Raw genomic sequence first — 57,671 nt, 5'->3', positions numbered from 1 at the left:
AAGTCCGGCAGCTGCTTCTCGCTCTCCTCGCGGCTGGCCGTGCCGAAGACGGTGACCAGGATGGAGAGGCCGAGCGAGCCGCCGACCTGCTGGGTCGCGTTGAGCAGGCCCGAGGCGGCGCCCGCCTCGTGCTGGGCGACCCCGGAGACGGCCGTGAGCGTGAGCGTCACGAAGTTGAGGCCCATGCCGACGCCGAACACGACCATCGGGCCGAGCACCCCGCCGACGTAGCTGCTGTCCGACGAGATGAACGTCAGCCAGAGGAGGCCGACGCCGGTGAGCGTCGCTCCGGTCACCATGAACGGCTTGGGGCCGAGGACCGGCAGAAGGCGCTGCGCGAGCCCCGCGCCGAAGCCGATCGCGACGGTCACCGGGAGGAAGGCGAGTCCGGCCTGGACCGGGCTGTAGCCCAGGACGTCCTGCACCCACAGCACGATGAAGAAGAACATGCCGAACATGGCGGCCGACAGGCTGAGCATGATGACGTACGTGCCCGAGCGGTTGCGGTCCGCGAACATGCGCAGCGGTGTGATCGGTTCCTTGGCACGCGACTCCACCACGGCGAAGGCCACGAGGAGGACCACCGCAGCGGCGAAGGAGCCGATGGTCAGGCCGTCCTTCCAGCCCTTCTCGGACGCCCGGATGAACCCGTAGACCAGCGCCGCCATGCCCAGCGTCGACGTCGCGGCGCCCGCGATGTCGAAGCGGCCGGGGTGGCGCTCGGACTCCGCGATGTAGCGCGGGGTGAGGAAGGCGATCAGCAGGCCGATCGGCACGTTCACGAAGAAGACCCAGCGCCAGTCGAGGTACTCGGTGAGCGCTCCGCCGGCGAGCAGGCCGATCGCGCCGCCACCGGCGGACACCGCGGCGAACACGCCGAACGCCCGGTTCCGCTCCGGACCTTCGGGGAACGTCGTGGTGATCAGCGCGAGCGAGGTGGGCGAGGCGATCGCGCCGCCCACGCCCTGCAGGGCACGCGCCGCGAGGAGCTGCCAGGGCTCCTGGGCGAAGCCGCCGAGCAGCGAGGCGAACGTGAAGAGCAGGATGCCGGCCATGAACACCCGGCGTCGCCCCAGGATGTCTCCGGCCCGCCCGCCGAGGAGCAGCAGGCCGCCGAAGGTGAGCGTATAGGCGCTGAGCACCCACGACAGGTCGGTGGTCGAGAAGGAGAGCGCGTCCTTGATGTGCGGCAGCGCGATGTTCACGATGGTGGCGTCGAGGACGACCATCAGCTGGCAGGCGGCGATGACGGTCAAGGCGATGCCCGGCCGACCTCCGGCGCGAGCTGGCTCGTCCTTGGTCTGTGTGTCCACCGGAGAAGTTGTCACTATGGATCCCCCACGGAAGAATTAGTGAACGCACCCGTTCACTGTTCGCCACGGTAGTGAGTCCCCCTCAGTGAACGCAACCGTTCACTGGGCACTGCCGACGAATCGAAACGCGTCAACGGAGAGATCCTGATGGTTACTTCGCGCTCCACGGCCGCCGCCCGGCCGGAGGGGGCGGTGCTGCGACGCCGCGGCCCCGTGCTCGAGCGGGCGATCCTGGAGGCCACGCTCGACCAGCTGAGCAGTGTCGGCTGGAGCGGCCTCACGATGGAGGGTGTCGCGGTCGGCGCGCAGACCGGCAAAGCCGCGGTGTACCGGCGGTGGCCGTCGAAGGAAGACCTCGTCGCGGACGCCCTCCAGGCCGGGCTGCCGACGCTCGACGAGGCCCCTGACACCGGCCGGGTGCGTCAGGACCTGTACGAGCTGTGCCTCCGGGTCCGGGACGTGATGTATTCCAAGCCCGGCTTCGCGCTGCGCGCTGTCCTTCACGAATGCGATGCCGAATCCGCCGAGCGCTTCCACGGGCTGATCGAGACGGGTGTGGTCGAACCGTCGAAGCGGCTCTTCCGGGACGTGCTGCGGCGCGGAATCGCGCGTGGAGAGGTGCGGTACGACGCGATCGACGACCTCGTCCTCGACGTCATTCCCGCCATGATGATGTACCGCTCCAAGGTGTGCGGAAGCGAATGGCCGGACGGTGAGATCGCCGACGTCATCGACCGGATCATGGTGCCTCTGGTGCGCGCCTGAGCCGTGACGGGGCCTGCCGCGACGGGGTGACGGCGGTCTCCGGGGCTTGGTGTCGGTCGGCTTCGGGATCCGGAGGAAGGCGCGCTTCGGAGTCCGGTGCCCGAGCGTCCGGATGTGGAGAGAAGGGTGCCTCGGGGCGTCTGCGGCGAATCCGGGTATCGCGGGTGGCGTCAGGCGGCGTAACCTGTCTGGCGCCATGCCGTACGAACCTCCCACCCACACTGTCGAGCGGTCGCTCCGAGCCACCACCGGCGCCAAGATCGTCGCCGGGGTCGACGAGGTCGGACGCGGGGCGTGGGCCGGACCCGTCACCGTGTGCGCGGCCGTCACCGGCCTTCGCCGGCCCCCCGAGGGGCTCACCGACTCGAAACTGCTCACCCCCAAGCGCCGGAACGCTCTGGCCGCGGAGCTGGAGGGGTGGGTCACGGCGTACGCGCTCGGCGACGCCTCTCCGCAGGAGATCGACGAACTCGGGATGACCGCGGCGCTGCGGCTCGCGGCCGTCCGCGCTCTCGAAGGCCTTCCCGTACGGCCCGACGCGGTGATCCTGGACGGCAAGCACGACTACCTCGGCAGCCCCTGGCAGGTCCGTACGGTGATCAAGGGCGACCAGTCCTGCATCGCCGTCGCGGCCGCTTCGGTCATCGCGAAGGTCCGGCGCGACGCCCTCATGGCGGAGCTGGAGGCCGAGGGCGGTCCGTACGCGGCGTACGCCTTCGGTGCCAACGCGGGCTACCCTTCGCCGGTCCACAAGGCGGCGCTCGAAGAGCTGGGGCCCACCCCGTACCACCGACTCTCCTGGTCGTACCTGGACGCGTTGCCCCAGTGGCGCCACCTCAAAAAGGTCCGCCTCTCCGCCGAGGCGGCCGCGCTGGAGAGCGGGGGCCAACTCGGCTTCGACTTCTGAACTTCCGGTCATGGGGCCGCCCTGTCCAAGGGGCCGTCCACGCGGCCGGGGTGCACATGTGTGCCCACCCGCCGGTGCCTCGCGCAGCGGCGTTTGATAGACATCCATTCATGCCTCTCATCCCCGAGGAGCCTCAGATTCACGAGAGCGCCCAGGGTCCCCGCGCCACCGCGTCGACCCCCCGTCCCGTACCCGGCCCGCGTTCCGCGGCCTCTCCGCGACCGGGACGCCCCGGCCCCGGTCCGGCCAGGCCCGTCGCGCCGGCGTCGCACCCGCACCCCGGTGCCGGGCAGTCTCCGGCCAAGCGCCCGGAGAATCGTTCCGACCAGCGCACGACCCCGCAGCTCCAGCTGATCCCGGCCCCGGTCGACGGCGCGCTCGACGCCGCCGAAGAGGCCCTGGACCTGCTCCTGGAGACCGGGCGGGCGCCCGGCGAGATCCTGGTCCTCACCACCGGTGACCCGCACCCGTGGGCGGCGCACGAGCTGTCCTTCGGCGAGGCCGCCTACTGGGCCCAGCAGGACACCGGCGACGACGTGTTCTTCGCGGACGCCTCCGCCGTGGAGCGGGCCACCACCCGCCCCGTGGTGATCGTCGCCGTCAACGGCGGCGGCGAGGAGACGGCCGCCCGGGCCCTCCCGGCGGCGATGGCCCGCGCGGGCGCGCTGCTCGTCGTCTGCGGTGACCCGCAGCGCATCACGGCGCTCCTCGGAGCCGGCGCCGGCGTCTGACCGACCGCTCCTCCGCCGGACCCCACGGGGCCCGGCGCGGGGGCGGCCCGGCGGGACCGTTGGGGTCCGTCGGGTCGGCGTGCGGGGTCTGGCGAAGGCCCGGCGCGTGACCAGGACTGCGGCCCGGCGGGCTCTGTGCGGTCAGCGCGCGGCGGCTCGGCGCGTGGCCAGGACTGCGGCCCGGCGGGCCTTGTGCGGTCAGCATGCGGCGGCTCGGCGCGTGGCCAGGCCTGCGGCCCAGCGGGCTCTACGCGGTCAGCGTGCGGCGGCTCGGCGTAGGGGTTCGGTCGCGCCGCTCGCGGTCCTGGGTGCGAGCAGGCCGAGCTCGGCCGGCCCGTCACCCAGCGGCAGCGGCAGCGAGTCGGAGCTCGGCCGCCGACCTCCCCGGCCCTCGCCGAGCACCTGCCAGCCACCGCCGGTCAGCGTGATGTACGCGCCACAGCGGAGCCCGTGCAGTGTGCAGGCGTCCCGGAGCCCCCACATCCAGGCTCCGTCCTCCTCCGTCCAGCGCTCGTCGCCGTCGCGGCAGTACAGCAGGACCGCGGTGCGCACGGGCGCGCGTCTCCGGAGGTCGTGCGGAACGACCCGCCGCAGGTGCGCGAGGAGCGCGTTGCGGAACTCCCAGCCGTCCGCCGCGACCGGGCGGCGGACGAACGAGGCGCTGGCGGCGAGCCGCTCCTCGTGATCCAGGACGGCGATGACCGCCGTCGCGGGCGTGGGCGCGTGGCGCGAGTGAAGGCCGCTGACGACCTCACGCGGGTTGCGCAGCAAGGGGATTCCCGCCGCGGCCCACTCGGAGGGTTCGAGCATCCGAGCGAGGCGGCTGGCGGACTCGGACGAAGATCTGAGCGAGGTGGCTGTGGGCGGAGCGAATCCGAGGGTCACGGTCCTCCCTTCGGATACACGCCCGCTGCGCGGGCAAGGTCGGGTGAGGGCGCACCACGGCACAGTCCTTCCGGACCGCTGACGGGCCGTGCGGGGCGGTCTCCCAATTCTTGCTGGCCCGTGCGCGGGCGGCAACGAGCAATTGAGACCGCTGACGGTAATGAGTCGGTATGCCACTCATATCCCTGCCCAGTTGCCCATTGTTCACTCCCCGTTTCCCCTCCTGTTTCACCCCTGGACGGCGAGTACCAGCGGAAACACCCCTTCCGCTCCGGCCCTCCGCAGCAGCCGTGCCGCGACGGCCAACGTCCAGCCGGTGTCCGAGAGATCGTCCACGAGGAGAACCGGCCCCCCGGCGCCCGTCAGCCGCCCGGCCAGTTCCGGAGGGACCGTCAGCGTCCGCTGCAGGCCGACGACCCGCTGGGCGCTGTTGGTCCGTGAGAGCCGGAGCTCCTCCGCCTCCGGCGCGTACTCGACCATGCCGAGGAGGGGCATTCTGCCGATCTCGGCGATCCGCTGCCCGAGCGAACCCACCAGCCGCGGCTTGCGGTGGGAGGCGATCGTGACCACTCCGGCGGGCCGGGCCGGCGCGTCCGCCGCACCGGAGGCCCATCCCCCGGGCCCCTTGGCCCAGTCGGCCAGCACATGCACCACCGCCTGCACGACATCATCCGGCACGGGACCGTCCGGCGTCCCGTCGGCCAGCAGCGGACGCAGCCGGTTGCCCCAGCCGATGTCCGAGAGCCGACCCAGGGCCCGGCCGCCGAACGACTGCTCCCCGGCGGGGATACGGCCCTTCAGATCGACGCCGACCGCGGCGAGTCCGGTGGGCCACATCTTCCGGGGCTCGACCTCCACGCCGGGCCGCCCCAGCTCGCCCTTGGCCGCGTCCAGGGCCGCCTCGGACACCTTCGGGTCGAACCGGTTGCCCGCGCAGTTGTCGCAGCGACCGCACGGAGCGGCCTCCTCGTCGTCCAACTGGCGCCGGAGGAACTCCATCCGGCACCCGGTCGACGCCGCGTAGTCGCGCATCGCCTGCTGCTCGGCCGCCCGCTGGCGCGCCACCCAGGCGTACCGCTCGGTGTCGTACACCCAGGGCTGCCCGGTGCTCTCCCAGCCGCCCTTCACCCGCCGCACCGCGCCGTCCACGTCCAGGACCTTGAGCATGGTCTCCAGCCGGGTCCTGCGCAGCTCCACCAGCGGCTCGAGGGCGGGCAGGGACAGGGGCCGGCCCGCCTGAGCGAGCACGTCGATCGTGCGGCGCACCTGCTCCTCGGGAGGGAAGGCCACCGAGGCGAAGTAGCGCCAGATCGCCTCGTCCTCCTGCCCGGGCAGCAGCAGCACCTCCGCGTGCTCCACCCCTCGCCCGGCCCGGCCGACCTGCTGGTAGTACGCGATGGGGGAGGAAGGCGACCCGAGGTGCACCACGAAGCCCAGGTCCGGCTTGTCGAAGCCCATACCGAGGGCGGAGGTCGCGACCAGTGCCTTGACCCGGTTGGCCTGCAGGTCGTCCTCCGCCTGCTGCCGGTCGGCGTTCTCCGTGCGGCCCGTGTAGGAGGAGACCGTGTGCCCGCACTGGCGCAGATAGGCGGTGACCTCGTCGGCCGCGGCGACCGTCAGCGTGTAGATGATGCCGGAACCGGGCAGCTCGCCGAGGTGGTCGGCGAGCCAGGCCAGCCGGTGTGCCGCGTCCGGCAGCCGGACCACGCCCAGGCTGAGACTCTCCCGGTCGAGGGGCCCGCGCAGGACGAGGGCGTCGGTGCCCGCGCCGGTGCCGAGCTGCTCGGCCACGTCCGCCGTCACCCGAGCGTTCGCCGTCGCGGTGGTGGCCAGCACCGGGACACCCGACGGCAGGTCGGCCAGCATGGTCCGCAGCCGGCGGTAGTCGGGCCGGAAGTCATGGCCCCAGTCCGAGATGCAGTGGGCCTCGTCGACCACGAGCAGCCCGGTGGCGGCGGCGAGCCGCGGCAGCACCTGGTCGCGGAAGTCGGGATTGTTGAGCCGCTCCGGGCTCACCAGGAGCACGTCCACCTCGCCGGAGGCCACTTCCTCCTGGACCGTCTCCCACTCCTCGGTGTTCGAGGAGTTGATCGTCCGGGCGCGGATCCCGGCACGGGCGGCCGCCTCCACCTGGTTGCGCATGAGCGCGAGCAGGGGGGAGACGATCACGGTCGGGCCGCTGCCGCGCTCGCGGAGCAGCGAGGTCGCCACGAAGTACACGGCCGACTTGCCCCAGCCGGTCCGCTGCACCACCAGCGCCCGGCGCCGGTCGGCCACCAGGGCCTCGATGGCCCGCCACTGGTCCTCGCGCAGTCTCGCCCTGCCGGTCGGGTCGGAGACGAGACGGGCGAGCACGGCATCGGCGGCGGCTCGGAGGGCGGCGCGGTCTTCCAGCGGGGCTGCTTGGGTCATGCCCCCATGCAACCCGATGCCTCGGACATCGCGCGAATGAGACATCGAACCTGTGGACAACCCGAGGGGCGACGGATGCCCCGATCCGGGAGTTATCCACAGGGGTTTCGGATTTCGGGAGATCACGAGACCGTCCTGACCATGAACGCGAATCACCACGAATCCAGTGGACCTTCCCGTACGCAGCAGATCACCCTGCGCGGCCCGGCGGAGCTGGCCGACGCCCTGCCGTTCGTGCTGGGCTTCCATCCCACCGACTCCGTCGTCCTGGTCGCCCTCCACGGCGAGCACGGCCGCTTCGGGGGCCGCGTCAGGCTCGGAATCCCGAGTTCGCCCCGTGAGTGGGCGTCCACCGCGGACCACCTCGCGGAGTGCCTCGTCGAGGGAGGCGCCCGATCCGGCACCCGGCCGGACGGGATCGTCGTCTTCCTGTGCCAGGACCCGGCGCCCGGCGAGACGGGCCGCAGGGTCATGGAGCGGCTGCGGCCCTTCGCCCAGCGCCTGCGGACCGCCTGCGGCGCCCTCGACATTCCCGTCTACGAGGCTCTCTGCATCACCGACGGGCTCTACTTCTCGTACTGCTGCCCCGACCAGCGCTGCTGCCCGCCGGACGGCACCCCGCTCGCTCTCAGCGGCACCTCGGTGATGGCGGCGGCCGCCACATACGCCGGAGTGCAGGTACGGGGCTCCCTGCGGGACATGGAGGCCCGGCTCAAGCCGCGCGGCGGGCCCGGGGACGAGGAGCAGCGAACCGCCCTCGACACGGCCGCCGCCTCGATCGTCCCCCGGATCCTCGAAGGCGCCGAAGGGCGGGGCAGGGAGGAAGTGCGCGAGACGACGCTGCGTCTCGCCCGCGAGATCCTCCGCCGCTTCGCCGACCGGAAGCACCCGAACGGGCGGAACTCGGTGAGCCCGGACGACCGGGCGGGTGCGCCGGGCACGGCGAGTCCGATGCGGTCGGCCGTTCCGGGCCGGTACGCCGGCGCCACGGCCGCCGACGACGCGGCCGACGACGCCCTGATCACCGTCGACGAGGCGGCCGCCCTGGTCCTCGGCCTGCAGGACCGGGTCACCCGGGACCGCGTCGCCGAGTGGATGGAGGGCTGGGAGGGGACCGCCGCCCTGCGGCTCTGGAGGGTCCTGGCCCGGCGCTGTGTCACGCCCTACCAGGAGCACGCCGCCGCACCCCTCGCCCTCGCGGGCTGGACGGCCTGGTCCACGGGCGACGAGCCGACCGCCCGGGTCGCTCTCGGGCTCGCACTCGACGCCGACCCCGAGTACGTCTTCGCCAGGCTGCTGCACCAGGCGTGCAACGAAGGACTGGACCCCGAGTCGCTCCGCTCCTGTCTGAGGACCGAACGGGACGCCCGGACCGCCCCGGAGCAGGAATCTCCTGCACCGTCCCGACGGGTCCGGATGCGAGCCGGCCGCAGGCCGGGCACCCCGCTGACCCTCAGGAAGCCGGGGCGCCAGACCGCCGGGAGCGAGCGCCGCGCGGCGGCCGGAGTCCGTCCCGGCGGACCCGCCGCCGGAAGGCCGGGGAGCGGGACTCCGCGGCCCGGCGGACAGCGCGGCTCCAGGAGCGGCCGATGACGACCGTGACCCGGCCGCCCGCAGGCGCGTTCAGCTCTCTGGCGGACTCGCACGAACCGTCCCGCCGACACCTCGCCGGCCGCCCGGTCCGCACAGAGAGCACCCCGTACCCGCCATGGCTCCCAGCCCCGTCCCGGCCCCCGGCCGCCCCACCACCCCGCCGTCCGGACCCGCCGCCGGACACACGTCCGGCGCCGGCATCGCGTTTCCGCGCGCGACGCGGCCTGCCGAACTTCCCTCGGTGCACGGTGCGCTCCTCTGCGTGGCCCTGCCCGCCCTCGCCGTGTCCGCGGAGCACGGCCAGCTCACGGGAGAAGGACCCGAGGGGGTGTACGAGGCGGGGCGACGGCTCCTGTCCCGCTGTGTCCTGCGGGTGGCGGGGCGTGAACCCGTCGCGCTCCAGGGCCGCATGGCGACCGCCGACCGGGCGCTGTTCCTCGGCGCCCTGCGCGTCCCCGGGGACGCCGGACCCGACCCCGCTCTCACCGTGGAACGCACGCGGAGCGCCGACGGAACCGAGCGGATCACCCTCCGCAGCGCCGCGTCCCGGCCCCTCCGGCTCCCCGTGGAGGTCTCTCTGGGCACGGATCTCGCGGACCTGGGTGCGGTGGCGTCCGGGAGAACCGGCCCCGAGCTCGCCGCGAGCGTCCACGGCACCGGACTGCGGTGGACCGGCGGCGACGGCCGATCCGTCGCCGTCACGGCGGACCCGCCCCCCATGGACTCCCTGGCGGCGGCGGGAGTGCTGCGCTGGGAGGCCGAGCTCGCGCCCGGAGCGACGTTCACCCTCCGGCTGCGCGTACGAGGCGAGTCGCCCGCCAGGCCCACCGCCTCCCCGGGCGCGGGTTCCGGACGGCCCGGCGGTCACCTCCTCGCCGAGGCCCGCGCCGAGGGCGACGACCCACGGCCGGGGGAGCTGCTCCGTGTCTCCGTCGAGGACCTGCGGGCCCTGCTCCAGCGGGACCCGGCCCACCCCGCGGACGTGTACCTGGCGGCCGGCGTCCCCTGGCGCTGCGGACCGGTCACGGCCGAGGCGCTCTGGGCGGCGCGCATGGCCCTGCCCCTCGGCACCCGGCTCGCCGCCACCACCCTGCGCGCCCTCGGACGCACCCAGATCTCCGCCGGCGGACCCGAGTCCGGCCGGCTCCGGGGACCGCTCCGGGACGCGGGCCCGCACCTCCCGCCCCGCTGCACGGGCATCGAGGCCACCCTCGCCTTTCCGGTCGTGCTCGCCGAGGCCCGCCGCTGGGGGCTCCCCGCAGCGGACCTGGAGGAACTGCTCCCCGTGGCGGAGCGCTGCCTCGACTGGCTCCGGAGTACCGCCGGTCGGAACGGGTTCGTCCCGGACCCGGGGCCCGCCGGGCCTTGGCGGGCCGAGACCCAGGCACACACCCACCGTGCCGCCCTGCTCGGAGCCGACCTCCTCGACGGCTGCGGGCGGCCCGGGGGAGACGCCCTGCGCGACGTGGCGCGGACCCTGCGCGAGCGGTTCCGGCGGGAGTTCTGGCTCGACGACCCGGCGGGCGGCCGCCCCGCCGTCGCCCTCGCACCGGACGGCCGGGCCTGGCCCCAGCTGGGCGGTTGGGCCGCGCACCTGCTCGACACGGGGCTGCTGGACGGCGGCCGGTACGCACCGGGCCTCCTGGACCGGACGGAGACCGAAATGGTGGCCAGGCTGCTCGGCACCCCGGCGCTCGACTCCGGCTGGGGACTGCGCAGCCTCGGCATCAAGGAGCCGGGCCACAACCCCTTCGGGCACCGGGCCGGAGCGGTCCGGGTGCACGAGACGGCCGTGGCGGTGGCCGGTCTCGCCGCCGCCGGCCATGAGAAGGAGGCCGCCTCCCTGCTGCGGGGGTTGCTCGACGCGGCGGAGGCCTTCACCCATCGGCTCCCCGAGATGTACGCGGGAGAGCAGCGGACGACGGGTGGACGCCCGGTGCCACACCCGGCGGCGTGCCGGCCGGCGGCCGTCGCGGCCGCCGGAGCGGTGCACGCTCTTCTCGCTCTCGCCGGCCTCAGACCCGATGCGCCCGGGCGGTCCGTGTCGGTGCACCCGCTGGCCTCGGCGCCGCTCGGAGCGATCCGGTTGTCGGGGCTCGTGGTCGCGGGCGAGCCCTTCGCCGTGCGGGTCGGCAGGCTGGGCCTCGGTATGGTCGAGGAGGCCGCAGAGGGCCTTCAACTGGGGGTGTGACGGGATGCCGGGCACGGAGACGAGGGAAGCCTCGCGGCGTGGTGAGGAAGTGGCGGCCGATGCTTCCGCGGGGCGTGTTTATCGTCAGGAAGACGACTATGATCGCGGCATGCCTCCCTACGACCCCTCGGCCTTTCCTCCCTTCGCCGTGACCGTCGATCTGGTCGTGCTCACCGTGCGGCGCCACGCACTGTGCACCCTGGTCGTGCGGCGAGGAGAGGCGCCGTATCAGGGGCGTTGGGCGCTGCCCGGCGGTTTCGTGCAGGCGGCGGAGGACCTCGGTGCCGCGGCCGCGCGCGAGCTGGTCGAGGAGACGGGCCTCTGCGCCCACGATCCCGCCTCCCCGCCGCCCGTACCGACCAATGGCGCGCACCTGGAGCAGCTGGCGACCTACGGGGCGCCGGACCGCGACCCGCGCATGCGGGTGGTGAGCGTCGCGCACCTCGCGCTGGCGCCGGACCTTCCCGCGCCGCGCGCGGGCGGCGACGCGAACAGCGCCCGCTGGGCCCCGGTGGAGGAGCTCCTCGGCGAGGACGAGGCCGCCGCGGCCGAGGACGGAGGGCCGGCGGCGCTCGCCTTCGACCACGCCCGGATCCTCGCGGACGGGGTGGAGCGCGCCCGATCCAAGATCGAGTACTCCTCCCTGGCGACGGCGTTCTGTCCGCCGGAGTTCACGGTCGGGGAGCTGCGGCGCGTCTACGAGGCGGTCTGGGGTGTGTCCCTCGATCCGCGTAACTTCCACCGCAAGGTGACCGGCACGCCCGGCTTCCTGGTCCCGGCCGGAGGCACCACGACCCGTCAGGGAGGGCGCCCCGCGCAGCTCTTCCGGGCAGGTGGGGCCACTCTTCTCAACCCGCCGATGCTCCGCCCCGAGGTCTGAGAGCCGTACCGGTCCGCCGCCCCTTGATGTCACACCTGCGCCGAAAGTCCGAAATGTAGCGTTATCTTGCTGCGGTAGCGCCGCCCTGCCGCGGAGCGGTGTCATCTACCGCGAGAGAAGCGATGCTCCAGGCAATCGGACTGACCAGCACTCCCCGCCGCGATCGCCCGCCGGCCGTGGACGATCTGACCTTCGATGCTCGGCCGGGTGCCGTGACCGCGCTCCTCGGCTCCCGGGGATCCGGCAAGACGACCACGCTCCGGCTCATGCTCGAACTCGAGCCGGGCCGTGGGATCACCTACTTCAGAGGCCGGCCGCTGCACCGCATCGCCCATCCTCCTCGCGAGGTCGGCGTGCTCCTCGGTGACGTGCCCGGACATCCCTCCCGCACCCTCCGAGGGCAGCTCAGGATGCTCTGCGCCGCCACCGGCGTTCCCGCCGCGCGCGCCGACGAGCTGGTGCGGACCGTGGGCCTCACCGGCCTGGAACGCCGCCGCATCGGCACCCTGCCGATCGGTGCCGACCGTCGACTCGGTCTCGCATCGGCCCTGTTGGGCACCCCCCACACCCTGTTGCTCGACGAGCCGGCCGCGGGTCTCTCCGTACCCGAGAGCGCATGGCTGTACGAGCTTCTGCGTGCCCACGCGGCCGAGGGGGGAACCGTGCTGTACACCACGGACGATCCCAAGGACGCGGTCCGCAACGCCGACCGCGTCGTCACCCTCGACGGCGGCCGGCTCCTCGCGGACCAGGACGCCACCGAGTTCGCCCGTACCCGCCTGCGTCCCCGGGTCGTCGTCCGGACCCCGCACGCCGCGCGTCTGGCCGCCGCCGTGACCCAGGAGGCCAGAGCGGCCCGCCGTCCCGTCGAGGTGGTCGCCGAGGACGGGAACCGCCTGTCCGTGTACGGCAGTGACTGCGCGGCCGTCGGTGACACCGCCTTCCGGCTGGGCGTGCCGATCCACCGGCTCGCCGAAGAGCGAGGGGGCGGCGGAGCCGCCGGTCGCGCCGCAGGGGAGATCCGGCCGGCCGGGGGAGGCGAGGAGACCGGGACTCCCCGGAGCGATGCGGCCGCGTCGACGGGAACCGGTCGGCCCTCCGGGGGCACGGGGTCGGAGACGCGGAGCGCGGGGCGAGGCGCCGTGCGGAGGCCCGCGCGCTCCCCCCTGCGCCCGCTCCGGTACGAGCTCCACCGGCTTCTGGGTGTGCCCTCCACCCCGCTTGTCGTGGCCGGCGTCCTCCTCGCGTCCGTGACGCTGGCTCTGCTGCTCGGCCGCGGCGGCCGAGCCGAACTGCCCGCCGTCGTCGCCGGCTGGCCCGCGATCTCGCCGCTGCCGCCCGCGGCTCTCGGCGCCGGGCTGCTCGGAGCTTTCTCGTTCGGAGAGGAGTACCGCTATCCCGCGCTCACCACGGGGCGCGGAGCCGTGCCCCGCCGGCCGGGCCTGCTCCTCGCGAAGCTCGCCGTGGCGGCGGTCGTCGCCCTTGCGCTCGGGGCGCTCGTCGTGGCGGTCGACCTGGAGGTCCTGCGGTTCGTCCACGGAGCCGAGTTGGTCCCCGTACCGAGGAACTGGCCGACACTCTGCGTGAGTTGGCTGGGCCTGGTCGTCGGCTGCGGCTGGGCCGGGGTGCTCGGCGCGGGCGTGTTCCGGGCCGCCGCGGCCGGAGTGGCGGCGGTGCTCGCGGTGCCGGTCGCCTTCGTTCCGCTGCTGCAGAAGATGCTGACGGGGCCGTCGGTGCGCTCGGCGGCAGGACTTCCGGCGCGACTGCGTGAGTTCGCCGGTCCGCAGTGGTCGCCGTCCCTGGACCGCTGGCTGGCGGTGGCGCTCCGGGTGGTCGGTCAGCCCGCGGGGGTGGCGCTCTCGCTGACGTTGACGGGGCTGCTCTGCGCCTATGTGTTCACCGGCCTTCGACGCAAGGCCCGTTGGTGATCACTTGTGGACCGAAAGACTCCGATTCCTCGTCAACTCCCCTGAATTCTGCCGTAAATGTCCGATTAATTGTCAATTGCATATGGGGCGCCGATCACCCTTTCGTGTGCTTTTCACCAAAGACCTCAAGGGTCACGGAGGCAACGCCGACAAAGGATGCGTGAGTACCCTTGCGCACACCATGATGACCGCCGCCCGCCCCGTCGACTCCGGCCTCGGCGCCCCGGGCGATCTCGACCGCTACCCCTACACGGAGGCGCCCGCCGCCGGCCGCGTGGGCCCGCCCTCCTGGGAGGGGGTGGACACCGATCTGGGCCGCGTCGGCCGCCGGACCGCCGGCAACAGGGGCCGCGGGCTGCACGGCCAGCTCGTCCAGCAGCTCGGCCAGATGATCGTCTCCGGCGACCTCGGGGCCGACCGCCCGCTCGTCCCCGAGGAGATCGGCCAGCGGTTCGAGGTCTCGCGCACCGTGGTGCGTGAGTCGCTGCGCGTGCTGGAGGCGAAGGGGCTCGTCAGCGCCCGCCCGAACGTCGGCACGCGAGTCAGGCCCGTCAGTGACTGGAACCTGCTCGACCCCGACATCATCGAATGGCGCGCCTTCGGCCCGCAGCGCGACGACCAGCGCCGCGAGCTGAACGAGCTGCGCTGGACGATCGAGCCCCTCGCCGCCCGCCTCGCCGCCGGGCACGGCCGCGAGGACGTGCAGCAGCGCCTCGCCGACATGGTCGAGATCATGGGGCACGCGTTCGCCCAGGGTGACGGCATCACCTTCTCCCGGGCCGACACGGAGTTCCACTCGCTCCTCATCCAGCTGGCCGGGAACCGCATGCTGGAGCACCTCTCCGGCATCGTCGCCGCCGCGCTCCAGGTCTCCGGCGGTCCCGTCACCGGCTGTGACCGCCCGAGCGACGCCTGCCTCGCGCACCACGCCCGTATCGTGGACGCGCTCGCCGCAGGGGACGCCCACGGCGCCGAGAGCGCCATGCGGCAGCTGCTCACGGTCCACCCCGAGGTGGAGCGCGTCGTCCCCGCCCCTCGCGAACACTGATCCGCGGGCCGTGGCCGGGAGCGCGGAGGCGCACGCACCGCGTGCCGCCGGGTCCGAGCACCACCCGGGGCCCGACAGGGTCTCCCCGGGTGGCGCCCGGGTTCCGGCGGCGCGAATGTGCCGTGATCGACTGCTCTGGCCGTTTCGCCGCAAATGAGGTGTGACTCGGGCCACGAAGATTGGGCGTAACACTCCTCCGAGCCGTGCGATGACCTAAGAGGTGACAGCCGAGGAAGGAATACAGCAGCCGATGGAGGCGCTGTGCAGTTCCCCGGTCCAGCCCGCGCCGTCGGCACATTCCCCGTCGACGGTCGTCGGCTCCAGCCCGATCCAGGGTGGGGCCGGAAGCCGTTTCCATCGTTCCGAGAGGTTGTTCGTGTCGGCCAGCACATCCCGTACGCTCCCGCCGGAGATCGCCGAGTCCGAGTCTGTGATGGCGCTCATCGAGCGGGGAAAGGCTGATGGGCAGATCGCCGGCGATGACGTGCGTCGGGCCTTCGAAGCTGACCAGATTCCGCCAACCCAGTGGAAGAATGTTCTGCGCAGCCTCAATCAGATCCTCGAGGAAGAGGGTGTGACGCTGATGGTCAGTGCAGCGGAGTCGCCGAAGCGCGCCCGCAAGAGCGTCGCAGCGAAGAGCCCGGCCAAGCGCACCGCCACCAAGACCGTCACCGCCAGGACGACCGTGACGAAGACCACCGTCTCGGCCTCCACGGCCGCCGCGGCCGAGGGCACCGACCCGGCCGACGAGGCCGGATCGCCCGCCAAGAAGGCGGCCGCGAAGAAGACCGTCGCCAAGAAGGCGGTGGCCAAGAAGACCGTCGCCAAGAAGACGGCGGCGAAGAAGACCACGTCCAAGAAGGACGACGAGCTCATCGAGGGCGAGGAGCTGCTCGAGGACGTCGCGCCCGGCAAGGGTGAGGACGAGGAGGCCGAGGGCGAGACCAAGGGCTTCGTCCTGTCCGACGAGGACGAGGACGACGCTCCTGCGCAGCAGGTCGCCGTCGCCGGTGCCACCGCGGACCCGGTCAAGGACTACCTCAAGCAGATCGGCAAGGTCCCGCTGCTCAACGCCGAGCAGGAGGTCGAGCTCGCCAAGCGCATCGAGGCCGGTCTGTTCGCCGAGGACAAGCTCGCGAACTCGGACAAGCTCGCCCCGAAGCTCAAGCGCGAGCTGGAGATCATCGCCGAGGACGGCCGCCGGGCCAAGAACCACCTCCTGGAGGCCAACCTCCGTCTGGTGGTCTCGCTGGCCAAGCGCTACACCGGCCGCGGCATGCTCTTCCTGGACCTGATCCAGGAGGGCAACCTGGGTCTGATCCGCGCCGTCGAGAAGTTCGACTACACCAAGGGCTACAAGTTCTCCACGTACGCCACCTGGTGGATCCGTCAGGCGATCACCCGCGCCATGGCCGACCAGGCCCGCACCATCCGTATCCCGGTGCACATGGTCGAGGTCATCAACAAGCTCGCGCGTGTGCAGCGCCAGATGCTCCAGGACCTGGGCCGTGAGCCCACCCCGGAGGAGCTGGCCAAGGAACTCGACATGACCCCCGAGAAGGTCATCGAGGTCCAGAAGTACGGCCGTGAGCCGATCTCCCTCCACACCCCGCTGGGTGAGGACGGCGACAGCGAGTTCGGCGACCTCATCGAGGACTCCGAGGCGGTCGTGCCGGCCGACGCGGTCAGCTTCACGCTGCTCCAGGAGCAGCTGCACTCCGTGCTCGACACGCTCTCGGAGCGTGAGGCGGGCGTCGTCTCGATGCGCTTCGGTCTCACCGACGGCCAGCCGAAGACGCTGGACGAGATCGGCAAGGTCTACGGCGTGACGCGCGAGCGGATCCGCCAGATCGAGTCGAAGACGATGTCGAAGCTCCGTCACCCGTCGCGCTCGCAGGTGCTGCGCGACTACCTCGACTGATCCGTACGAGGTACGCATCGGCACACGGAAGGGCCCGGTTCCCCGAGAGGGGGAGCCGGGCCCTCCGGCTTTGCGCGGGTGCAGGGCGGGGACACGTGCTGGACGCTGGGTGAACCGACATCACCCGAGAGTCAGGAGGCTCCATGCGTGGTTCTCTCACCCGAGCATTGACGGGTGCTCTGGGCCTGATCACCGCGGCGGCCGGGCAGCTCGCCACCGCCGGTCCCGTGGCCGCCGACAGCGTCGTGGTGGGCGGCCGGCCGGCGCAGATCACGGACGCGCCGTGGGTCGTGGCGCTGTCCAGCCGTGACCGGTTCGGGGGAACGCGCGCGGGCCAGTTCTGCGGGGGTGTGGTCGTCGCGCCGACCAAGGTGCTCACGGCGGCCCACTGCCTGGGGCGTGAGGTGCTCGGCGGCGAGCCGTGGGAGGTGCGCGACTTCGTGGTCATCGCGGGCCGTGCGGCGCTGAGCGGACAGGAGGGGCAGGAGGTCCGGATCTCGGACACCTGGGTCGATCCCGACTACGACCCGACGACCAACTCGGGCGACCTGGCCGTGCTCACGCTAGTGAGCGCGCTGCCGCAGTCGTACGTGATCGGTGTGGCCCGCTCGGGAGACGCGGCCTACGCGGCCGGGACGGAGGCGGACGTCTACGGCTGGGGTGACACGACGGGCAACGGCGCCTACGCCTCCACGCTGCGGACGGCACGCGTGCAGGTGCTGCCGGACGCGGCGTGCGAGCGGGCGTACCCGGGCGGTTTCGGCGTCCGCTACCAGCGCGGGACGATGCTGTGCGCGGGCGACCCGCAGGGCGGGAAGGACGCGTGCCAGGGCGACAGCGGGGGTCCGCTCGTGGCCAACGGGCTTCTCGTCGGCCTGGTCTCCTGGGGCAGCGGCTGCGGGCAGCCGGAGAACCCGGGCGTCTACACGCGGGTCTCGGCGGTGCTTCCGGCGCGCTTCTGAGCGGCGCCCCGCAGGGCCGGAGGGCGCGGCGGCCCCGGATTCCGCCGGGGACGGGAGAGCGCGGGGTACGAGAACGGGCGGTCACCCCTGGAATCAGGGGCGACCGCCCGTCGTCCGATCAATGACCGGCCCTGGGCTCGTCGTGGATGGCGCGTCAGGCGTGGTCCTCGCCCTGCGTGCGGGCCGGCACGTCCGTGAGCCGGTCCGTCTCATCCTGTATCTCAACGGCGATCTTCTTGAGTTCCGGCTCGAACTTACGTCCGTGGTGGGCGCAGAAGAGCAAGTCACCTCCGCTGGTCAGGACGACACGCAGGTATGCCTGGGCGCCGCAGCGGTCGCAGCGGTCAGCGGCCGTCAGGGGGCTCGCGGGGGTCAGAACAGTAGTCACGTCGCCTCTTCTCTAGCTCGACGAGCTGTCGTACCAGGGTCAACATCCAACCAGGCCGAAAACGTTCCCGCTCGTGCCTTTTCCTTGAAACTTCTTCCCAAGGTGGCTGTCTGCTGCCGGTTGGCGGCGAATGAGCCGTATTGCGTCGCTCTACGGATTTCGCGTTGCTTGTGTCGGTTAGCCCTCCCGGCGTGGTTGCCGGTTGTTCATGAGGACGTGCCCGGAGCCTAAATGGTTCATGCCTGGAAGGGAACGTGATGTTCACGTCACCCCATCGAGGGATCGAACATCCATACGACCCTGGACTAGCATGAGGAATCCGGGAGGGTGGCGTGACAACGGCTCTACCAGGCATCGGTACCCTCTGAGCGGTGACCGACGCCGGGCCTTACCCCACCGGGCCAGATTTCAAATTCAGCGAGGAGCGAACCGCGTGACCGCCGAGACGTCCGTGCCGTCCAGTGCGCTGCTGACCGCAGACCGTGACGGTTCCAACTACACCGCGCGGCACCTGCTCGTACTGGAAGGGCTCGAAGCGGTCCGCAAGCGCCCCGGTATGTACATCGGGTCCACCGACAGCCGCGGCCTGATGCACTGCATCTGGGAGATCATCGACAACTCGGTCGACGAGGCCCTCGGTGGCTACTGCGACCACATCGAGGTCATCCTGCACGACGACGGATCCGTCGAGGTCCAGGACAACGGCCGTGGCATCCCGGTCGACGTCGAGCCGAAGACCGGACTCTCCGGCGTCGAGGTCGTCATGACCAAGCTGCACGCCGGCGGAAAGTTCGGCGGCGGGTCGTACGCGGCGTCCGGTGGTCTGCACGGCGTCGGCGCCTCCGTGGTCAACGCCCTGTCGGCCCGCCTCGACGTCGAGGTCGACCGGAGCAGCGCGGTCCACTCGATCTCCTTCCGCCGCGGTGTCCCCGGCATCTTCACCGAGCAGGGCCCCGACAGCCCCTTCGACCCGGGCAACGGCCTCATCAAGGGCAAGCGCGTCCCCAAGACCCGCACCGGCACGCGCATCCGCTACTGGGCGGACCGGCAGATCTTCCTCAAGGACGCCAAGCTCTCCCTGGAGACGCTCCACCAGCGCGCCCGGCAGACCGCCTTCCTCGTCCCGGGCCTCACGATCGTCGTCCGCGACGAGCGGGACCTGGCCGGTGTCGGCAAGAGCGAGGAGACCTTCCGCTTCGACGGCGGCATCAGCGAGTTCTGCGAATACCTCGCGCAGGACAAGGCCGTCTGCGACATCCAGCGCCTCACCGGACAGGGCACCTTCAAGGAGACCGTCCCGGTCCTCGACGAGCGCGGCCACATGACGCCGACCGAGGTCACCCGTGAGCTCGCCGTCGACGTCGCCCTGCGCTGGGGCACCGGCTACGACACCAACGTCAAGTCCTTCGTCAACATCATCGCCACCCCCAAGGGCGGCACCCACGTCTCCGGCTTCGAGCAGGCCATCACCAAGACGGTGAACGAGGTCCTGCGCTCGGCGAAGATGCTGCGCGTCGCCGAGGACGACATCGTCAAGGACGACGCCCTGGAGGGGCTCACGGCCGTCGTGACGGTCCGCCTCGCCGAGCCGCAGTTCGAGGGACAGACCAAGGAGATCCTCGGCACCTCCGCCGCCCGCCGCATCGTGGCGACCGTGGTGGCCAAGGAGCTCAAGGCCTTCCTCACCTCCACCAAGCGGGACGCCAAGGCGCAGGCCCGCGCCGTCCTGGAGAAGGCCGTCGCCGCCGCGCGGACCCGGATCGCGGCCCGCCAGCACAAGGAGGCGCAGCGCAGGAAGACCGCGCTCGAGTCCTCCTCCCTGCCCGCGAAGCTCGCGGACTGCCGCAGCGACGACGTGGAGCGCAGCGAGCTCTTCATCGTCGAGGGAGACTCCGCCCTCGGTACGGCCAAGCTCGCGCGGAACAGCGAGTTCCAGGCGCTGCTGCCGATCCGCGGCAAGATCCTCAACGTCCAGAAGTCGTCCGTCTCGGACATGCTCAAGAACGCCGAGTGCGGCGCGATCATCCAGGTCATAGGAGCGGGCTCGGGCCGCACCTTCGACATCGACGCCGCCCGCTACGGGAAGATCGTGCTCCTCGTCGACGCCGACGTCGACGGCGCCCACATCCGCTGCCTGCTGCTGACGCTCTTCCAGCGGTACATGCGGCCCATGGTCGAGGCCGGCCGGGTCTTCGCCGCGGTGCCGCCGCTGCACCGGATCGAGCTCGTCCAGCCCAAGAAGGGCCAGGACAAGTACGTCTACACGTACTCGGACAACGAGCTGCGGCAGACCCTCCTGGAGTTCCAGCGCAAGGGGGTCCGCTACAAGGACGCCATCCAGCGCTACAAGGGTCTGGGCGAGATGGACGCCGACCAGCTCGCGGAGACCACGATGGACCCGCGCCACCGCACCCTGCGCCGGATCAACATCGGCGACCTGGACGCGGCGGAGCAGGTCTTCGATCTCCTCATGGGCAACGACGTGGCGCCCCGCAAGGAGTTCATCACCGGCTCGGCGGCCACGCTCGACCGCTCGCGCATCGACGCCTGACGGACTCCACCCGTGGGTGGAGCCACACGCTCCACCCACGGGCCGATCACACGGTCGTCGACTCTCCGTAGCATCGTGATGTCGGAGGGGGACGGACATGAGCGAGAAGCGCGACCGAGGAAGCACGACGACCCGGCAGAGGTCGAGGACGGGCACGAGCACGGCGGAACGGACAGGAGCGAGGGAGACGGCCGCGACGAGCGCGGTGGCGCACGGGCCCGCCTGGCGCTCCTGGCCCTCGCGGGAAGCCCTCACCCGGGTCGGCGTCCCGCGGGGACGGATCATCCTCGACCACACCATGATCGCGGGCCTGAGCGTCCTGGTGGTGACCGGCTGCTACACCTCGGGCGCGTTCGACGGCTGGTACGCGCCCTTGCCGCCGCTGGGGTTCGGGCTCTGTGTGGTGGCGGCGCTGCGGTATCACCACACGACCCTCGACCATCGTCTGGCGGCCTCGCTGGGACTGCTCGCGGCGATCGCGCTCTGCGGCCTGGGGGCCTATGCGGCGGGCGCCCCGACGCCCGCGACGGTGATCTGGATCGTCGTCTCGGTCATGGCGATGGAGCGGCTGCCGCTCCCCGCCGGGCTGGCCACCGTGGCGGTTCTCGTGGCCGGGTTCGTGGAGGCCGACGAGACCGGGATTCTCGGTGCCGGTGTGACCACGGCGGCGGTGCTGCTCGCCGGGTACTCCCTGCGGCTGGACGCCGAGGCGCGGGGTGCCGGGTTCCAGCTGCTCGCACAGGAGCGGCTCGCCCGGGAGGCGGAGGCCGCCTCCGCCGCGCTCGCCGAGCGGGCCAGGATCGCCCGGGAGATACATGACGTGCTGGCCCACAGCCTCTCCGCCCAGATGGTGCACCTGGAGGTCGCACGGCTCCAGATCGAGGCCGGCGCGGATCGAGCGGAGATCCTCAAGCTCGTGACCTCGGCCCGTTCCATGGCCAGAGAAGGGCTCGCCGAGACCCGGCACGCGCTCTCCGCCCTGCGCGGGGACATGGCGCCGGTCGAGGAATTTCTCCGGGAGCTGGCGCGGGAGGACCGCGCCGAGGTCGATGTCACCGGCGAGCGCCGGGCCCTGCCCGCCGAGGCCTCGCAGGCGGTACGGCGGGTCGCTCAGGAAGCCCTCACCAATGTCCGCAAGCACGCCCCGGGGGCCAGGACCAGGATCCGGTTCGCCTATGGGCCGGACGAGATCTCCCTGGAGATATGCGACTTCGGGTCTCCTCGGACGGATGAAGGCGCGCGGGTGGGGGAGGAGCTCGGATCCTCCGGCTCCGGATACGGACTCCTTGGCATGAGAGAGCGGGCCGAACTGCTCGGCGGCAGCCTGGACGCGGGCCCCGAGGGCACCGGGTTCACGGTGCGGCTGCGGGTGCCGGCATGAGCGCCGCGGACGGCCGCCGTGTCGCACGGGTCGTCGTCGCCGACGACCAGGCCATCGTGCGTGAGGGGATCGTGATGCTGCTCGGCCTGCTTCCGGGGATCGAGGTCGTCGGGTCGGCACGGGACGGGGAGGAGGCGGTCGCACTCACCGCCGAACTCGGTCCCGACGTCGTCCTGATGGATCTGCGGATGCCTCGCTGCGACGGTGTCGAGGCCACCCGTCGGATCCGCGACCGGCACCCCGGGACGGAGGTCGTCGTGCTCACGACCTACGCCGACGACGACTCGCTGTTCCCGGCGCTGCGGGCCGGTGCGCGCGGCTACCTCACGAAGGACGCCGGCGGGGAGGAGATCGAGCGGGCCGTGAAGGACGTGATCGACGGGCGGGCCGGGCTCTCCCCGTCCGTGCAGCGGCGACTCCTTGAGCGGCTGATCGACCGGGAGGAACGGGAGACGCCGGAGAACCCGGAGGGCTGGGACGAGGGGGAAGGCTGGGACGAGCGGTCCGAGAGGCCGGGTCCGGGGCCGGGTCCGGGGCCGTGGCCCGGATCAGGGTCAGGGTCAGGGGCAAGGTCAGGGCCCGGGACCAGGACCGGGGGGCCAGGATCAGCCGCCGGAGCCGGAGCCGGAGCCGGAGCCGGAGCCGGGGCCGGGACTGGGGCCGAGGCCGGGATAGGGCGGTCAGGGGCCGCCGCCGGGGGAGGGGGTGCGGTCGAGTCCGGACGGGGCGCCCGGCGTGGGCTCGGCCTCGGGCGGGGTTCCGGGTCTGGGCCGGGAGTGGGAGGTGCGCACGAGGTGCGGCCGGGGGCGGGGGACGCCGTGTCCGGGCCGTACGCCGACGGTCTGACGGAGCGGGAGACGGAGGTGCTGGTGCTCGTCGCGGACGGGCTGTCGAACCCGGAGATCGCTGGGCGGCTGCGGATCTCCACGGCCACGGTGAAGACCCACATCAACAACCTCTTCGCCAAGACCGGGGTGCGTGACCGGGTCCAGGCCGTGCGGTACGCATATCAGCACGGTCTGGTCAGGGCACCTGGGAGAAGAGTCACCTGATGGGGTGAAGTGAGGGGGGAGAAGAGTCCGGGATCTTCCCGCTCTGTCCATCCTTGGGCACGCGGCCGAAACGGTTCGCTGACAAGGAGAGTTGACGGGTGGAGCAGGTGGACGAGCAGGAGGGGCGCGACGCTTCGGCGATGGCGGTCGACGACCCCTGGTACGACGCGACGGCCTCCGGCCGGGGCGAGGAGGCCGGCGGGGCGCCTGGTGGCGGTCGTCCCGACGCGGTGCCGCGGCAGCGGGTCCACAGCACGGCGGAGATCTATCTGGAGGTTCAGCGGAGCCCCGCCTTCCAGGAAGTGCGCGGCCGCTACCGCCGGTTCGTCTTCCCGGCCACCCTGGCGTTCCTGCTGTGGTACCTCGCCTATGTGGTGGCGGCGACCGCCGCGCCCGGGCTCATGGCCCGGCCGGTGGCCGGAGCGGTGAACGTGGCGATGGTCGCGGGGCTCGGGCAGTTCCTCACCACCTTCCTGCTGACCTGGGCGTACGCGCGCCACGCGCGGCTGCGCAGGGACCGGGCCGCGCTGGAACTGCGCTGGGACACGCAGGAGATGACCCGAGGGGTGGTGCAGCCGTGACCGGAGATCACCAGACCCTGGCGCTCGTGCTGTTCAGTGCCTTCGTCGCGGTGACCCTGGGGATCACCACCTGGGTGAGCCGTCACCGGCAGGGGTCGGCGGAGGAGTTCTACGCCGGAGGGCGGCTGTTCTCGCCCTTGGAGAACGGATTCGCCATCGCCGGGGACTACATGTCCGCGGCCTCCTTCCTCGGGATCTCGGGGCTGATCGCGCTGTACGGCTACGACGGCATGCTGTACTCCGTCGGCTTCCTCGTCGCCTGGCTGGTGGTGCTCCTGCTGGTCGCCGAACTGGTCCGCAACTGCGGGCGGTTCACGCTGGCCGATGTCGTCGCCGCGCGGATGGCGGAGCGGCCGGTGCGGATCGCCGCGGGAACGTCCTCGGTGGCCGTCTCCGTGCTGTACCTCGTGGCCCAGATGGTGGGTGCGGGGAGCCTGGTGGCGCTGCTGCTCGGCGGTTCCAGCGAGGCGGCGCGCTCGTGGACGGTGGTCGGCGTGGGCGCGTTGATGGTGATCTATGTGTCGCTCGGCGGCATGCGGGCCACCACCTGGATCCAGATCGTCAAGGCGGTCCTGCTGATGGCGGGCACGATCGCGCTCACCGTCCTCGTCCTGCTCCGGTTCCACGGCGACGTGAACAGCCTGCTCTCCACCGCGGCCGAACGCAGCGGACACGGCATGGACTTCCTCGCGCCGGGGCTGCGCTACGGAGGGGACTGGACGGCCCGCCTCGACTTCATCAGCCTGGGCCTCGCTCTCGTCCTGGGCACCGCGGGACTGCCGCACATCCTGTCGCGCTTCTACACCGTGCCGACCGCCCGTGCCGCCCGGCGCTCCGTCGTCTGGTCCATCGGGCTGATCGGCAGCTTCTACCTGATGACCATCGTGCTGGGCTTCGGAGCGGCCGCGCTGATCGGCCCCGGCGAGGTCCGTGCCTCGAACGCCTCCGGGAACACCGCCGTACCGCTGCTCGCCCTCGACCTCGGCGGCGGTGCGGGGTCCACCGGTGGCACGGTGCTCTTCGCGATCGTCGCCGCCGTCGCCTTCGCGACCATCCTCGCCGTTGTCGCGGGGATCACGCTGGCCTCCTCGGCCTCCGTCGCCCACGACCTGTACAGCTCACTGCGCCGCCGGCACGCGAAGCAGTACAGCGAGGTGACCGTGGCACGGGTCGCCGCCGCAGGGATCGGCGCCGCCGCCATCGGTCTCGGGCTGCTCGCCCGCGACCTCAACGTGGCCTTCCTCGTCGGCCTCGCCTTCGCGGTCGCGGCCTCCGCCAATCTCCCGGTGCTGCTCTACTCGCTGTTCTGGCGGAAGTTCACCACCCGGGGTGCCGTCTGGTCGGTGTACGGCGGCCTGATCCCCGCGGTGCTGCTCGTCCTGGTCTCCCCGGTCGTCTCCGGCGGCCCGGAATCGCTGTTCCCGGGGGTCGACTTCCACCTCTTCCCGCTGCAGAACCCGGGAGTGGTCTCCATCCCGCTCGGCTTCCTGGCCGGATGGATCGGTACGGTCACCTCGCCCGAGCCGCCCGACGAGGCCCGGCACGCGGAGACCGAGGTGCGGGCCCTGACGGGCGCGGGAGCCGCCTGAGCGTCCCGTGGGGGCGTCAGCCGGTGGACCGGGAGCTCGCCCAGGCGTACCGGTGTTCGGGGCGGCCCGTCTCCCCGTACCGGAGGGAGAGACGCACCCGGCCGGTGCGTTCGAGGAGCTTGAGGTAGCGCTGGGCGGTCTGGCGGCTGACGCCGGCGCGCTCGGCGATCTCCTGCGCCGACAGCGGGCCGTCGGCCGCGAGGAGTACCTGGCGGACCAGCTCGGCCGTGGTGGGGGAGTGGCCCTTGGGCAGGTCCGGGGCGACGGCGCCCGCTGACAGGACGCCGAAGATCCGGTCCACCTCGGCCTGCTCCGCCTCGCCGCCGCTCTCCAGGGTGCGGCGGAGCGTCGCGTACACCTCCAGCTTGGCGCGGAGCCCGGCGAAGTTGAACGGCTTGACCAGGTACTGGAGCGCGCCGTGCCGCATGGCGGACTGCACGGTGGCCACGTCGCGGGCCGCCGTGACCATGATCACGTCGCACTGGTGTCCGCGTGCGCGGAGCTCCCGTACGGCCGCGAGCCCGTTCTCGTCGGGCAGGTAGTGGTCGAGGAGGATGAGGTCCACCGGCTGTCCGTCCAGTGCGGCGAGCGCCTCGGCGGTCGAGTGGGCGGTGGCCACGACCCGGAAGCCGGGCACCTTGGTCACGTAGGCGGCGTTGATGCGGGCCACCCGCGTGTCGTCGTCGACGACGAGTACGTCGATCATCGCGTCGCCTCCTCGGCGGCGTCCGTGAGGGGCGCGGGCGCGTCCGGCGCGGGCTCCGGTTCGGTCAGGGCGTCCGGGAGGACGATCGTGAACACGGCGCCGCCCTCGGGACCGCCGGCCACCTCGGCCGTGCCGCCGCGGCGCTCGGCGAGCCGGCGCACCAGGGCGAGCCCCAGCCCGCGCTTCCCGTGGGACGGCAGCTCCTTCGTCGTCCAGCCCTCGGTGAAGATCAGCTCGCGGCGCTCCTCCGGGACGCCAGGACCGCTGTCCGAGACCCGTAGCACCACCGTACGGCCCTCGGCGCGGAAGGAGACCTCGATGCGGGCGCCGGGGGTGCCGGCGACGGCGTCCAGGGCGTTGTCGACGAGGTTGCCGACGACGGTGACGAGCTCGCGCGGGTCGACGAGCCGGTCCGGCAGCAGGGAGTCGGGCGCGAGCCGGAGCGAGACGCCCCGCTCGGCGGCGACGGTCGCCTTCCCGACGAGGAGCGCGGCGAGGAGCGGGTCGTGGACCTTCTCCGTGACCTGCTCGGCGGTGGCCCGGTGCACGCCGACCACCTCCGTGACGAACTCGACCGCCTCCTCGTGCATCTCCAGCTCCAGGAGCCCCAGGAGGGTGTGCAGCCGGTTGGCGTGCTCGTGGTCCTGGGCACGGAGCGCGTCGATCAGGCCCCGGGTGGAGTCGAGCTCGCGTCCGAGGCGTTCCAGCTCGGTGCGGTCGCGGAGGGTCGCCACGGCGCCGCCGTCGTCCGTGGGCATCCGGTTGGCGATCAGCACCCGGTGTCCGCGGACGGTGAGCAGGTCCTCGCCGGTGACCCGGCCCGCGAGGACGTCGGCGGTACGGCCCCCGCCGAGGACCTCGTCGAGCGGCCGGCCGGCCGCCTCGGGGCCGAGGCCGAGGAGCCGCTGCGCCTCGTCGTTCATGAGCCGCACGGAGCCGTTGTGGTCGAGGGCCACGACGCCCTCGCGGATGCCGTGGAGCATGGCCTCGCGCTCGGCGAGCAGCGCGGAGATGTCGGAGAACGCCAGGTCGTGCGTCTGCCGCTGGAGCCGCCGGGAGATCAGGTACGCGGCGAGGGCCCCGGCGGCGAGCGCCCCGCCCGCGTAGGCGAGGAGGCCGGGAATGGCGGCGAGGAGCCGGTCGCGGACGCTGTCGTACTCGATGCCGACGGAGACCGCGCCGACGATGCGTCCGTCGGCGTCCCGCAGCGGAGCCTTGCCGCGCGCCGAGCGGCCCAGGGTGCCGCTGTCGATCTCCATGACCTCGCGCCCGGCGAGGACGGCGCTCGGGTCGGTGGAGACGACCCGGCCGATCTGGGCGGGGTCGGTGTGCGACCAGCGCACCCCGCGCGTGTCCATGACCACGACGTACTCGGCGCCCGTGGAGGTCCTGATCCGCTCGGCCTCCGTCTGCACCGGGCCCCGCGCGGACGGCCGGGTACCGGTGAGGTCCGCGGCCAGCCGGGGCGAGGCGGTGGTCCCGGCGATGGCCAGGGCCCGCCGCATGGCCTGGTCGTCGAGCTGGGCGCTCAGCGGGGCCAGGAAGAGGCCCGTGGCGAGGACGGTGACACCGGTCGCGATGGCCAGCTGCATCAGCAGGACCTGCGAGAACACCCGCTGCGGCCACCCGAACCGCCGACGGCGCGCGTGGGGGCGCGGGGGGCTGCTCTGTGCGGGGCTCATGCCCGAAAGGTAGACGGCCGCGAGCCGTGACCGGAAATGGTGACGGAACGGGCGCCTATTCTGGGGGTTTCCCACGGCCGTGGGACCCGAGGAACCGGAGGCACGTCCCTTGACCACGCAGCAGATCCCCGTCGTCGTCCTGGCCGGGTTTCTCGGGGCCGGGAAGACCACGCTCCTCAACCATCTGCTGCGCAGCGCCCGGGGCACCCGTATCGGAGTCATGGTCAACGACTTCGGAGACATCGGCATCGACGCGATGACCGTCGCCGGCCAGGTCGGCTCCACCGTCTCCCTCGGCAACGGCTGCCTGTGCTGCGCCGTCGACGCCGGGGAGCTCGACGAGTACCTGGAGGTCCTGACCCGGCCCGAGTCCCGGCTCGACGTGATCGTGATCGAGGCGAGCGGACTCGCGGAGCCGGAGGAACTGGTCCGCATGGTGCTCGCCAGCGAGAACGAGCGGGTCGTGTACGGAGGGCTCGTGCAGGTCGTCGACGCCGCCGAGTTCGCGGCCACCCGGCAGCGGCACCCCGGGACCGACCGGCACCTCGCCCTCGCCGACCTCGTCGTGGTCAACAAGGCAGACCGGGTGGCCGCGGACGAGCTGCGCACCGTACGGGAGACGGTGGCGGGGCTCGCGGGGCGCGCCGCCGTGGTCGAGGCCTCCCACGGGCGCGTCGATCCTGAGCTGCTCTTCGACCGGGTCGTGCCGGAGGGCGAGATCGAGGGCCAGATGTCGATCGAGGACATCCTGTACGGCTCCGAGGACGACGGCCACGCCCATCCGCACGCGGCCTACGAGAGCCTCTCCGTGACGGCCTCGACGCCGCTGCACCCGCGCCGGCTGATGGCCTTCCTCGACTCGCGCCCCGAGGGGCTCTACCGGATCAAGGGCTTCGTCGACCTCGGCCCCGCCGACCCGGCCAACCGCTACGCCGTGCACGCGGTCGGCCGCTTCCTGCGCTTCTACCCCGAGCCCTGGCCCGCCGGCGAGGAACGCCTCACCCAGCTCGTCCTGATCGGCTCCGGCACCGACGCGGCCGCTCTGCGCAAGGAACTCGCCTCCTGCGAGCTGAACGGCCCGCAGGACGCCCCCGACGAACACAGCATGTGGGGCGTCCTGCGGTACGTGCAGCAGACGGAGGAGGAGCCTGACAGGCCCTAGCTCGCCGGGCTCGCCACCACGTCGACGGGCTTCGGGAGGGGAGTGCCCGAGCCGTCGCGGCGGGGGTCGGGGTCCGGGAGCGGGACCGGAGCACCGGTCTTCTGGGCGGCGCGGGCCGGGGTGGCTCCCGCCCAGGCCAGGATCAGGACGTCCTCGCCCTTCAGGAAGCGCTGGCAGCGGACACCACCGGTCGCGCGGCCCTTGCGCGGGTACTGGTCGAAGGGGGTCAGCTTCGCCGACGTGCCCGTCGAGGAGTCCAGGGTGCCCGTGGAGCCCGCGACGGTGAAGACGACGGCGTCCGAGGCCGGGTCCACGGCCGTGAACGAGAGCACCTCGGCGCCCGCGGTGAGCTTGATGCCGGCCATGCCGCCCGCCGGGCGGCCCTGGGGCCGCACCTGCGAGGCCTGGTAGCGCAGGAGCTGGGCGTCGGAGGTGATGAAGACCAGGTCCTCCTCGCCCGTCCGCAGCTCCGTCGCGCCGACGATCCGGTCACCGTCCTTGAGGGTGATGACCTCCAGCTCGTCCTTGTTCGCCGGATAGTCCGGCACCACGCGCTTCACCACGCCCTGCAGCGTGCCGAGGGCGAGGCCCGGCGAGGACTCGTCGAGCGTGGTCAGGCAGACCACCGTCTCGTCCGCCTCCAGGGAGAGGAACTCCGACAGCGGCGCGCCGCCCGCCAGGTTGGGGGCGCTCGCGGTGTCCGGCAGCTGCGGCAGGTCGATGACCGCGAGCCGCAGCAGCCGGCCGGCCGAGGTCACGGCGCCGACGTCACCGCGCTGGGTGGCCGCCACCGCCGACACGATCAGGTCGTGCTTCACGCGCGCCGCGTCCGGGTCGGCCTCGGGCAGCTCCGCCGTCGCCGTACGGGCGAGGAGACCGGTCGAGGAGAGCAGCACCCGGCACGGGTCGTCCGCGACCTCCAGGGAGACGGCGGCGACGGGCGCGCCCGCCGATTCGAGAAGGACCGTCCGCCGGTCCGTGGCGAACTTCTTGGCGACCGCGGCCAGTTCCGCCGAGACCAGCTTGCGCAGCTCCGCGTCGGAGTCGAGGATCCCGGTCAGCTCGTCGATCTCGCCGTTGAGGCGGTCGCGCTCGGTCTCCAGTTCAAGGCGGTCGAACTTGGTGAGGCGGCGCAGCGGGGTGTCCAGGATGTACTGCGTCTGGATCTCGCTCAGCGAGAAGCGCTCCATCAGGCGCTCCTTGGCCTGGGCGGAGTTCTCGCTCTCCCGGATGAGCCGGATGACCTCGTCGATGTCGAGGAGCGCGACCAGGAGCCCCTCGACCAGGTGGAGCCGGTCGCGCTTCTTGGTGCGACGGAACTCGGAGCGGCGCCGGACCACCTCGAAGCGGTGGTCCAGGTAGACCTCCAGGAGCTCCTTGAGGCCGAGGGTGAGCGGCTGGCCGTCGACCAGCGCCACGTTGTTGATGCCGAAGGACTCCTCCATCGGCGTCAGCTTGTAGAGCTGCTCCAGGACCGCCTCGGGCACGAAGCCGTTCTTGATCTCGATGACCAGGCGCAGTCCGTGACTGCGGTCGGTGAGGTCCTTGACGTCCGCGATGCCCTGGAGCTTCTTGGAGCCGACCAGGTCCTTGATCTTGGAGATGACCTTCTCGGGGCCGACCGTGAAGGGCAGCTCGGTCACGACGATGCCCTTGCGGCGGGCCGTCACGGTCTCCACGGCCGTGGTGGCGCGGATCTTGAAGGAGCCGCGGCCCGACTCGTACGCGTCCTTGATGCCGGAGAGGCCGACGATCCGGCCGCCGGTCGGCAGGTCGGGGCCGGGCACGAAGCGCATCAGCGTCTCGAGGTCGGCGTTCGGGTGGCGGATCAGGTGGCGGGCGGCCGCGATGACCTCGCCGAGGTTGTGCGGGGGCATGTTCGTCGCCATGCCGACCGCGATTCCGGACGCGCCGTTGACCAGCAGGTTCGGATAGGCGGCGGGGAGAGCGACGGGCTCCCGCTCCTGGCCGTCGTAGTTCGGCGCGAAGTCGACCGTGTCCTCGTCGATGGACTCGGTCATGAGCAGCGCGGCCGGGGCCATCCGCGACTCCGTGTACCGCATGGCGGCCGGCGGGTCGTCGTTGCCCAGGGAGCCGAAGTTGCCGTGGCCGTCGACGAGGGGGAGGCGCATGGAGAAGGGCTGTGCCATGCGGACCATCGCGTCGTAGATCGACGCGTCGCCGTGCGGGTGGAGCTTGCCCATCACCTCGCCGACGACACGGGCGCACTTGACGAAGCCGCGCTCGGGGCGCAGCCCCATCTCGCCCATCTGGAACACGATGCGGCGCTGTACGGGCTTCATGCCGTCGCGGGCGTCGGGGAGGGCGCGCGAGTAGATCACCGAGTACGCGTACTCGAGGAAGGAGCCCTGCATCTCGTCGACCACGTCGATGTCGAGGATCCTCTCCTCGTACGCGTCGTCCGGCGGCGGTGTCTTCGTGCTGCGGCGGGCCATCGCGGCTGCGGCTCCTTCACCAACAAGGTTGATCTGACGCGGACCATTGTGGACCGTGCCACCGACAACGCCGACCGCGACCCGGAAGAGGGACATCACGAAGGCTCGGGAACTTCGCCAGGTGTCGGCGCGCTTGCATACAGTGGCAGGACTTTTTCACATCGCGATCGAAGGGACGTACATGCCCATGGGTCACACGGCCACGGCCGAGGCCGGCTCCGGCGGCCTGACAGCGACCGAGCACCGGTTGGCGAACGGCCTGCGCGTGGTGCTCTCCGAGGACCACCTGACCCCGGTCGCCGCGGTCTGCCTCTGGTACGACGTCGGCTCGCGTCACGAGGTCAAGGGCCGCACGGGCCTCGCCCACCTCTTCGAGCACCTGATGTTCCAGGGTTCGAAGCAGGTGCACGGGAACGGCCACTTCGAGCTGGTCCAGGGCGCCGGAGGCTCGCTCAACGGCACGACGAGCTTCGAGCGCACCAACTACTTCGAGACCATGCCGACGCATCAGCTGGAGCTCGCGCTCTGGCTGGAGGCCGACCGGATGGGCTCGCTGCTCGCCGCCCTGGACGACGAGTCCATGGAGAACCAGCGGGACGTCGTCAAGAACGAGCGCCGCCAGCGCTACGACAACGTGCCGTACGGCACGGCCTTCGAGAGGCTGACCGCCCTGGCCTACCCGGAGGGCCACCCGTACCACCACACGCCGATCGGCTCCATGGCCGACCTGGACGCGGCCACCCTGGAGGACGCGCGGAACTTCTTCCGCACGTACTACGCCCCGAACAACGCCGTGCTGTCCGTGGTCGGCGACATCGACCCGGCGCAGACGCTCGCCTGGGTCGAGAAGTACTTCGGCTCCATCCCCGGCCACGACGGCAAGCCCGAGCCGCGCTCCGGCGAGCTGCCGGAGGTCATCGGCGAGCAGCTGCGCGAGGTCGTCGAGGAGGAGGTTCCGGCGCGCGCGCTGATGGCCGCCTACCGGCTGCCGCACGACGGCACGCGCGAGTGCGACGCCGCCGACCTGGCCCTGACGGTCCTGGGCGGCGGGGAGTCCTCCCGCCTGCACAACCGCCTGGTCCGCCGCGACCGCACGGCCGTCGCCGCCGGCTTCGGCCTGCTGCGGCTCGCCGGGGCGCCCTCGCTGGGCTGGCTGGACGTCAAGACCTCCGGAGGGGTCGAGGTCCCGCAGATCGAGACGGCCGTCGACGAGGAGCTCGCCCGGTTCGCCGCCGAGGGCCCCACGCCCGAGGAGATGGAGCGCGCGCAGGCCCAGTTGGAGCGCGAGTGGCTGGACCGGCTCGGGACCGTCGCGGGCCGCGCGGACGAACTGTGCCGGTTCGCCGTGCTGTTCGGCGACCCGCAGCTCGCCCTGACCGCGGTCGACCGCGTCCTGGACATCACCGCCGAGGAGGTGCAGGCGGTCGCCGCGGCCAAGCTGCGCCCCGACAACCGCGCGGTGCTCGTCTACGAGCCCCTGGCGACCGAGCAGAGCGACCACGCCGACGGCGATGACGACGAAGAGGGAGCGGACCAGTGACCGACGCCGCCGTGTCCTTGACGAGCATGGACTTCCACCCGCAGCCCCAGCCGGGCACCGCGAAGCCGTGGGCCTTCCCGGAGCCGGACCGCGGGAAGCTGGACAACGGTCTGACCGTGCTCACCAGCCACCGCCCCGGCCAGCAGGTCGTCGCCGTGGAGATCTTCCTGCCCGCCCCGCTGGACGCGGAGCCCGCCGGTCTCGACGGCGTCGCCACGATCATGGCCCGCGCGCTCTCCGAGGGCACCGACCAGCACAGCGCCGAGGAGTTCGCGGCCGAGCTGGAGCGCTGCGGCGCCACGCTCGACGCGCACGCCGACCACCCCGGCGTACGGGTCTCCCTGGAGGTCCCGGTCTCCCGGCTGCCCAAGGCGCTCGGCCTGCTCTCCGAGGCCCTGATCGCCCCGGCGTTCCTGGACACCGAGGTCGAGCGCCTGGTGCGGAACCGTCTCGACGAGATCCCGCACGAGACGGCGAACCCGGCCCGCCGCGCCGCCAAGCAGCTCTCCAAGGAGCTCTTCCCGGCCGAGTCCCGGATGTCCCGGCCGCGCCAGGGCACCGAGGAGACCGTCGCCGCGATCGACGCCGCCGCCGTCCGCGCCTTCTACGAGGCGCACGTCCGGCCCGGCACGGGCACCGCCGTGGTCGTCGGCGACCTCACCGGTGTCGACCTCGACAAGGTCCTGGCCGAGACGCTGGGCGCCTGGACCGGTGAGCCGGCCGAGCCGCTCCCGATGCCTCCGATCACCGCCGACGACACCGGACGGGTCGTCATCGTGGACCGTCCCGGGGCCGTTCAGACGCAGCTGCTGATCGGCCGGATCGGCCCCGACCGGCACGACCGTGTCTGGCCGGCCCAGGTCCTCGGCACGTACTGCCTGGGCGGCACCCTGACCTCGCGTCTGGACCGGGTCCTGCGCGAGGAGAAGGGCTACACGTACGGCGTGCGGGCCTTCGGCCAGGTGCTTCGCTCGGACGCCGGGGGCAACGGCGCTTCGATGCTCGCCATCAGCGGATCCGTCGACACCCCGAACACGGGCCCGGCACTTGAGGACCTGTGGAAGGTGCTGCGCACCCTCGCCGCGGAGGGCCTCACGGACGCCGAGCGCGAGACGGCCGTGCAGAACCTGGTGGGGGTGGCGCCCCTCAAGTACGAGACGGCCGCCTCCGTCGCCGGGACGCTCGCCGACCAGGTGGAGCAGCACCTCCCGGACGACTTCCAGGCCGAGTTGTACGCGCGCCTGGCCGAGACCGGGACCGTGGAGGCGACGGCCGCCGTGGTCAGCGCCTTCCCGGTGGACCGGCTCGTCACCGTGCTGGTGGGTGACGCGGCGCAGATCGCGGAGCCGGTGCGTGCGCTCGGCATCGGTGAAGTGACCGTCGTGACCGGCTGATTCCGGCCACGACGCGACAACGGGAGGACCCCGACGGCATCGTCCGTCGGGGTCCTCCGCTTTGTCCGGATTGCGGTCAAGGGTGATCGTTTGCCCTGTGGCATGTCTTACAAAAGACGCGTCTGGTTGGTGATTGAAAGACGATCCGCATAGCGTCGGGGCGGCTGTTCGTCAGTTGCACGTGCCGCAGCCGCGGCATCGGACAGTCATCGCCGAGTCCCCGTCAGGCGCGAGCCTGGGGAGCCGGGGACCCACACGTAGTCCCTGGGGTGAATCGGACGCCTTCGTCTCGACGGAGGGGCCCGTAGGAGACCTTCCTGCTCCGAACCCGTCAGCTAACCCGGTAGGCGAGAAGGAAGGAAAGGATCAGCCCCTACATGGCGTTCACCCGTGCCACCGGGAAGCATCGTGGTCCGAGCCGGATGGCGCGCCGCGGCGTGGGCATCGCCGGCGTGGCGACGCTCGCCGGCGCCGGCGTCATCGGAACCCTGGCCTCCCCGGCGCTCGCCGCCGACACGGACAACCGCTCCCTCGAGGACACCGGCCTCACCCAGGTGATCGCCGAGGACTCCCTCGTGGACAAGATCAACGCCCAGGCCGCCGCCCAGGAGCAGGAGGCCGTCGAGGCCATCGCCAAGGCGAAGGCCAAGGCCGAGGCGAAGCGCAAGGCCGAGGCCCGCGCCAAGGAGATCCGCCTGGAGCGCGAGCGCGCCGCCCGCGAGGCCGAGCGCCGCCGCCTGGCCTCCTTCCAGCTCCCCGTGGCCGGCTCGTACGTCTCCACCGGCTACAAGACCGGCGGCTCGCTCTGGTCCTCCGGCAGCCACTCCGGCGTCGACTTCCACGCCGCCTACGGCTCCCGGGTCGTCTCCGTCGGCTCCGGCACCGTCGTCGAGGCCGGCTGGGGCGGTGCGTACGGCAACAACATCGTCATCCGGATGAACGACGGCACGTACACCCAGTACGGGCACCTCTCCTCCATCGGTGTCTACGTCGGCCAGACCGTCGAGCCGGGCCAGCAGATCGGCGTCTCGGGCTCCTCCGGCAACTCCACCGGCCCGCACCTCCACTTCGAGGCGCGCACGAGCCCCGAGTACGGCTCGGACATCAACCCGGTCGCGTACCTCCGCGCCCGCGGCGTCAACGTCTGACCCGGACCCGCCGCGCACCGCGTCGCAAAAGCCCCGGCTCGTGCTGAGCCGGGGCTTTTCGCTGACCAAAAGACAGCCATGGATTCCGCTGGGGCATCGGAAATTCCGGCGTGCTGCAATAGAGTCGCAGACCGGGCGCAGAACAGGCGCCGCTCGAATTGACTCGCGCGGACCAAAGCGGAGGTCGGACATGCGCATTCCCGCGCACTCGGTATGCACGGCGATCCGGGACGACATCGTCTCCGGCGTGTTCGAGCGGGGCGGTCGGCTGACCGAGGAGCAGCTCGCCCGCCGGTACGGGGTCTCCCGCGTCCCGGTCCGCGAGGCGCTGCGCACCCTGGAGTCCGAGGGCTTCGTCGTCACCCGGCGCCACGCGGGCGCCCATGTCGCCGAGCCGACCGAGCAGGAGGCGGCCGATCTGCTCGACATGCGGGCGCTGCTCGAACCGCTGGGGGCGGCCCGGGCCGCGCAGCGGCGCACCGAGGCCCACCTCAAGGTGCTGCGCGGCCTGGTCAGGCTGGGCCAGGAGCGGGCCAGGCGCGGCCAGGGCGAGGACCTGCGCTCGCTCGGCGGCTGGTTCCACGAGACGCTCGCGCAGGCCTCCGGGAGCCCGGCCCTGACGGCGCTGCTCACCCAGCTGCGGCACAAGATCGCCTGGACGCACGTGGTGGACCAGCCCGCCCAGCCGGTGGAGGCCTGGGCGGAGCACGGCGCGATCGTGGACGCCGTGGCGCGCGGCGACGCCGAGCGGGCGAGGGCGCTGACCGCGCTGCACGCGGAGCGCTCGCTGTCGCTGCACCGGCTGAAAAGGCCGGAGCGCGGCCGTGTGAGGGTTTCGCAACATGCCGTCAACACGGCGAGTGCCCGGAATTAACGCGCACACCGTATACAAAGAACACGTATTCGACCCGGCATTCGCTCCGGGTTTTTCGTGCTGCCCGAAATCCTTTTCGCGCTGAGCGGGGGCAGGGGCTCGGGAAAAGCGAATGGCCCGGCCGCCGGAATTCCGGCGGCCGGGCCATTCGTCGTGCGGGGGACCGGATCAGACGGTCTCGGGCAGCTCGTCCAGGCCCTCGGCGACGAGCTTCGCCAGGCGGTCGAGCGCGGCCTCGGCGCCGTCGGCCTCCGAGGCGAGAACGATCTCCTCGCCGCCCTGCGCGCCCAGGCCGAGCACCGCGAGCATGGAGGCGGCGTTCACGGGCGTGCCGTCGGACTTGGCGATCGTCACCGGCACGCCGGAAGCCGTGGCGGCACGGACGAAGATGGACGCGGGGCGGGCGTGCAGGCCCTCGGCCCAGCCGACGTTGACGCGGCGCTCAGCCATGGTGTTGCCCTTCAAGTCTCAAGCGGGTTGTCTAGACCAGTCTCTCACGGGTTGCGCGGTGCTCGCGCCGACCTTCGGCCCGGATCGGACCGCCCTTCGGCCCTCCCTACCTTGCAACACCTTGCATCGCGCACACCTGCCGCGCGACCGGTGCCGCAGTCGTGTCGCGGCCGTCGGGGGCGTCTTGCGGATCAGGCCGGGCTCGTCGACAGGACACCCCCTAGGCTGAGCCCATGCAGAGCGCGTCGGAGCACTCGGAAGCGGCGGAAGCACCGGCCTCACCGGCGCGGCCGGCGCCACCGGAGCACGCCTATCCCGATCACTGGGAGGCGGACGTGGTGCTCCGCGACGGCGGCACCGCGCGCATCAGGCCCATCACCGCCGACGACGCCGACCGGCTCGTCAGCTTCTACGAGCAGGTCTCGGACGAGTCGAAGTACTACCGCTTCTTCGCCCCCTACCCGCGCCTGTCCGCCAAGGACGTCCACCGCTTCACCCACCACGACTTCGTGGACCGGGTCGGGCTGGCGGCGACCGTCGGCGGCGAGTTCATCGCCACCGTGCGCTACGACCGCATCAACGACCAGGGGCTGCCCGCCTCGTTCCCGGCCGACGAGGCCGAGGTCGCCTTCCTCGTCCAGGACGCGCACCAGGGGCGGGGCGTCGCCTCCGCCCTCCTCGAACACATCGCCGCGGTCGCGCGCGAGCGGGACATCCGGCGCTTCGCCGCCGAGGTGCTTCCCGCCAACACGAAGATGATCAAGGTCTTCACCGACGCGGGCTACACCCAGAAGCGCAGTTTCGAGGACGGCTCCGTCCGGCTCCACCTGGACCTCGAACCCACCGACCGCTCCCTCGCCGTCCAGCGCGCGCGGGAGCAGCGCGCCGAGGCGCGCTCCGTGCAGCGGCTCCTCACCCCCGGATCCGTCGCGGTCGTCGGCGCCGGACGCGCACCGGGAGGCGTCGGCCGGACCGTGCTCCGCAACCTCCTCGGAGCCGGCTTCACCGGACGGGTGTACGCGGTGAACGCCGCGCTCGCCGGGGAGACGGAGCTCGACGGCGTCCCCGCCCACCCCTCCGTCGGCGCCATCGGCGAGCCCGTGGACCTGGCCGTCGTCGCCGTCCCCGCCGAGCGGGTGCCCGAGGTCGTCGCGGACTGCGGCGAGCACGGGGTGCGCGGACTCGTCGTGCTGTCCGCCGGATACGCCGAGAGCGGTGCCGCGGGCCGCGAACGCCAGCGCGAGCTCGTACGCCAGGCCCGCTCGTACGGCATGCGGATCATCGGCCCCAACGCCTTCGGCATCATCAACACCGCCGACGACGTCCGGCTCAACGCCTCGCTCGCGCCGCAGATGCCGGCCGCCGGGCGGATCGGGCTCTTCACCCAGTCCGGCGCCATCGGCATCGCCCTGCTCGCCGGACTGCACCGGCGGGGCGCGGGCCTCTCCTCCTTCATCTCGGCCGGCAACCGCGCCGACGTCTCCGGCAACGACTTCCTCCAGCACTGGTACGACGACCCCGGCACCGACGTCGTCCTCCTCTACCTGGAGTCGATCGGCAACCCCCGGAAGTTCACCCGGCTCGCCCGCCGCACCGCCGCCGTCAAGCCGGTCGTGGTCGTCAAGGGCGCCCGCCACAGCGGCAGCGCCCCGCCCGGCCACCGGGTGCCGGTCACCCGCATCCCGCACGCCACGGTCTCCGCGCTGCTCCGGCAGGCCGGGGTGATCCGCGTCGACACCGTCACCGAGCTCGTCGACGCCGGACTGCTCCTCGCCGCCCAGCCGCTGCCCGCAGGACCCCGGGTCGCGATCCTTGGCAACTCCGAGTCGCTCGGCCTCCTCACGTACGACGCCTGCCTCACCGAGGGGCTGCGCCCGCTGCGGCCGCTCGACCTGACGACGGCGGCGGTCCCGGCGGACTTCCGGGACGCGCTGGCGGCGGCGCTCGCGGACGAGACCTCCGACGCGGTCGTCGTCAACGCGATCCCGTGGGTCGGCGAGGACGGGGCCACCGAGTTCGGCGACGGCGAGGTGCTCGCGGCCGCCCTCCGCGAGGCCGTCGCCTCCGCGCCCGCGCCGACGAAGCCGGTCGTCGTCGTCCACGTCGAGATGGGCGGCCTCGCGGAGGCCCTCGCGGTGGCGACGAGCACCCGGCCGGCCGGGGCGGACCGCGGTGCCGTCACCCCGGAGAACCGTTCCGGCGCGACTCCGCCCGGACCCGGTGCTCCTGCGGGGCCCGCCGCCGGACCGGGGGGCGCGGCCGGATCCGCGAGCGCGCCACGCCCCGTTCCCCCTGCGGGGCCGGCCGCGGGCACCTCGCCCGTACAGCCGGCCGCGCCAGCCGTTCAACCGGCCACGACCCCCGTACAGCCAGGCACCACCCGGGTACAGCCGGCCGCCACATCCGTACAGCCGGGCACCACCCCGCCCGTACAGCCAGGCAACACCCCCGTACAGCCGGCCGCCACATCCGTACAGCCGGCCGCCACATCCGTACAGCCGCCCGCCCTTCCCGCGCAGCCGGCCACCATCCCCGCCTACCCCGCCGCCGAGCGCGCCGTGCGGGCCCTCGCCGAGGCCGTGCGGTACGGGCAGTGGCGGCGACAGGCCGCCGAGCCCGGGCGGGTGCCCGAGTACGAGGACATCGACGAGGCCGGCGCCGCCGCGCTCATCGAGGGGGTCCTGGGCGGCGACGGCGCGGACACCCGCGGTGTGACCCTCGACACCGAGGAGGCCGGGGCGCTGCTCGCCCGGTACGGGATCACCGTCCTGCCGACCCTCCCCGCGCCCACGCCCGACGCCGCCGTCGCGGCCGCCGGCCGGCTCGGCTACCCCGTCGCGCTCAAGACGACCGCGCCCCATCTGCGCCACCGCCCCGACCTCGGCGGCGTCCGGCTCGACCTCGCCACCGAGGAGCAGCTCCGCACGGCGTACGCCGAGCTGACCGAGGTCCTCGGCAAGGCGGAGGAGCTCCAGCCGGTCGTCCAGGCGATGGTCCCCCGGGGCGTCGACACCGTCGTCCGCTCCGCGATCGACACGGCCGTCGGCGCCGTCCTCTCCTTCGGCCTCTCGGGCGCGGCCTCCGAACTGCTCGGCGACACGGCCCACCGGCTGGTTCCGGCCACGGACCGGGACGCCGCCGAGCTCATCCGCTCCCTGCGCACCGCCCCGCTGCTCTTCGGCTGGCGGGGCTCCGCCCCCGTCGACACCCCGGCCCTGGAGGAGCTCCTGCTGCGGGTCTCCCGCCTCGTCGACGACCACCCCGAGGTGGTCGCCGTCTCCTTGGAGCCCGTGGTCGTGGCACCGCGCGGGCTCTCCGTGCTCGGCGCGACCGTCCGGCTCGCCCCGCCCCCGCCCCGCACCGACCTCGGGCCGCGGAGCCTGCCGCGTTACTGACGGGCCTGAGGGGGCACCCAGGCCCCGTAGGATAGAGCCCATGGCAAAGAGCGGTACGACGACCCAGGGGCTGCGCGCGGCGATCGAGCGCAGCGGCTACTACCCGGCCCTCGTGGCCGAGGCGGTGGAGGCCGCCGTCGGCGGCGAGGCCGTCGCGTCGTACGTGGTCCACCAGGAGACCACCTTCGATGCGAACGAGGTCCGGCGCCACGTCACCGTCCTCGTCCTGACGCCGCACCGCTTCATCGTCAGCCACACCGACGAGCAGGCCGCCGACACGAGCTCCCCGACCCCGTACGCCACGACGTCCACCGAGTCCGTGAAGCTCGACCGGATCTCGTCGGTGGTCGTCAGCCGCGTGGTCGCCAACCCCGAGTCGTACACGCCGGGGACGCTTCCCCGCGAAGTGGTCCTCACCATCGGCTGGGGCGCCGTCTCCCGCATCGACCTGGAGCCCGCCGCCTGCGGCGACGCCAACTGCGACGCCGACCACGGCTACACCGGCAACGCCACCGCCGACGACCTCAGCCTGCGGGTGAGCGAGGCCGGCGACGGTCCGGACACCGTCCGCCAGACGCTCGCCTTCGCCCAGGCCCTCTCCGAAGCCATCGCGGCGACCGCCGCGCCCACGCGCTGATGGTGCAGCCCACCGCCGTGACCCACGGCTGGCCCGACGACCCGGTCCCGCTCGCCCCGGAGACCGCGCCCGTGCCCGAGTACGCCTCCGGCTCGCTCGGCGACCTCCTGCCGACGCTCGTGGCGGGCCAGGGCGTGCCCGGCTTCGACGCGCGGATCGCGGAGCTGACGCCGGCCGACCGGAACTGCGTCTTCCTGATCGACGGGCTCGGCTGGGAGCAGATCAAGGCCCACCCGGACGAGGCGCCGTACCTGACCTCGCTCCTCGGCACCTCGCGCGGCGGCACGGGCCGCCCGGTCACCGCCGGCTTCCCCGCCACCACCGCGACCTCGCTCGCCTCCGTCGGCACCGGCCGCCACCCCGGCTCCCACGGGCTGCCCGGCTACACCGTGCGCAACCCCGAGACCGGCGAGCTGATGAACCAGCTGCGCTGGAAGCCGTGGACGGCGCCGCACGTCTGGCAGCCGTACCCCACCGTGTTCCAGCTGGCGCACGAGGCCGGGGTCCACACCGCCCAGGTGTCCTCCCCGATCTTCGAGCAGACCCCGCTCACCAAGGTCGCGCTCAGCGGCGGCTCGTTCCACGGGCGGCTCTCCGGCGAGGAGCGCATGGACTTCGCCGCCGAGCAGCTCGCCGGCGGCGACCGGTCGCTGGTCTACACGTACTACAGCGAGCTCGACGGCGCCGGTCACCGCTTCGGCATCGACTCCGACGCCTGGCGCGGTCAGCTGATGTTCGTCGACCGGCTCGTGCAGCGGCTCGCCGAACAGCTGCCGCCCCGCGCGGCCCTGTACGTCACGGCCGACCACGGCATGGTCGACATCCCCTTCGACGAGCAGCACCGCATCGACTTCGACGAGGACTGGGAGCTGCGCGCGGGCGTCGCCCTCCTCGGCGGCGAGGGCCGCGCCCGCCACATCTACGCCGTGCCCGGCGCCGAGGCGGACGTCCTCACCTGCTGGCGCGAGGTCGTCGGCGAGCAGTTCTGGGTGGCGAGCCGCGACGAGGCGATCGACCTCGGCTGGTTCGGTGCCGAGGTGGACGAGCGGGTGTACGGCCGGATCGGCGACGTCGTCGCCGCGGCCCACGACGACGTGGCGATCACCGCCTCGGTCAACGAGCCCCACGAGTCCGCGATGGTCGGCATGCACGGGTCCATGACCCCCGCGGAGCAGCTGGTCCCGCTGCTCGAAGTCCGCTCCTGATCCCCGATCCTGATCCCTGACCCCGAAAGGTCCCTGTCCCGTCATGCCCGAGCTGGTCTTCTTCTCCGGAACCATGGACTGCGGGAAGAGCACCCTGGCGCTCCAGATCGCCCACAACCGCGACGCGCGAGGGCTTCAGGGCGTGATCTTCACCCGTGACGACCGCGCGGGCGAGGGCAAGCTGTCCTCCCGGCTCGGCCTGGTGACGGATGCGGTCGAGGCACCGCGGGACATGGACCTCTACGCGTACCTCGTCACCCAGCTCTCCCAGGGCGGCAAGGCCGACTACGTGATCGTCGACGAGGCGCAGTTCCTCGCCCCGGAGCAGATCGACCAGCTCGCCCGCATCGTCGACGACCTCAGCCTGGACGTCTTCGCCTTCGGGATCACGACGGACTTCCGTACGAAGCTCTTCCCCGGCTCGCAGCGGCTGATCGAACTCGCGGACCGGCTGGAGCAGCTCCAGGTCGAGGCCCTGTGCTGGTGCGGCGCCCGCGCCACGCACAACGCCCGTACGGTCGGCGGCGAGATGGTCGTCGAGGGCGAGCAGGTCGTCGTCGGGGACGTGAACCGGCCGGCCGAGGAGATCGGTTACGAGGTCCTCTGCCGCCGTCACCACCGTCGCCGCATGACGTCGGCCTCCGCCCGCGCGGGCGCCCTCTCCCCGGACGTCCTGCCCGTCAGCCACGCCTGACGTCAGGCTCAGCCACGCCCGAATGACGGGCCCAGCCACGCCTGACGCCAGGCTCAGCCACGCCCGAATGACGGGCCCAGCCACCCCCTGACGGCCCAGGCCCGGCGGCCTCAGGCCGGTGGGCGGAGGGCGTCGGTCAGTTCGTCGAGGGCGGCGGCGGTCACCGGCGCCGTTCCCGTCAGGGTGCCGAGCAGGGCCTGGGCGAGCACGGTCGCGGTGCCGATCCGGGTGTCCTCGCGCTCGTCGCCGGTCACCTTCCCGATGACCGCGTCCCGTACCGCGTACGAGATCGCGAGGTCCCCGAACAGTTCGGGGAAGGACAGCGCCATCATGCACACGCCCACGTTGGCGGAGAGGATCGACTGGCCGGCCAGTTCCGGGGCCATCCGCAGGCGTCCGGCGTCACGGCAGCGCTCCACGGCCTTCAGGAGGATCGCCTGCGCCTCCTTGATGGCCTGCGGCTTGGCGTCGCCCGTGGGTGTGAACATCAGGCGGTAGAGGTACGGGTTGCGCAGCGCGAACGCGACGTGGCTGTCCCATGCCGTGCACAGGTCCGCCACCGGGTCCTCGGTGAGCGGGTTCCGCCGTTTCTCGGCGAGGAAGCGCTCGAAGCCGATGTCGGCCACCGCCGTCAGCAGTCCCTGCTTGTCGCCGAACTGGCGGTAGATCTCGGGCGCGCCGACCTTCGCCCGGTCGCAGATGGCGCGGGTCGAGATCGCCAGCGCGTCCTTGCTGGCGAGCAGTTCCCCGGTGGCTTCCAGGATGCGCTCTCGGGCCGTCGACATGGCTCCCACGATAACAGCGCTAACAGCGCGGACCTGGGCGAATCCCGCGGCGGAGGCGTCTGGGAGAGGACATTGCCGACACTGACGTTATCGTTGCTTACGAATCGTGTTAGCGTGTTGAACATCCCGGGGTGGCGCGCTCCCGGGCCGTCCGACCGTTCGCAACGAGAGAGCCGGTGTTCCCCATGAACCGTTCGACGTTCCTCCGACGACGCGTCGCCCCCGGCGCCGTCGCCGCCACCGCGGGAGTGGCCCTCCTCGCCGGCTGCGGCGGCACGGACGAGGACGCCGCCCACGGCGGAGCGGAGGGCCCCGCCCCCACCAGGGCGTTCACCGCCACGCACATCGGCGGGCCGACCACGATCCTCGAGGTCGGCGGCCTGCGCCTCCTCCTCGACCCGACCTTCGACGCGCCGAAGAAGTACCCGAGCGGCCTGGAGAAGACGCGGGCTCCCGCGCTCGGCGTCGACGGGATCGGCAGGATCGACGCCGTCCTGCTCTCGCACGACCAGCACGACGACAACCTCGACGACAAGGGCCGCGCCTTCCTCGCGGACGTACCTGTCGTCCTCTCCACGCCCGGCGCGCGGAAGCGGCTCGGCGACCACGTCACCGGCATGAGGAGCTGGGAGTCCGAGCGGCTGAAGACCGCCACGGGCACGGTCGAGGTCACCGCCGTGCCCGCCCTGCACGGGCCCGACGGCGTCGACCGCGGCGCCGACGGCGAGGTCACCGGCTTCGTCCTCAGCGGTGCGGGCGTCCCCACCACCTACATCTCCGGGGACAACGCCTCGGTCAAGGTCGCCGAGGAGGTCGGTGACCGGATCAGGAAGGAGATCGGCCCCATCGACACGGCCGTCCTCTTCGCCGGCGCCGCCCGCACCCCCGCGATCCTCGACAACGCCCCGCTGACCCTCACCTCGGCCGGCGCCGCCCAGGTGGCCAAGGATCTCGGCCCCCGGAAGGTGGTCGCGGTGCACACCGACAGCTGGAACATCTACTCCGAGGACACGCGGTCCCTGGCCGAGGCGTTCCGGGCGCGGGGCATCGCCGCCGAGCTCGTCGACCTCGCCCCCGACGGCACCCCGAAGAGCCTCTCCTGACACCTCTCCGCCGCTTCCCCCGACCCACCCCGAAAGGAACCGTCATGACCGCCTCCACCACCCTCCGCGATGTGATCGGCCTGCCCCAGGAGCTGCCGCGACTGGGCGAATCGGCCCTGATCATGGTCGACTTCCAGAACACCTACCGCACCGGCGTCATGCGGCTCGACGGGGCCGAGCAGGCCGTCGCCGCCGGCGCCCGGCTGCTCGCCGCCGCCCGCGCCGCCGGCGCCCCGGTCGTCCACATCGTCAACGACGGCGGCGAGGGCACCCCGTACGACATCCGGGCCGAGATCGGCTCCATCAGCGACGAAGTCGCCCCGATCGAGGGGGAGAAGGTCGTCGTCAAGCAGTTCCCCGACGCCTTCCACGCCACCGAACTGGAGGAGACCCTCAAGAACCTCGGCGTGAGCGGCGACCTCGTCATCGCCGGCTTCATGACGCACATGTGCGTCCTCTTCACCGCCCAGGGCGCCTTCAACCTCGGCTACCGCCCCACCGTCGTCGCCGAGGCCACCGCGACCCGCCCCCTGGAGGCGCCGGACGGCACCGTCGTGGCATCGGCGGCGCTCCAGGCCGCGAGCCTGACGACGGTACGGGACCTCTTCGGCACGGTGGCCCGCACGGTCGACGAGCTCGTCGCCCCCGTCTCCGCCGGCTGACGGCCGGTGGCGCCGCCGGGGCCGCGGAGAACGGGGGGCGGCCCCGCCGGCACCCGGAGTTCACCCGAGGTGCGCCTGAAGAGCGCCTGCTGATCGGTTGCGGGTCGCCCGCCTCGGCGGTAATGGCGGTCGGCCCGTGACGCCCCTCCGGGCCTCTCCGTGCCGTGCGCCCCCTGGAGGATGTGTGCCCCCCGCCGCCGAGGCCGTGTGCGCCGAGGACGAGACCGTACGCGACGAGCCCGGGGGTGAAGAACGGCGACGGTTCGCGGTCCTGCGGGCCCCGGCGGCCGCCGCCCTGCTCACCGCCGTGCTGCTCTGCCTCGCCACCCGGCTCTCCCGCACGTACCCCTTCGGCCCGGTGACCAGGAACGTCGTCGACCTCGGCCAGCAGTACCTGCCGTACCACGCCTACTGGCGCGCCCTCCTGCTCGGGGAGACGCACGGGGACGCCTTCCTCAACTGGAACTCCGGCTTCGGCGCCAACTTCCTCGGTGACATCGGCACCTACCTGAGCAGCCCCTTCGACCTGCTCGTCGTGTTCTTCCCGGCGGACCGCGTCGAACTCGCGCTGTACGTCGTCACCGCCGTCAAGATCACCGCCGCGGCGGCCGCGATGGCGCTGCTGCTCCTGCGGCTGCGGCCCGGTCCGTGGCCGGTCGCCGCCGTCCTCGGCACCGCGTACGCGCTCTCCGGCTGGACCCTCAACTACGGCGCCACCGTCCCGATGTGGCTCGACGGTCTCGTCGCCTTTCCCCTGCTCTGCCTGGTCGGCGAGTGGGCCCGTACCGGCCGTCGTCCCGTCCTCGGCCCCCTCGTCGTCGCCCTGGCCTGGATCGCGAACTTCTACACCGCGTACATGGCGACCCTCGGTGCGGCGGTCGTCCTGGCCGTCCGCCTCCTCACCGCCGAGGAGACCGCCGGTGCCCGGCAGCGCCTCGCCGGGGCGCTGCGCGCCGCCCGAAGCGTCCTCATCGGCATCGGGCTCGCCGCGCCGCTCGTCGTGGTCGTCTTCCTCGCCACGAAGGTGGCCGACCCCACCCCGGAGACCACGTTCGCGCCGGCGCCCTGGACGGACGTCCTCGCCCGGTTCCTGCCCGCGACCGCGAGCGTCGCCAGCCCCGCCCTCTTCATCGGCACGCCCGCCCTCGCGCTGGCCCTGACGCTGCCGTTCAACCGGGCCGTCGCCCCGCGCGTCCGGGCCGGCTGGACGGCAGCGATCCTCCTGGTGGCGCTCTCCCTCCAGTGGGAACCCACCCATCTCCTGTGGCACGCGGGCGCCTCGCCCAACGGCATTCCGTACCGTCAGACCTTCGTCCTGTGCGGTCTGCTGCTGATCGGCGCGTGGTTCTCCGCCGCCCGGGGCGTGCCCCGGCCGGCCGCGCTCCTCGCCGGTACGGCACTGCTCGGAGCCCTGGCCTGGGCGGCCCGGGGGAGCGTCGACATCGACCGGTGGACCTTCCCCGCCTTCGGCGCGGCCGCGCTCCTCGCGCTCGTCGCCGTCCTCCTCGCCCTGGGCGCTCAACGCAAGTCCACCGCGCGCGTGCTCCCCGTCCTCGCCGTGGTCCTGCTCGTCGCCGCACAGGCGGGCGAGGCCGCCGTCACCGGGAAACGGATCGAGGAGCAGCAGCGCGCCAAGGTCTCCTGGTCGCCCCGGGTCGGCCCCTGGCACGCCACCGCCGCCGCCGAAGTGGCCCGCGCGGACGCCTGGCCCCGCCACCGCACGGACCCCGGCGAGGTCCCCGGGGGCAACGACGTGCTGCTCGTCGGAGGGCAGGGCGCCGACTACTACAGCAGCCTCACCGCGGACGTGACCTCCCGGACCCTCGCCTCGCTCGGCTTCGGCCACTACGCCAAGGGCCGGCACCCGGTCACCCTCGACAACCCCGTGGCCGACGCCCTCTTCTCCATCGGGACCCGGCTGCGCTCGAAGCCGACCGAGCCGGTGCGGCAGGACGCCGCGCCCCGCGCCACCGTGACCGTCACCACCACCCCCGTACCGCCGCTGGTCACCGTCCGCCCGCCGGGACGGCCGGCCACGCACCCCGGCGATTCGGCCTTCGCCCGGCAGGAACGCCTGCTCGGCGCCGACGTGTACGAGCTGCCCGCCCCGCGCCGTACCGGACACACCCTCACCGCCCGCTGCCCCGCGGGCTCCCAGGTCTGGTTCTGGGCGCCCGAGTACAAGGGCACGGCGGCCCTGACGGGGGAGCGGCCCGTGTCGTTCGACGGCAAGCCGCCCTCCGTCCGCGCCCCTATGCAGGCCCTCGGCACCGTCCCGGACTCCGGCGCGGTACGGATCGACCTGGGGCCCGAGGGCAAGGTCCGGCTGCCCCGGGAACCGGTCGGCTGCCTGGTCCGGGCGAGGCTCGACTCCGCCGTGCGGGAGCTCACCGCCACCGGGGCCACGCGCGTGCGTGCCACCGGGCACACCGTCACGGCCGAACTGCCCCCGGGCAGCAAGGGAGTCGCGGTCCTGGCCGCCCCGCGCATCTCCGGCTGGCGCTGCGCCGCCGGCGAGGCGGACGCCCGTCCCGCGCGCGCGTACCAGGGCCTCGTCGCCGTACCCCTCGACGGACGCGCGAGCACCGTCACCTGCTCCTTCCGGCCGCCGGGGATGCGGCTCGGCGGCGCGGTCGGCGCGGCGGCGCTCCTCGCGCTCGCCGCGACGGGGTTCCTGCACCGCCGACGGGCCCGCCGGTGACGGGGTTTCCGCCGGATACGACAAGAGTTCACCCGGAGTGCACGCGCGGATCGTTCACCGGGAAAAGTCGGTCGTTACTGTGCCCGCCGTAGCGGCGTTTAATTGTTCGATTCAGTGTGGGGATCCCGAGTGCCGAAACTGTCCGTCGTCGTACCGTTCCACAATGTCGGGCCATACGCGCCCGACACCTTGCGCAGTCTCGCGAACAACGCGGATCCCGCATTCGAGTTCCTGCTGATCGACGACTGCTCGACGGACGACACCCCGGAGATCCTCGACCGCTGGCGCGACCGCCTGCCGAACGCCACCGTCATCCGGCACGAGACGAATCAGGGCGTCGCCCAGGCACGGAACACCGGAATCGACGCGGCGACCGGCGACTACCTCACCTTCCTCGACGGCGACGACTGGTACGCGCCCGGCCACCTCAGCGCCGCCGTGGCCGGAATCTCCCGCCTGGACTGCGATTTCGCCCGCACCGACCACGTCCTGTCGGAGGGCCGGAAGCGGCAGATCCGCTATGCCCCGGCCAAGCGGCGCGACACCGTGATGGACCCCAGGGACGGAATCTCGCCGGCCAGCATGGTGACGATGGTCGACTATCCCTTCGTCCCCTTCGGCATTTACAGCGGGCGCCTTTTCGAGAACGGGGAATCCCGCTTCGAGACGTCTCTCAGGACCGCCGAGGACCGTCTCTGGATCTGGCGGCTCCACCTCAAGGCCCGCACGTTCGCGGCGCTTTCCCTGCACGGAGTCTTCTACCGGCGGGGCGTCACGACCTCGCTCACCCAGATCACCGACAACCGGCAGCTGGACTTCATTCCGTCGTACGACCTCCTGCTCGACGACGTCTCCCGGGACGCGGAGGCGGACCGCTTCCTCCCGAAGGCGGTCCGCACCTACTGCGCGATGATCGCCTTCCACATGGGGAAGGCCGACGCGTACGAGCCCGCCGTCGCCGCGCGGCTGCGCGCCGACGTCCGCGACGCCCTGCACCGCATGCCGCAGGAGGTCCTCGACGAGACCCTCGCCACCATGGACACCCCGCGCAGCACCCTCCTCCGGAGCCTGCGCGACACCGGAAGGACCGCCTGACCCATGGCTCCCGCCGCCGACAAGGCACCAGCCCCCGACCTGCCGGTCCAGATCTTCCAGGTGTCCACCCTGTACGGCGCCGCCACCCTGGCCGCCGCGCTCGACGCCGGACAGTTCGGCCCCCGCGACTCCGCCCGCAGGCTCCTGCTGCTCTCGCACAACGCCGAGATCCCGGAGACCGCGCTGCGCCTGGAGACCATGACCGGGTACGAGCGGATTGCCGCGCGCTTCGACGGCACCCTCGACTGGAACGAGACGATCCACCCGTACCACCCCGCCGCCTGGGCCCCCCGCCCGGAGGAGGCGCCGCTCTGGCAGCGCGTCCTGCGCACCGCCTGGGACCTCGGCACCGGCCCGGTCGAGCTGATCGTCGAATCCATCCAGGTCAACCCGGCCAAGGCGCTCGCCGGCACCTTCCCCGAGAGCACCGTGCACGTCTACGCCGACGGTCTGATGAGCTACGGCCCGACCCGCTCCGACCTCGCGCAGTCGATCGCCTGCCGCGTCCGCCGCGTCCTCCACCTCGACCTGGTGCCGGGCCTGCGCCCCCTCCTCCTGAGCGAGTACGGGGTCGAGCCCGAGCTCGTCCCCGACACCGCCTTCCGTGCGGTCCTCGCCGAGATCGCCGAGGAGGCGGCCGACGACCCGGAGATCGCGCGGGCGTCCGCCGCGGAGCCGACGGCCCTCCTGCTCGGCCAGTACCTCGCCGCCCTCTCCCTCCTCACCGCCGAGGAGGAGGAGGAGCTGCACGTACGGATGCTGCGCGGGGCCGCCGCGGCCGGACACCGCTCGATCGTCTTCAAGCCGCACCCGACCGCGCCCGCCCGCTACTCCCAGGCCCTGGACGAGGAGGCCGGGCGGAGCGGCGTGCGGCTCACGGTGCTCGACGGGCCGCTGCTCGCCGAGACCTTCTACGAGAGCTGCCGCCCCGAGCTCGTCGTCGGCTGCTTCTCCACCGCGATGCTCACCGCCGCCGTGTACTACGGCGTCCCCATCGCGCGCGTGGGCACCGACGAGGTCCTCGAACGGCTCACGCCCTACGAGAACAGCAACCGGATCCCGCTCACCGTCGTCGACCACCTGGTCGCGGACCTGGAGGGCGGCGAGGAGCCCGCCGTCCCCGGAGCGGCCCCGCCCTCGCTGACACCGCTGGTCCGGGCCGTCGGCTACTGCATGCGGCACAAGGTCCACCCGGGGCTCCGCGCGGAGGCCGCCGCCTTCCTGGCGGAGCACCACGCCGACCCCGGCACCGCCCACCACTTCACCGCCGAACGGCTGACCCAGCTCGCCCTGCCGGGCGGAGGGACCGCCCCGGAGCGGGCGGGTGCCTCCCGGCTCCGCCGCGGCCTGGTGCGCGGACGGCGGGGCTGAACCCGTCGGCCGTCCCGTACGGACTCAGCGCTCGGCGGACCTGACCAGGGTGAAGACCGCGCCCTCCGGGTCGGCCACCAGGGCGAGCCGCCCCGCCGTGCCCTCGCGCGGCGGGCGCAGCACCTGGCCGCCGAGCTCCTGGACGAGCCCCGCGGCGGCGTCCGTGTCGGCGACCTCGAAGTACGTCATCCAGTGCGGGCCCCGGTCCCGGGGCAGCGCGTTGCCGACGCCGTGCAGCGAGGCCACCGCGGCCCCGGCCACATGGAGCGTCGCGTAGTCGTGGTCGGTGGAGGCTACGGGCTCCACCTCGTAGCCGAAGACCGTCCGGTAGAACTTGCCGATCGAGGACGTCTCGTACGTGAGGAGCTCGTTCCACACCGGGGTTCCCGGCGGTCCCGCGATCACCGTGCCGTGGTGGGCCTCCGCCTGCCAGACGCCGAAGACCGCGCCGGCCGGGTCGGAGCAGATCGCCAGGCGGCCCGCCTCGCCCGCGTCCAGCGGGCCGACGGCGACGGTGCCGCCGCAGCAGCGGATGCTCTCGGCGGTCTCGTCGGCGTCCTCGGTGGCCAGGTACGGGGTCCAGGCGATGCGCAGGTGGCGGTCGGGCGGCAGCTGGCCGATGCCGGCCACCTCCTTGCCGCCGAGCAGCGCGCGCACGTACGGGCCGAGCTGCTGCGGACCGGGGACGAACTCCCAGTCGAAGAGCGCGTTGTAGAACTCCTGCGTGGCGTCAAGCCCGTGCACCATCAGGCTCACCCAACAGGGTGTCCCGGGCGAGCGCGGAGTCGCCTCGGTCATCGTCTTTTCTCCTCGGACCATCGTCGTGGCCGTGCCCCCGTCCGATGGTGCCACCGACGGCGGCGCGGCGCGCCCCCGCCGAACCGATCGTGGCGCGATTCCGTCGGAGGCGACGGGGTTCGTCCGCGCGCGGCCGTGCGGCTGCGCGAGGATGGCCCCATGAAGCCCATCATCTCCGCAAGCGAACTGCTGAGCGAGTCGGCCGGGGCTCGGCCGCCGGTCCTCCTGGACGTCCGCTGGACGCTCGGCGGGCCGCCCGGGCGGCCCGCGTACGAGGCCGGACACCTTCCCGGCGCGGTCTACGTCGACCTGGACGCGGAACTCGCGGGACCGCCCGGGAGCGGCGGGCGCCACCCGCTGCCCGACCCGGAGGCCTTCGGAGCCGTGATGCGCCGGGCCGGTGTCTCGGCGGACCGGCCGGTCGTCGTCTACGACGGGGGCCTCGGCTGGGGAGCGGCCCGGGCCTGGTGGCTGCTCCGCTGGGCGGGCCACCCGGACGTGCGCGTCCTCGACGGGGGCCTCGCGGCCTGGACCGGGGAGCTCACGGAGAAGGTCCCGACGCCGGACCCGGGCGACTTCCGGCCGGAGCCGGGCGCCCTCGGGCTGCTCGACGCCGACGCGGCGGCGGCGCTGCCCGGCACGGGGCTGCTCCTGGACGCGCGGGCGGCCGAGCGCTACCGCGGGGACGTGGAGCCGATCGACCGGGTCGGCGGGCACATCCCGGGCGCCGTCTCGGCCCCGACGACCGAGAACGTCGACGCCGACGGCCTCTTCCTGGCCGCCGAGGTCCTGCGGGACCGCTTCACCGCGCTCGGCGCGGCCGAGGGCACCCCGGTCGCGGTCTACTGCGGCTCGGGCGTCTCGGGCGCCCACGAGGTGCTCGCCCTGGGGATCGCGGGCATCCCCGCGGGCCTCTACGCCGGTTCCTGGTCGGAGTGGTCCTCGGACCCCACCCGCCCGGTCGCCACGGGCCCGGACCCGCGCTAGGACCTGTCTTCCGGACCATGCGGGGCTCCCCGGCGCCGAACGCGAAGGGCCCGCGCCCGTGCCGTACGCGGCGCCGTACCGGAAGAGCCCGCCCCCGTGCCGTACGCGAAGGGCCCGCGCCGTCGAGTGGCGCGGGCCCTTCCCGTACACGCGTGTGCGTACGGCGGTCAGTCCTGCTTCTTCCTGCGGGTGCCGAAGACGATCTCGTCCCAGCTCGGCACGGCGGCGCGACGGCCCGGGCGGACGCCGTCCGCCTCGGCCTGGCGGTCCGTGGCGCCGTGCAGCCGGTCGCGGTGACCCGAGACCGCGCGCGGCATCAGGACGTCGGCGTAGGCCGAACCCGCGCCCGCCGAGGCGGCCGGGGCCGGCGGCTCCTCCGCCTCCGCCTCCTCCGAGGGCTCGCCGTCCGGCTGCTCGGGCACGACCATGTCGCCGCGGAAGCTCGGCACGGCCTCCAGGAGGCTCGTCAGCGAGTCCCGCTCCTCCTCCGGCTCGACGGGCGCGGGCGCCCGCTCCAGCTGGCGGTCGGACCGGTCGATCTGGCGGTCCAGGGCACGGTCGAGCGGCCGGTCGCGGGGCAGCCGGGCGATGCGGGGCACGAAGGGGAAGCTCGGCTCCGGCGCGGCGGCGATCGTGTCGTCCGTCTCGCCGATCAGGGCCCGTGCCTCGTCGTCCACGGCCTGGACGAGTCGCCGCGGCGGGTCGTACGTCCAGCTGGCCGTGTGGACCTCGCCCGCCACCCGGTAGACGAGCAGCACCTCCCAGGTGCCGTCGTCGCGCCGCCAGGAGTCCCACTGCACGGTGTCCTTCTCGGCGCCGCGCAGCAGGAGCCGCTCCTGCACCGCCTCGCCGAGCTGCGGGCCGCTGTTCTCCCCGGGCCTGCGGACCGGGGTCTTGCGGGCCCGCTCGGCCATGAAGGCACGCTCCGCGAGCACGGGGCCCTCGAAGCGGCGCACGCGGTCGACGGGGATGCCGGCGAGCTGGGCGACCTCCTCGGCGGAGGCACCGGCTCGTATCCGCGCCTGGATGTCACGGGGGCGGAGGTGGCTCTCCACCTCGATCTCGATCTGGCCGAGGCGCGCGCGGTCGTTGCGCACGGCGGCACGGAGCCGCTCGTCGATCGGAAGTGTGTACTCCGTGCTGTCAGCAGCCTTCAGCACCAGTCGTGTGCCGTCGTTGGAGACGGCCACGACACGCAGTTCGGGCATGGGGACCTCCCGGGTGGTGCCTGCCGACGTCACGTGCGTCGCTGCTTCCGCTAGTCGAGTGTGGCCTGCCCGGGTGCAGCCTGCCACTACCTTGCCGAGTTGCCCGGCGTGTCGGGCATGGACCCTGGAACGCCGTTATGGCACGGTTACCTGTTCGCTACCCGGAGTGACTGGCGGTCACTCTGTGCAGTCGATTCCCGCGCGATGCCGAGGCGCCGCCGGTTCGAGCGCCGTCTCCGGCCCCCTCCCCGTGATCCAGGGCACCCGTGAGGGCGTCCGGACCCAGGGTTCGCCAATGTACTCCATTCGGGCCACCTGGGTGGACCGGCGCGCCGCCCAACTTCTCGGGCGGTACGGGAGTTGAGTCTCCGTGATCTTCCCCCGTACGTGTCACTCTTCACAGAAACAGCAGAAACGGAACTATTCGCTTCTCCCGTTTGTCCCTTCTGAGTGCAAGGCGAACGGATGAGCCACCAGGGGTCGGAGATGCGTCACAGGCCGGAAACCGACAGGGGCGAGGCGGAGGAGGCGAAGGAGAACGGCAGGAGAAGGATCGACCTGAGCGTGGCTCAGGTCTCCGGCAGCGCCCTGGCCGCGGTCATCGCCGCCAAGCTCGCCTCGACCCTCGGTGTGTACGGCACGATCCTCGGCGCCGGTGTGATCAGTGTCATCGCCACCTGCGGCGGCCCGCTCTTCCAGCACCTCTTCAAGCGCACCGGCGAACAGGTCCGCGACGCGACCGCGGCGGCCAAGCCGAAGGCGCGTCAGGTCCCGGTCCCGGCCGGGCCGCAGGACGACCGCACCCTCATGCTGGGCACCGTCCCGGCCCCGCCGCCGTCCGACGAGGAGTTCGGCGAGGCGACCACCCACGGGACCCGCGTCCGGGGCTGGAAGCGCCCGGCGATCGCCGCCGCGCTCGTCTTCGGCGTCACCATGGGCGGCATCACCGCCTACGAACTGGTCTCCGGGCAGGACTTCAGCGGCAAGCAGGGCACGACCACCTTCGGCTCCGTCGTCCGCGGCGGCGGGAGCACGGGCCAGGACGCACCCGACCGGGACCAGGGGCCCACGCCCGCGCCGTCGGGCCCGGCGGACGGCACCGGGCGGCAGGAGAGCGGCGCGGGCACCCCCACGACGGGATCCACGCCGACCCGGGAGCCGGCCACCGGGACGCCGTCGGCGGAGCCCACCCCCTCCGGATCCGCCGACGGAGGCACGACGCCCGCCCCGACGCCGACCGGGCCGACGACGGAACCGACCGCGCCGACCCAGGAGCCGACGGCCACCGGCACGGGGCAGCCCGAGACCCCCTCGGCCCCGACACCGGCCGGAGCCGACGCCGGGACCGGCACGGGAGCCGAGTGACCGTCAGTCGCCCAGGACCCGGCGCAGGTAGTCGTTGGCGAACAGCCGGTCCGGGTCGAGCCGGTCGCGCAGCGCCGTGAACTCGGCGAAGCGCGGGTAGGCCTCGGAGAGGTAGGCGGCGTCGCGGGTGTGGACCTTGCCCCAGTGGGGCCGGCCCCCGTGCGCCGTCATGATGCGCTCCACCGCGGTGAAGTACGCGCGGTGGGGCGTTCCCCTGTAGAGGTGGACGGCGATGTAGGCGGTCTCCCGCCCCGAGGCCGTGGACAGGGCGATGTCGTCCGCCGGGGCCGTGCGCACCTCCACCGGGAAGCTCACCTTGAGCGGCGAGCGCTCGACCATCGCCTTGAGCTCGCGCAGCGCCGCGACCGCCGCCTCACGCGGGAGCGCGTACTCCATCTCCAGGAAGCGGACCCGGCGCGGCGAGGTGAAGACCTTGTACGGGATGTCGGTGTACGTACGGGCCGACAGGGCCCGGCTGGAGACCTTGGCGATCGACGGGATGACCGGCGGCACCGCGCGGCCCAGCGAGCAGGCGAGCTGGAAGACCCCGTTGGAGAGGAACTCGTCCTCGATCCAGCCGCTGATCCGGCCGGGGGGAGCGGCGGGGCCCGCGCTGCGGTTGTTGCGCTTGGTGTTGCAGTTGTCCGTGTGGGGGAACCAGTAGAACTCGAAGTGCTCGTTCTCCGCGTGGAGCGCGTCGAAATCCGAGGTGACCCGGTCGAAGGTCATCGGCTCCTCGCGCGCGGTGAGCAGGAAGACCGGCTCGACCGCGAACGTGAGGGCCGTGACGACACCGAGGGCGCCGAGGCCGATCCGGGCGGCCGCGAAGACCTCCGGATTCTCCTTCTCCGAGCAGGTGAGCAGCTCGCCCGAGGCCGTCACCAGTTCCAGCTCGCGGATCTGCGCGGCTATGGACGCCGACTCGCGGCCGGTGCCGTGCGTGCCGGTGGAGGTGGCGCCGGCGACGGTCTGCTCCATGATGTCGCCCATGTTCGTGAGCGACAGGCCCTCCCGGGCCAGCGCCACGTTGAGCCGCTTCAGCGGGGTGCCCGACTCGACCGTCACGGTCATCGCCTCGCGGTCGATGCGGCGGATCCCGGTCAGCAGGCCCGGCCGGATCAGTACGCCGTCGGTGGCCGCGATCGAGGTGAAGGAGTGGCCGGTGCCGACCGTCTTGACCCGCAGTCCGTCCTCGGCCGCGCGGCGCACCGCGTCGGCGAGCTCCTCGGCCGAGGCCGGGCTCACCTCCCGCACCGGGCGGGAGGTGACGTTCCCCGCCCAGTTACGCCACGGGCTGCTCGCCGTCCTGGCGCTCCCCGAGCCCGCTGTCCCCGCTGCTGTCGTGCTGCCCACGCTGCCCCTCCCGGTTCGGCGCCGGCCTGCTCAGCCGGCGGTGTCCGAGGAGACCCACCGCGACCGCGAGCGCACCCGAGACGACGGGCACCACGTACCCCGCCTCGGCCCCCGACGCGTCGACCACCCAGCCGGCGGCCGAGGAGCCGAGCGCCACGCCGACCGCGAGCCCGGTACCCGTCCAGGTCATGCCCTCGGTCAGCTTGGTGCGCGGTACGTGCGCTTCGACGAGGGCCATGGTGGTCACCATCGTCGGTGCGATGGACAGGCCCGCGACAAAGAGCGCCACGGCCAGCAACGGCAAGTTCCCGGCCAGTAGGAGGGGGATCATACTCACGGCCATCGCGCAGACGCCCAGGAGCCACCGGCGGGACGGTTCGCCCTTGAGGTGGAGCAGTCCGAAGACGGCGCCGGCCAGGCCGGAACCCAGCGCGTAGACGGCCAGGACGAGGCTGGCGGCGGCCTTGTGGCCCTGCTCCTCGGCGAAGGCCACGGTCACCACGTCCACCGAGCCGAAGATGGCACCGGTGGCGACGAAGGCGAGGGCGAGCACCTGGAGGCCGGGGGAGCGGAGCGCGGAGGTGCCCCGGGCGTCCCGCTGGGGGTGGGGGACCGGCTCCGTGGCGCGCTGCGAGGTCAGCCAGAAGACGCCGACGGCCAGGAACGCCCCGGCGAACAGCGGACCGGCCTCGGGGAACCAGGCCGTCGACAGACCGATGGAGAGGATCGGGCCGAAGATGAAGCAGACCTCGTCGACGATCGACTCCCAGGAGTACGCCGTGTGCAGGCGCCGCTCCTCGCCCCGGTAGATCTCCGCCCAGCGGGCGCGCGTCATGGCGCCGACGCTCGGCACGCAGCCGATCACGGCGGTGAAGACGAAGAGGGTCCAGTCCGGGGCCTTCTGCTGCACGCAGAGGAGGAGTCCGGCGGCCGCGGCGAGCGAGACCAGCGTCACCGGGCGGAGCACCTTGCGCTGTCCGTGCCGGTCGACCATGCGCGAGACCAGCGGGCCGAGGACCGCGGCGGACATCGCGAGCGTCGCCGAGAGCGCGCCGGCCAGGCCGTACCGGCCGGTGACCTGAGAAATCATGGTCACGATGCCGATGCCCATCATGGACAGCGGCATGCGGCCGAGGAATCCCGCGACGGAGAACGAGGCGGTTCCGGGCGCCGCGAAGATCGCGCGGTAGGGACTGGGCAAGAGAGGTCCTTGGTCAACACGTGTAATTAACAGCTAAAGCCTACGGTGTTGAAGTCGATCGGTCATCCCCATTTTTCGGACGAACGGATTTCCGGGCGAACGGATCCGGAGGGCGACGTCGCGGACGAAGGCCACGGACGGGCCGCGCCCCTCGCCGCCGGAGGCGGGTGGGAGGATCGGTGCCATGTCCGATCAGCACGATCCCGCCCCGTACGACGCCCTGCTGCTGCTCTCGTTCGGCGGCCCCGAGGGCCCGGACGACGTGGTCCCGTTCCTGGAGAACGTGACGCGCGGCCGAGGCATCCCGAAGGAACGGCTCAAGGAAGTGGGGCAGCACTACTTCCTCTTCGGCGGCGTCTCCCCGATCAACGACCAGAACCGCGCGCTCCTCGACGCGCTGCGGACGGACTTCGAGCAGGCCGGGCTCGGTCTGCCGGTCTACTGGGGAAACCGGAACTGGGCGCCGTACCTCACCGACACCCTCCGCGAGATGATCACCGACGGGCGGCGCCACATCGCCGTCCTCACCACCAGCGCGTACGCCTCCTACTCCGGCTGCCGCCAGTACCGCGAGAACCTCGCCGACGCCCTCGCCACCCTGGAGGCGGAGGGACTGCCGCT

General features: G+C 72.7%; 44 protein-coding genes, 2 pseudogenes and 1 riboswitch (2 of these 47 running past the window's edge). Of the genes and pseudogenes, 33 read left to right on the top strand and 13 right to left on the bottom strand.

Translation table 11 applies throughout. The features are described from left to right. Nucleotides 1-1,328: the 5' portion of an MFS transporter gene (locus IE237_RS26715; protein ID WP_189804667.1), read on the bottom strand. Its footprint begins 226 nt before the window's first position; only the first 1,328 of its 1,554 coding nucleotides appear in the window; the start codon lies at nt 1,326-1,328; the stop codon falls past the left edge of the window. Between the two features lie 132 nt (nt 1,329-1,460). On the opposite strand from IE237_RS26715, the gene IE237_RS26710 reads away from it, so the two are divergent. From IE237_RS26710 to IE237_RS26700, 3 genes are all read left to right on the top strand, one after another. After that, nucleotides 1,461-2,078 (top strand): TetR/AcrR family transcriptional regulator, encoded by a 618-nt coding sequence (locus tag IE237_RS26710; protein ID WP_189804666.1) that lies wholly within the window; start codon nt 1,461-1,463, stop codon nt 2,076-2,078. 196 nt (nt 2,079-2,274) lie between these two features. Next, nucleotides 2,275-2,985 carry a ribonuclease HII gene (gene rnhB / locus IE237_RS26705; protein ID WP_189804665.1) on the top strand — a complete coding sequence of 237 codons (711 nt, stop codon included), beginning with the start codon at nt 2,275-2,277 and terminating at the stop codon, nt 2,983-2,985. Between the two features lie 110 nt (nt 2,986-3,095). Continuing rightward, entirely contained in the window at nt 3,096-3,716 is a 621-nt protein-coding gene (locus IE237_RS26700) for a hypothetical protein (RefSeq protein WP_189804664.1), read from the top strand. Between the two features lie 255 nt (nt 3,717-3,971). Here IE237_RS26700 and IE237_RS26695 read toward each other — a convergent pair whose 3' ends face one another. Further along, nucleotides 3,972-4,601 carry a hypothetical protein gene (locus IE237_RS26695; protein ID WP_189804663.1) on the bottom strand — a complete coding sequence of 210 codons (630 nt, stop codon included), beginning with the start codon at nt 4,599-4,601 and terminating at the stop codon, nt 3,972-3,974. Between the two features lie 228 nt (nt 4,602-4,829). Beyond that, nucleotides 4,830-7,013 (bottom strand): RecQ family ATP-dependent DNA helicase, encoded by a 2,184-nt coding sequence (locus tag IE237_RS26690; protein WP_189804662.1) that lies wholly within the window; start codon nt 7,011-7,013, stop codon nt 4,830-4,832. Between the two features lie 141 nt (nt 7,014-7,154). On the opposite strand from IE237_RS26690, the gene IE237_RS26685 reads away from it, so the two are divergent. The 7 genes from IE237_RS26685 to IE237_RS26655 all read left to right on the top strand — a co-directional run bounded on the left by IE237_RS26685 (nt 7,155) and on the right by IE237_RS26655 (nt 17,536). Continuing rightward, nucleotides 7,155-8,606: a DUF4192 domain-containing protein gene (locus IE237_RS26685; protein ID WP_189804661.1), complete on the top strand. Its 1,452-nt coding sequence runs from the start codon at nt 7,155-7,157 to the stop codon at nt 8,604-8,606. 115 nt (nt 8,607-8,721) lie between these two features. After that, nucleotides 8,722-10,797 carry a glycogen debranching N-terminal domain-containing protein gene (locus IE237_RS26680; protein ID WP_189804660.1) on the top strand — a complete coding sequence of 692 codons (2,076 nt, stop codon included), beginning with the start codon at nt 8,722-8,724 and terminating at the stop codon, nt 10,795-10,797. A gap of 109 nt (nt 10,798-10,906) precedes the next feature. Further along, nucleotides 10,907-11,677, top strand: a complete 771-nt coding sequence (locus IE237_RS26675) for an NUDIX hydrolase (RefSeq protein WP_189804659.1) — start codon at nt 10,907-10,909, stop codon at nt 11,675-11,677. A 122-nt stretch (nt 11,678-11,799) separates the two neighbouring features. Then, entirely contained in the window at nt 11,800-13,605 is a 1,806-nt protein-coding gene (locus IE237_RS26670; protein WP_189804658.1) for an ABC transporter ATP-binding protein, read from the top strand. A gap of 160 nt (nt 13,606-13,765) precedes the next feature. Continuing rightward, entirely contained in the window at nt 13,766-14,653 is an 888-nt protein-coding gene (locus tag IE237_RS26665; RefSeq protein WP_189804657.1) for a FadR/GntR family transcriptional regulator, read from the top strand. 376 nt (nt 14,654-15,029) lie between these two features. Continuing rightward, the gene (locus IE237_RS26660; protein ID WP_189804656.1) at nt 15,030-16,574 is read left to right on the top strand and encodes an RNA polymerase sigma factor; all 1,545 of its coding nucleotides are present in this window, start codon (nt 15,030-15,032) and stop codon (nt 16,572-16,574) included. A gap of 143 nt (nt 16,575-16,717) precedes the next feature. After that, a complete protein-coding gene (locus tag IE237_RS26655; RefSeq protein ID WP_189804655.1) occupies nt 16,718-17,536 on the top strand; it encodes a S1 family serine peptidase in 819 nt (272 codons plus the stop codon). Between the two features lie 154 nt (nt 17,537-17,690). Here the strand turns inward: IE237_RS26655 and IE237_RS26650 are convergent, their stop codons facing one another. After that, the gene (locus tag IE237_RS26650; protein ID WP_017237643.1) at nt 17,691-17,924 is read right to left on the bottom strand and encodes a DUF7455 domain-containing protein; all 234 of its coding nucleotides are present in this window, start codon (nt 17,922-17,924) and stop codon (nt 17,691-17,693) included. A 433-nt stretch (nt 17,925-18,357) separates the two neighbouring features. On the opposite strand from IE237_RS26650, the gene IE237_RS26645 reads away from it, so the two are divergent. The 6 genes and pseudogenes from IE237_RS26645 (at nt 18,358) to IE237_RS26620 (ending at nt 25,078) form a co-directional block, all read left to right on the top strand. Then, nucleotides 18,358-20,475, top strand: a complete 2,118-nt coding sequence (locus IE237_RS26645) for a DNA gyrase/topoisomerase IV subunit B (RefSeq protein ID WP_189804654.1) — start codon at nt 18,358-18,360, stop codon at nt 20,473-20,475. 97 nt (nt 20,476-20,572) lie between these two features. Further along, complete coding sequence (locus IE237_RS26640) at nt 20,573-21,856, top strand: sensor histidine kinase (RefSeq protein WP_189804653.1); 1,284 nt, start codon at nt 20,573-20,575, stop codon at nt 21,854-21,856. Beyond that, nucleotides 21,853-22,329 (top strand): annotated as a pseudogene (locus tag IE237_RS40900) (response regulator); the annotation flags it as partial. The gene IE237_RS26640 and the pseudogene IE237_RS40900, both read left to right, overlap by 4 nt. Before the next feature lie 363 nt (nt 22,330-22,692). Further along, a pseudogene (locus IE237_RS26630) lies at nt 22,693-22,908 on the top strand (response regulator transcription factor); the annotation flags it as partial. 140 nt (nt 22,909-23,048) lie between these two features. Then, complete coding sequence (locus IE237_RS26625; protein ID WP_189804758.1) at nt 23,049-23,489, top strand: DUF485 domain-containing protein; 441 nt, start codon at nt 23,049-23,051, stop codon at nt 23,487-23,489. Next, the gene (locus IE237_RS26620) at nt 23,486-25,078 is read left to right on the top strand and encodes a monocarboxylic acid transporter (RefSeq protein WP_189804652.1); all 1,593 of its coding nucleotides are present in this window, start codon (nt 23,486-23,488) and stop codon (nt 25,076-25,078) included. The genes IE237_RS26625 and IE237_RS26620 overlap by 4 nt, the downstream gene beginning before the upstream one ends. Before the next feature lie 16 nt (nt 25,079-25,094). Here IE237_RS26620 and IE237_RS26615 read toward each other — a convergent pair whose 3' ends face one another. Together IE237_RS26615 and IE237_RS26610 are read right to left on the bottom strand one after the other, a co-directional pair. Beyond that, nucleotides 25,095-25,784, bottom strand: coding sequence for a DUF7342 family protein (locus IE237_RS26615; protein ID WP_189804651.1), 690 nt, complete (start codon nt 25,782-25,784; stop codon nt 25,095-25,097). Further along, nucleotides 25,781-27,466, bottom strand: coding sequence for a sensor histidine kinase (locus IE237_RS26610; protein ID WP_189804650.1), 1,686 nt, complete (start codon nt 27,464-27,466; stop codon nt 25,781-25,783). The genes IE237_RS26615 and IE237_RS26610 overlap by 4 nt, the downstream gene beginning before the upstream one ends. Before the next feature lie 109 nt (nt 27,467-27,575). Here IE237_RS26610 and IE237_RS26605 point away from each other — a divergent pair, with 109 nt between their 5' ends. Continuing rightward, a complete protein-coding gene (locus IE237_RS26605) occupies nt 27,576-28,628 on the top strand; it encodes a CobW family GTP-binding protein (RefSeq protein WP_189804649.1) in 1,053 nt (350 codons plus the stop codon). On the opposite strand, the gene IE237_RS26600 is transcribed toward IE237_RS26605, so the two are convergent. After that, nucleotides 28,625-31,084 carry a DNA gyrase/topoisomerase IV subunit A gene (locus tag IE237_RS26600; protein WP_189804648.1) on the bottom strand — a complete coding sequence of 820 codons (2,460 nt, stop codon included), beginning with the start codon at nt 31,082-31,084 and terminating at the stop codon, nt 28,625-28,627. The two genes, IE237_RS26605 and IE237_RS26600, sit on opposite strands and share 4 nt — an antisense overlap. Before the next feature lie 181 nt (nt 31,085-31,265). On the opposite strand from IE237_RS26600, the gene IE237_RS26595 reads away from it, so the two are divergent. The 4 genes from IE237_RS26595 (at nt 31,266) to IE237_RS26580 (ending at nt 36,040) form a co-directional block, all read left to right on the top strand. Next, nucleotides 31,266-32,624, top strand: a complete 1,359-nt coding sequence (locus tag IE237_RS26595) for a M16 family metallopeptidase (RefSeq protein ID WP_189804647.1) — start codon at nt 31,266-31,268, stop codon at nt 32,622-32,624. Beyond that, complete coding sequence (locus IE237_RS26590; protein WP_229842908.1) at nt 32,621-34,018, top strand: M16 family metallopeptidase; 1,398 nt, start codon at nt 32,621-32,623, stop codon at nt 34,016-34,018. Before IE237_RS26595 ends, IE237_RS26590 begins: the two co-directional genes overlap by 4 nt. A gap of 200 nt (nt 34,019-34,218) precedes the next feature. Next, a riboswitch (cyclic di-AMP (ydaO/yuaA leader) is annotated at nt 34,219-34,383 on the top strand. Between the two features lie 12 nt (nt 34,384-34,395). Further along, complete coding sequence (locus IE237_RS26585; RefSeq protein WP_189804646.1) at nt 34,396-35,166, top strand: M23 family metallopeptidase; 771 nt, start codon at nt 34,396-34,398, stop codon at nt 35,164-35,166. 190 nt (nt 35,167-35,356) lie between these two features. Then, nucleotides 35,357-36,040, top strand: coding sequence for a GntR family transcriptional regulator (locus IE237_RS26580; RefSeq protein WP_189804645.1), 684 nt, complete (start codon nt 35,357-35,359; stop codon nt 36,038-36,040). A 168-nt stretch (nt 36,041-36,208) separates the two neighbouring features. On the opposite strand, the gene IE237_RS26575 is transcribed toward IE237_RS26580, so the two are convergent. After that, nucleotides 36,209-36,490 (bottom strand): HPr family phosphocarrier protein, encoded by a 282-nt coding sequence (locus tag IE237_RS26575; RefSeq protein ID WP_015036698.1) that lies wholly within the window; start codon nt 36,488-36,490, stop codon nt 36,209-36,211. A 233-nt stretch (nt 36,491-36,723) separates the two neighbouring features. On the opposite strand from IE237_RS26575, the gene IE237_RS26570 reads away from it, so the two are divergent. The 4 genes from IE237_RS26570 to IE237_RS26555 are packed head-to-tail and all read left to right on the top strand — an operon-like array spanning nt 36,724 to nt 42,421. Beyond that, a complete protein-coding gene (locus IE237_RS26570) occupies nt 36,724-39,885 on the top strand; it encodes a GNAT family N-acetyltransferase (RefSeq protein WP_229842907.1) in 3,162 nt (1,053 codons plus the stop codon). 40 nt (nt 39,886-39,925) lie between these two features. After that, nucleotides 39,926-40,522, top strand: a complete 597-nt coding sequence (locus IE237_RS26565) for a DUF5998 family protein (RefSeq protein ID WP_189804644.1) — start codon at nt 39,926-39,928, stop codon at nt 40,520-40,522. Next, complete coding sequence (locus IE237_RS26560; protein ID WP_189804643.1) at nt 40,522-41,727, top strand: alkaline phosphatase family protein; 1,206 nt, start codon at nt 40,522-40,524, stop codon at nt 41,725-41,727. The genes IE237_RS26565 and IE237_RS26560 overlap by 1 nt, the downstream gene beginning before the upstream one ends. A gap of 43 nt (nt 41,728-41,770) precedes the next feature. Continuing rightward, a complete protein-coding gene (locus IE237_RS26555) occupies nt 41,771-42,421 on the top strand; it encodes a thymidine kinase (RefSeq protein ID WP_189804642.1) in 651 nt (216 codons plus the stop codon). A gap of 110 nt (nt 42,422-42,531) precedes the next feature. On the opposite strand, the gene IE237_RS26550 is transcribed toward IE237_RS26555, so the two are convergent. Then, nucleotides 42,532-43,206, bottom strand: a complete 675-nt coding sequence (locus tag IE237_RS26550) for a TetR/AcrR family transcriptional regulator (protein WP_189804641.1) — start codon at nt 43,204-43,206, stop codon at nt 42,532-42,534. A 185-nt stretch (nt 43,207-43,391) separates the two neighbouring features. Between IE237_RS26550 and IE237_RS26545 the strand changes: the two genes are divergently transcribed. From IE237_RS26545 to IE237_RS26525, 5 genes are all read left to right on the top strand, one after another. Further along, a complete protein-coding gene (locus IE237_RS26545) occupies nt 43,392-44,309 on the top strand; it encodes an MBL fold metallo-hydrolase (RefSeq protein WP_189804640.1) in 918 nt (305 codons plus the stop codon). A 44-nt stretch (nt 44,310-44,353) separates the two neighbouring features. Further along, nucleotides 44,354-44,971 carry an isochorismatase family protein gene (locus tag IE237_RS26540; RefSeq protein ID WP_189804639.1) on the top strand — a complete coding sequence of 206 codons (618 nt, stop codon included), beginning with the start codon at nt 44,354-44,356 and terminating at the stop codon, nt 44,969-44,971. A 184-nt stretch (nt 44,972-45,155) separates the two neighbouring features. Beyond that, a complete protein-coding gene (locus tag IE237_RS26535) occupies nt 45,156-47,672 on the top strand; it encodes a YfhO family protein (RefSeq protein WP_189804638.1) in 2,517 nt (838 codons plus the stop codon). A gap of 129 nt (nt 47,673-47,801) precedes the next feature. Continuing rightward, complete coding sequence (locus IE237_RS26530) at nt 47,802-48,767, top strand: glycosyltransferase family 2 protein (protein ID WP_189804637.1); 966 nt, start codon at nt 47,802-47,804, stop codon at nt 48,765-48,767. 3 nt (nt 48,768-48,770) lie between these two features. Next, complete coding sequence (locus IE237_RS26525; protein ID WP_189804636.1) at nt 48,771-50,138, top strand: polysialyltransferase family glycosyltransferase; 1,368 nt, start codon at nt 48,771-48,773, stop codon at nt 50,136-50,138. Between the two features lie 24 nt (nt 50,139-50,162). On the opposite strand, the gene IE237_RS26520 is transcribed toward IE237_RS26525, so the two are convergent. Further along, nucleotides 50,163-50,936, bottom strand: coding sequence for a VOC family protein (locus IE237_RS26520; RefSeq protein WP_189804635.1), 774 nt, complete (start codon nt 50,934-50,936; stop codon nt 50,163-50,165). Nucleotides 50,937-51,095: 159 nt separating this feature from the next. On the opposite strand from IE237_RS26520, the gene IE237_RS26515 reads away from it, so the two are divergent. After that, nucleotides 51,096-51,923: a sulfurtransferase gene (locus IE237_RS26515; RefSeq protein ID WP_189804634.1), complete on the top strand. Its 828-nt coding sequence runs from the start codon at nt 51,096-51,098 to the stop codon at nt 51,921-51,923. Between the two features lie 167 nt (nt 51,924-52,090). On the opposite strand, the gene sepH is transcribed toward IE237_RS26515, so the two are convergent. Further along, the gene (sepH, locus tag IE237_RS26510) at nt 52,091-53,131 is read right to left on the bottom strand and encodes a septation protein SepH (protein ID WP_229842906.1); all 1,041 of its coding nucleotides are present in this window, start codon (nt 53,129-53,131) and stop codon (nt 52,091-52,093) included. Between the two features lie 486 nt (nt 53,132-53,617). On the opposite strand from sepH, the gene IE237_RS26505 reads away from it, so the two are divergent. Next, nucleotides 53,618-54,496, top strand: coding sequence for a hypothetical protein (locus IE237_RS26505; protein WP_189804632.1), 879 nt, complete (start codon nt 53,618-53,620; stop codon nt 54,494-54,496). A gap of 3 nt (nt 54,497-54,499) precedes the next feature. Here IE237_RS26505 and IE237_RS26500 read toward each other — a convergent pair whose 3' ends face one another. Together IE237_RS26500 and IE237_RS26495 are read right to left on the bottom strand one after the other, a co-directional pair. Then, on the bottom strand, nt 54,500-55,849 hold the full coding sequence (locus IE237_RS26500) for a D-arabinono-1,4-lactone oxidase (RefSeq protein WP_189804631.1): 1,350 nt from the start codon (nt 55,847-55,849) through the stop codon (nt 54,500-54,502). Next, on the bottom strand, nt 55,779-57,050 hold the full coding sequence (locus tag IE237_RS26495) for an MFS transporter (RefSeq protein ID WP_189804630.1): 1,272 nt from the start codon (nt 57,048-57,050) through the stop codon (nt 55,779-55,781). Before IE237_RS26495 ends, IE237_RS26500 begins: the two co-directional genes overlap by 71 nt. 184 nt (nt 57,051-57,234) lie before the next feature. On the opposite strand from IE237_RS26495, the gene IE237_RS26490 reads away from it, so the two are divergent. After that, on the top strand, nt 57,235-57,671 hold the beginning of the coding sequence (locus IE237_RS26490; protein ID WP_189804629.1) for a ferrochelatase. The gene runs 691 nt beyond the window's last position; 437 of the gene's 1,128 nt are visible here — the first part of the coding sequence; its start codon is at nt 57,235-57,237; the stop codon falls past the right edge of the window.

This window comes from Streptomyces tanashiensis (assembly GCF_014648895.1).
GTDB lineage: Bacteria > Actinomycetota > Actinomycetes > Streptomycetales > Streptomycetaceae > Streptomyces > Streptomyces tanashiensis.
The sequence above is the reverse complement of the archived record's forward strand: the minus strand, read 5'-3'. Positions and strand labels throughout refer to the sequence as shown.

Bases quoted from the DNA above. Each gene is read 5' to 3' on its own strand.
- IE237_RS26710 (WP_189804666.1), top strand. From the start codon at position 1,461: ATGGTTACTTCGCGCTCCACGGCCGCCGCCCGGCCGGAGGGGGCGGTG.
- rnhB (WP_189804665.1), top strand. From the start codon at position 2,275: ATGCCGTACGAACCTCCCACCCACACTGTCGAGCGGTCGCTCCGAGCC.
- IE237_RS26700 (WP_189804664.1), top strand. From the start codon at position 3,096: ATGCCTCTCATCCCCGAGGAGCCTCAGATTCACGAGAGCGCCCAGGGT.
- IE237_RS26690 (WP_189804662.1), bottom strand. From the start codon at position 7,013: ATGACCCAAGCAGCCCCGCTGGAAGACCGCGCCGCCCTCCGAGCCGCC.
- IE237_RS26685 (WP_189804661.1), top strand. From the start codon at position 7,155: ATGAACGCGAATCACCACGAATCCAGTGGACCTTCCCGTACGCAGCAG.
- IE237_RS26680 (WP_189804660.1), top strand. From the start codon at position 8,722: ATGGCTCCCAGCCCCGTCCCGGCCCCCGGCCGCCCCACCACCCCGCCG.
- IE237_RS26675 (WP_189804659.1), top strand. From the start codon at position 10,907: ATGCCTCCCTACGACCCCTCGGCCTTTCCTCCCTTCGCCGTGACCGTC.
- IE237_RS26670 (WP_189804658.1), top strand. From the start codon at position 11,800: ATGCTCCAGGCAATCGGACTGACCAGCACTCCCCGCCGCGATCGCCCG.
- IE237_RS26655 (WP_189804655.1), top strand. From the start codon at position 16,718: ATGCGTGGTTCTCTCACCCGAGCATTGACGGGTGCTCTGGGCCTGATC.
- IE237_RS26640 (WP_189804653.1), top strand. From the start codon at position 20,573: ATGAGCGAGAAGCGCGACCGAGGAAGCACGACGACCCGGCAGAGGTCG.
- IE237_RS26625 (WP_189804758.1), top strand. From the start codon at position 23,049: ATGGCGGTCGACGACCCCTGGTACGACGCGACGGCCTCCGGCCGGGGC.
- IE237_RS26615 (WP_189804651.1), bottom strand. From the start codon at position 25,784: ATGATCGACGTACTCGTCGTCGACGACGACACGCGGGTGGCCCGCATC.
- IE237_RS26610 (WP_189804650.1), bottom strand. From the start codon at position 27,466: ATGAGCCCCGCACAGAGCAGCCCCCCGCGCCCCCACGCGCGCCGTCGG.
- IE237_RS26600 (WP_189804648.1), bottom strand. From the start codon at position 31,084: ATGGCCCGCCGCAGCACGAAGACACCGCCGCCGGACGACGCGTACGAG.
- IE237_RS26595 (WP_189804647.1), top strand. From the start codon at position 31,266: ATGCCCATGGGTCACACGGCCACGGCCGAGGCCGGCTCCGGCGGCCTG.
- IE237_RS26585 (WP_189804646.1), top strand. From the start codon at position 34,396: ATGGCGTTCACCCGTGCCACCGGGAAGCATCGTGGTCCGAGCCGGATG.
- IE237_RS26580 (WP_189804645.1), top strand. From the start codon at position 35,357: ATGCGCATTCCCGCGCACTCGGTATGCACGGCGATCCGGGACGACATC.
- IE237_RS26575 (WP_015036698.1), bottom strand. From the start codon at position 36,490: ATGGCTGAGCGCCGCGTCAACGTCGGCTGGGCCGAGGGCCTGCACGCC.
- IE237_RS26570 (WP_229842907.1), top strand. From the start codon at position 36,724: ATGCAGAGCGCGTCGGAGCACTCGGAAGCGGCGGAAGCACCGGCCTCA.
- IE237_RS26565 (WP_189804644.1), top strand. From the start codon at position 39,926: ATGGCAAAGAGCGGTACGACGACCCAGGGGCTGCGCGCGGCGATCGAG.
- IE237_RS26560 (WP_189804643.1), top strand. From the start codon at position 40,522: ATGGTGCAGCCCACCGCCGTGACCCACGGCTGGCCCGACGACCCGGTC.
- IE237_RS26555 (WP_189804642.1), top strand. From the start codon at position 41,771: ATGCCCGAGCTGGTCTTCTTCTCCGGAACCATGGACTGCGGGAAGAGC.
- IE237_RS26550 (WP_189804641.1), bottom strand. From the start codon at position 43,206: ATGTCGACGGCCCGAGAGCGCATCCTGGAAGCCACCGGGGAACTGCTC.
- IE237_RS26545 (WP_189804640.1), top strand. From the start codon at position 43,392: ATGAACCGTTCGACGTTCCTCCGACGACGCGTCGCCCCCGGCGCCGTC.
- IE237_RS26540 (WP_189804639.1), top strand. From the start codon at position 44,354: ATGACCGCCTCCACCACCCTCCGCGATGTGATCGGCCTGCCCCAGGAG.
- IE237_RS26525 (WP_189804636.1), top strand. From the start codon at position 48,771: ATGGCTCCCGCCGCCGACAAGGCACCAGCCCCCGACCTGCCGGTCCAG.
- IE237_RS26520 (WP_189804635.1), bottom strand. From the start codon at position 50,936: ATGACCGAGGCGACTCCGCGCTCGCCCGGGACACCCTGTTGGGTGAGC.
- IE237_RS26515 (WP_189804634.1), top strand. From the start codon at position 51,096: ATGAAGCCCATCATCTCCGCAAGCGAACTGCTGAGCGAGTCGGCCGGG.
- sepH (WP_229842906.1), bottom strand. From the start codon at position 53,131: ATGCCCGAACTGCGTGTCGTGGCCGTCTCCAACGACGGCACACGACTG.
- IE237_RS26505 (WP_189804632.1), top strand. From the start codon at position 53,618: ATGCGTCACAGGCCGGAAACCGACAGGGGCGAGGCGGAGGAGGCGAAG.